The following is a 48147-nucleotide window of genomic DNA, read 5'->3' on the forward strand; positions in this document are numbered from 1 at the left end:
AAATAAATCATTTAATTTTTCTCGCATAAGCTTATTGGTTTTATATAATAATATTTTACAAAAGCTGTAGAGCCTGAATAATCGACCCCTCTATAAAGATAAGAATCAATTCTAATAAAATCGTCCGTTTTTTCATCTCGAAATATAGTTTTTTCAAACTCTGGCAAATCACCTCGATTAATAAAATAACAACAATCATTTAATAAAACCACTTCACCTGCAGGAGCACCAACCAGGTACGAATATTTATTATTTTTTATTGATAAATCAGCTTTACTTATGCCTCCCCTTTGAATTTCTTCAAAAAAACCATCAAATAAATAGTCATTAATCCTTTCTTTTGAGTTTTCAAGATAATTTATTAATTCTTTTTCTTTACTTGGTATAGATTTAAAAGCTATACACTCATCTTTACCATCGCAAAATCTTCTATCCAAAGGCCCATTAACCTTCCCTTCGTAGTATAAAAATAATCATGCAAATAATTTGATAGAATATCCTTATAAGCGTTTTCCTTGTCACCAGAAATACAAGTATCATTATACTGATCCCAGAAAACTATATCCTTCACAGGGCTACTATTGTCATTATTAACGCCTAGCAAAAATCCAAAAAAAATAAAAAACATAATAGAACATGTTAATATTATTTTAAATATTTTATTCATGCTTTACCTTTTAGAAGTTTATGCCTTAGAAAAATGACCAATTATAAAACTGTACATTAACTGAACATTCGCTAAAATCAAGTTACGCGCTTATACTAAAAATTACTTATCCTAACTATTTATAACTACAACTAAGTAGATATCGAAATATTAGTGATTAGGAAATGCTAACTTCTGTTGCGATACATATATTTTCGTTAATAGCACAAACTATTCAATAACGTTCTAGCTGCCTGGCGATTGTACACAGGCTTAATTCTTATAATAGGCCTATTCTGATCATAATTAACTTATCAATCCTAAGCTCATAGTATGGCAGTCAATATTTTAGCGAGCCGTAATTTTTTAATAAATCCTTATAAGCTTCTAGCATTAAAGTTAATTTTTCAGAAATTAATGCTCTAGTAGTTATAGATTTAATTAACTAATGGAGCACTATTTGTTCCAATGTGCATTGCAGGGCAATATGTTCGATTTTTTGTTTGGTTGTTAGCGGCAGTTGGCTGGTGCGATCAACAATATTTTCCATCTCAGATTCTGGATAAATCTCACTTAACTTTGTATAAACACAGGAACACGTCGGTTCATCATAACCATCTACTGCTAAGCAGGTTTTTAAGAAACGCTCTTTTGGGGAACTGCAAGCACTCAAAAAAAGCATTGACACTCCAAGTACTGCTGTCAACAAACGCATAGTTTGATCCTTACTGGCTAACTCTTGGCAGTATGTAAGCTTTTCCCAAGAAAAACTGTAAGCTAGTGCAAACTATACAAAATCCATCACGAAGAACAGCTCAATGGCTGTGCTTTTTCTGTATCTGGCGGCGGCATACACCACTTAAACCATTCTTCTTTTGATAAAAAAGGCGACTGACAAACAGCATGTAGCTCAGAAAATACTGTGTTATCTCCCTTTTCTGCGGCTTCAATGACCTGTTGCAGATAGTAATTTCGTAAACTATAACGCGGATTAAAGGCTTGCATAGCTAAAAGCCGTGTTGTCTCGTCTAAGTCTAGTTTGGTAACTTGCTGTGTATAGGCTGCCGCCCAACGAGAAAAAGCAGATCCATCTACAAAATCATCAGCTAAGCCTTCCAGCGCTAAAGCCAAAGGCTCCTCACTAAGCCGCCTGAATAAATTGTTATAGTCAATTTGATTTTGCTGCATTTGTTTAAGTAAATCGCTAATAATCGCAGCGGCCTGTGCGTCATTGTGCATACCTAAACGTTGGCACATTAATGATTGGTAGCTTTGCTGAAAAATATTCCAATAGCTTGCTAAGGCTGTTTTTAATTCTTCTATGGCGATTTGTTGAGTAAAGGTTTCAGCCAAAGCTGTTAGGTTCCACAAACCTATTTCTGGTTGCTGATTAAAAGCATAGCGCCCTGTTGAATCCGACTTATTGCAAATATAGTTAGCTTGATAGTCATCTAGAAAAGCAAAAGGCCCGTAATCAAAGGTAAGTCCTAAAATAGACATATTGTCAGTATTCATTACACCATGGCAAAAACCAAAAGCTTGCCAGTATGCAATAAGTATGGCCGTACGTTCTATAACTTGCTCTAAAAAAGCTAAAGCTGGCTGAGGTTTGTGCAAACATTCAGGATAATGATGCTTCAATACATATTCAGTCAGCGCTGCATGCTCATCAAATTGACGACTGTAATAAAAGTACTCAAAATGTCCAAAACGAATATGGCTTGGAGCAAGGCGCAAAAGGCTGGCTGCGGTTTCTACTTGTTCACGCCAAACCTTGGTACTTGAGCGCGCTAAGGCTAAAACCTGAGTCGTAGGCACACCTATTGCTTGCATATACTCACTGACTAAAAACTCGCGAATACTGCTGCGCAATACTGCCCGTCCATCACCCATACGCGAAAACGGCGTTAAGCCTGCACCTTTTAAATGTAGCTCGATAATCGTTTGATCCGGCGTTTGCACTTCAGCAACTAACAATCCACGCCCATCACCTAAACGTGGGCTATATCCTCCAAACTGATGCCCTGCATAAACCATAGCAAGCGGTGGATAACTCTCCCATTGCCAAGTGCCAGCACAAAGTTGGCGGAGCTGTTCTTGGCTAGCCGTGTTATTTGTAATGCCCAATAGCTGCAAGCCCGATGGGCTTAAAGCAAGTAATTCAACCTTATCTAATGCTGTAGGCTGCACCTGTGCAAAAAACGCTCCGCCTAAAGTAGCGAAGCGTGGAGTAACTAAAAGCTGATCTAATAACATAGAACTACTCAGGCCAGTTTGTTGGGAGACTCCAGCTGAACTTCCTGTCCTGCATTATTTTTAATAAATACATCTAACTGATTAAATGCCATGTCAATATTGTGTTCTCGGAATAACACTACAAGACGGTTTAGCATTTCATCTGTTGATAGATTTCGATCACCTAATTCTCGCACAAAAAAACGTACTTCATGATCAAAGGTGCTCGCAGAAATGCCTGAGAACACAATACTTGGCGCTGGATCTCGTAAAATACGTGGGTTTTCTTTTAGTGCTTGCTGAATAAGCTCGCGCGCTTTTGGCAAATCAACTTCATATGCAAAACCTATAGTTAACACAATGCGTGTTACTGAGTCGGTCAATGTCCAGTTGGTTAAGCTGCCTGTTACAAAGGTTTTGTTGGGAATAACCATTTCTTTGCGATCAAAGTCTGTAATTGTCGTAGCACGTATGCGAATACGACTTACTGTACCTGATTGCCCTGAAATAGTTATCACATCACCGATTCGAATGGGGCGCTCAAACAGGAGAATAATGCCTGATACAAAGTTGGCAAAAATCTCTTGCAAACCAAAGCCTAAACCTACCAATAAGGCAGTAACTAGCCATTGCAGCTTATCCCAAGTAACGCCAAAGCTAGCAAAAAACAATGCCGCACCTGAAGCAATAATGGCATAAGACAAGATTGTTGTTGTCGCATAAGCACCACCTTGCACTAAGTTCAGTCGCGATAGCACCAGCATTTCTAATAAACCAGGTAAGTTACGTGCTAAGGCTATAGTTACCACCGCCACAATTAATGCGCCAAATAAGCTGCGTAAGGTAATATTTTGAAGGCTAGCTGCATCGCCTGAACCCATCATTGTTTGGTAAAGCACAATATTGTCTAAATAACTCATTACACCTAGTAGATCGACCCAGATCCAATAAAGGAATACAAAAAAACCTGCCCATAGCGCCAACATAAATAGGCGTAATGATTGCTGATTAATTTGACTGATCTCTAACCTCGGCTCTTCTAGTACTATTTCATTATCGCCTTCTTTTGCTTGCTGCGCTTGGCGGTCCTGTAGCGCTCTGTGCCAAGCTAAACGACGAGCAGCAACGGCTAAACCACGTACAATTGTTGCTTCTAAAACAACCCAAACAACAACGAGTGTTAAGGTATCTATCAAGCGGCCGGTTAACTGGAGTGTGGTGTAGTAATATCCCATTACTAAGGCACCAATAAGAACCAAAGGCACGCTTGCAAGGGCAACACCAACAAGGCGTTTAAAGTGGCTTTTTTTCTCACCTTTATAGGGCAACAGTGCAATCTGTACGAGGATAATGCCCATAATAAATAGGCAAGCAACAAGCAATAAAAAACCAAGCACATCATGCTCTAGCATATTTGGATGCTGCTGAGCCAAACTAACAATGGCTACTAAAATAATTAAACTGGCTGTTAACCAATGTATTTTGCGTCGCAAATACCCAACCATATCAGCAGCCCAATGAAAATGGCGTACAGCAATACCATCTTCAGCTAAAAGCCGGCCAAAACTGTTAAAAACCAGCCAAATAAGTGCCATTTCAAAAAAAGCAGCAGCAAAGCGATTCGTGAAATCATTACCATCTAAAATTAGGCTTACCCCTGCAAGGGCAAAAAATAAGCTCAGTGGCAATGCTAAATACACGGCATATAAAATACATTTTGGCGTAAGTAGCTGCGAATCATGACGTAGATGCCCTACTTTCTTATTTAATTGCTGCAAGCGCTCGGCTAACTTTTTACGCTTAATAATTAAAAAGCTAATAACGAGAAAGAAAGGCAAGAAAATCCAAGGTTTGCTCATCCACGCTGAGGTTAATTGCGTTGAGTTTTTTTGCACAGGTAGGTCAACCCATTGCTGCACTAACTGCTGAGGAAGATTCTTTATCCATTCCCAGTTTAATGGCTTATTACTTGGAATCCAGAACATTTGCTCATCTAAGGTTTTACTTACAGCTGCAACTGATTTTTCTAACTGTTGTTGCCCCAGCTGTAGGCTAATAGCATCAGATAAGAATAGATTAAGCTCTCGGTTTAAGCGATCCAGTAATGTGCTGCGTACACTTATAAGATCTAACAACGCAGCCTGTAACTGTTGATCAGCCACCCCTCCAGACTCTAATATTTTTTGATTAACAAACTCTTCAGGTTTGCTAATCTGCTCGCGCATTTGGCGCAGAGTAAATTGGTACAAACGAACATCTGCAATATCATTAGCAATGCTTTTATCGACACTCACCTTAGGCAAAGCTAGGCGTTGCTGATAGAGAATTTTCGACAGTAATAAACTGCCTTTAAGTACATTAATCTGCTCATCCAATGCTGATTCAATTTGTTTTACGGATGCCAGTTGTTGATTCACCTTTAAACTTTGCTGAATCAAAACATTACGTTTTTCAGTAGTTTGCAACAGGTAGTCAGAAAGCTTCAGGTTAAGCTTGCTTTCCAAGACTAATAGATCATTATTGCCAGCCTCGGTTAATTGCTGAGATTGTTCACGTACAGTTTGCTCAGTCAGTGTTTGGCGGTTGCGGCTGATTAATTCTTGTAGTTGTTGGCTATACAGTTCTAAACGTGTTACTTGTTCTTGATGAAGGTCGCGCTGAGCACTACTTAGATCTTGTAGTGTGTTATTACCAGCCAATTCTTCTTGGCGCTGTAAATCACGCATTTCTAGAGCTTGACGCTCTGCTCGTAAGCTATCTAACTTTTCATCTGTTTGTACACGCGTGCCCTCTTTTGAGCTTTTAATGATTGCTGCAATTTCTTGTAAACGCAGTAAATTGCTATTTATCTCTACTTGGGCGCGTTCTGGACGTGTCTGAGCTAGCACATACATTGCGTTAGCTTGACTTAAATTATTTTGAGCTATACTTAGCTCTTGGCTATAGGCAGCTGCGGCTTGTTCTTGCTCTTCGAGCGTCTTATTAGCGTATTGCTGTACGATAAAGTCTTCAGGTCGCTTTAGCAATTCTTGTAGTTGTTTTCGCGTATTTTCTAAGGTAGTAGGAGCCTCTAGCAGCTGCTTAGCTAAAGCTTCACGCGCTTGTGCAGCTTCTTGTTCAGCTTGTAGCCACGTCAAGGCTTGTTTTAAATTTTTCTGGGCCGCAACAAAGTCGGCTTCTGGCAGATTACGTGACTCTAGTGTATCTAGTGCTTGCTGCACGGCTGCTTGATCGACAGCCCAAGCTGAGGATATAAAGCAAAAACAGGTAAGCATCCCTATAAGATAGGCCTTTAAACGTAACATAGCCTGAAAGTCCTTTGTAAACTCTATAAAAATGCAGGTTTAAACTGTTTACCCTCAGGTAAGCGCAAACCCACTTTAGTAATTTTGTCATCATCCATTTGCGCCACAGTCCATGTACAGCCTTCCCATTCAACCTGGTCGCCGACAACAGTTTCACCGCCCACTTTTTCTAGCATAAAGTTAGTCAGTGTGGTTTGAGGTTCTAAGCTACCTAATTCAAGGTTATAAATAGCGGCAACTGCACCTAACTGTGCTTCACCTTCCAAGATAAAGTCACCAAAGAAGCGCATATCTTTACCACGCTCTGGTGCTTCACTAAAGAGTTTACCCAAAGAAGGTAAATCTGCTTCATGGCCGATAACGCATAAAATATCATCTGCATCTAAACGTGTACTACCGCTAGGATGTAACAAACAGTTATTTCGGAATAATGCCGCAACACGGGTACCTTCTGGCATCTTTAATTCACGCAAAGGCGCACCAATACACCATTTTTCTTTACCCAAACGATATACAAATAACTCCCACTCACTGGTTGGGTACACTTCCAATCCTGAACGTGAGATAGGCGATGGTGCGGGAGGCACTTCAACTTTAGCTTTGCGTGCCGCAAAACCTAAGGTTGACCCCTGTAGTAAAAGTGAAACTAAAACAATAAAGAAGGCCACATTAAAGAATAGTTGCGCATTTGGCACATCATTCACTAATGGGAATACCGCCAAAACCACAGGAACCGCACCACGCAAACCTATCCATGAAATAAAAATACGTTCTTTTAAAGCAAAGTTACGAAAAGGCACAAGACTTGCAAACACAGCTATTGGGCGAGCCACCAAAATCATCCATAAAGACAGGAGTAAGCCAGGTACAATAATAGGTAATAACTGATGTGGTGTTAACAACAGACCTAAGACCAAAAACATACCGATTTGTGCTAGCCATGCTAAGCCATCAAACATATTCAAAATGCCTGAACGATGACGAATTGGACGGTTACCTAACACTAAACCACAAACATAAACCGCTAAAATACCACTACCGCCAATGTAACCCGAAAAAGCATAAATCATCACACTGCCAGCCACAGCAAGCAGTGGATACAGTCCTTCGTCAACCTTAACATGATTTATTAATTGCAACAGTAACCAACCGCCACCTAACCCAAGCGAAATACCAATACCAAATTGCTTAACCAGCTCAACAATAAAATCTAAGACTAAGGCTGACTCAAAACCAATGCCTTGCAAAATAACTTCAATTAAAGCCACAGTTAAAAACATGGCCATAGGGTCGTTACTACCTGATTCGATTTCCAAGGTAGAGCCAACCCGTTCATTTAATCCTTTTCCATTCAGCAAGTTAAATACAACTGAGGCATCCGTAGAGCCTACGATGGCGCCAATCAACAAACCTTCTAATAAAGATAAATTAAACAAGTAGGCTGCGCCAAAACCTGTAATAGCTGCAGTAATTAAAACACCGAAAGTGGCCAAAGAGAGGGCTGGGGATAAAGCCACACGGAACGTCTGGACGCGGGTGCGCATACCGCCATCAAGCAAGATCATGGCCAAGGCTAGGTTACTGACAAAATAAGCTACACGGTAATTGTCAAATACAATACCGCCAATACCATCAACCCCTGCTAGAACACCTACACCAAGAAAGGTAACCAATACAGGGACGCCAATTTTGGTCGAAATAGAGCTAATTAAAATACTAACTGCAACTAATAAGCCACCAATTAAGAAAATACTGTTAGTAATATTTACGTCCAAAACCCTTTCCCCTGTCTTGACCTGTACACACCCAAATGCCTTTGATTCTACACATTTCATCTGATGATGTGTCGGTAAAAATCCATGCATCTCAAAATGTTACGATTTAACTATAAAGTGACTCTAGATATAGCTTCCTGCTCTAAATAAATGATAGCCATTCACAGAGGTTGATATGCAAACTAACTGCGCAGTTCTTGACTCGGTTTTTAAGTCCGACATTCCCCTTACTCATGCATTAGATATACGTGTCCAACAATGGCAAAACCAACAACTGCAACTTAAAATCCCACTAGCACCTAATACTAACCATAAACAAACCATGTTTGGTGGCAGTGTTTATTGTGCTTTAACCTTAGCAGGTTGGGGTTGGCTATATCTGCGCTTAAAAGAGGCGCTCATTACTGAGGGAGAAATTGTAATTCATGGCGGCAATGTAGAATATCCTGCCCCTGTAAATTCCGATGCAATTGTGACTTGTAACCCACCAGACGAAGCACAATGGAAAAAATTTGTAACACTCTTTCAACGCCGAGGTCGAGCACGCTTAACGTTAATCAGTGAAATACACACAGCTACAGGTGAACTTGCTGCACGCTTAGAAGGGCAATATGTACTCTACAAATAAGTGCATATAGCCCTTGAAAAAATATCTGCTAAAATTACTGCTTTTGGTGATGATGTGTTAACTGCAGACGTAGTGATTATTGGTGCTGGAGCAGCAGGATTAATGTGCGCATTAACCGCTGCTCAACGAGGACGCAAAGTACTGGTTATTGATCACGCTAACAAGGCAGGCAAAAAAATTCTCATGTCAGGTGGTGGGCGCTGTAACTTTACCAATCTTGACATTCAAACCTCAAATTTCCTGTCTCAAAACCCGCATTTTTGCAAGTCTGCGCTTGCCCGTTTTACCCAGTGGGATTTTTTGGAATTAGTAAATCGCCATCACATTGAATATCACGAGAAAAAGTTAGGGCAGCTATTCTGCACTAACAAAGCCAGTGATATTTTGCAAATGCTCCTTGATGAGTGTGAACAGGCCAATGCACAGATACAACTAAAAACCAGCGTACAAAAAATCAGTCCTGAAACGAGCGGTTTTATGCTAGAGACAAGCCGTGGCGAAGTACGCTGTGTGTCACTGGTAATTGCCACAGGTGGACTTTCCATCCCTACATTAGGTGCTACAGGTTTCGGTTACCAAGTAGCCCAGCAATTTGGCCATCAGCTCATCCCCACACGTGCAGCTCTAGTTCCATTTACCATTACAGATGGAAAACTTAAAGTGCTTTGTGAAACGCTAAGTGGAACTTCTATACAAGATTGCGTTGTCAGCTGTAATCATCAAAGTTTTTGTGAAGATATTTTATTCACTCATCGTGGATTAAGCGGCCCTGCTATTTTGCAAATATCTTCTTATTGGCAAACAGGTGATACCCTCTCCATCAACCTATTACCTAAATTTGACTTACTATCTTGGCTACCTGAACAGCAGCGACTACGCCCTCTTACTGAGTTAAAAACACTGCTCAGTGAGCTATTTACAAAAAAAATGGCAACGCTGATATGTGACTTATGGTTTACAAACAAACCACTGCGCCAGCTAACCAATACAGAAATTAAACAAATCGCCAACAAACTCAATGCTTGGCAGTTAATTCCTGCTGGTACCGAGGGCTATCGAACGGCCGAGGTCACCCTAGGAGGCGTTGATACGCAAAATATTTCTTCAAAAACGATGGAATCTAAACTAGTTAAAAATCTGTATTTTATTGGTGAAGTGCTTGATGTTAGCGGCCAACTCGGTGGTTTTAACTTTCAGTGGGCATGGGCAAGCGGTCACGTTGCTGGAAATATTGTGTAAAATTTTGACCTAGCCAGTTCTCAAACCCAGATAAAAACTACTATAATTGATGAGTTTTTACCCAAACTTAGCAATATTGCTATTAATTGATATACCTAGATAAATTGCTGGCTCGAATCACTAGCAATCAAGGAAAAAAATATGAAATTTGCAATGAAGCCTATTATCGTAGCCGGCCTAAGCTCTCTATTGGTTGCTTGTGGTGGTGATACCGATGTACAAAACATGTCTGCAAAAGATCTGTACATGAAGGCGAGTGAAGTATCAGCGGCCAAAACAGCTAAATACAACTTTGCTGTAGACGCAACCATCAATACACCACAACCAGAAGTTGGCCAAATTCTTGTAAAAGCCAAAGGTGCTCTTGACCTTTCTGCGCTAAAACTAGAAGCAAACCCAGAAATCACTTTTTCAATGTTCAATGTTAAGTTACCAATGAGCATTGACTTCAACAAGCAAAGCGCTTTAGTAGACGTTACTAGCCTACTTCCTGTAGTAGCCATGATGGCACCCGAAGCAGCGGCTGGTTTAGAAACTTACCGCAACAAATTCGTACGTTTTGATGCTAAAAAACTAGGCTTACCTGAAGCTGAAGCGAGCAAAATCAAAACTGGCATTTCTGAAATCATGGATATTGCGCTTACTTCAAGTTTAGAAGCACAAGCAAGCCTAGACGAAGCGCTATTCAAAAAAGAAGCGCTAGACGAAACTGCTAAGCAATTAGGTGCAGACTCTGTAGTCACACTAACTATGGACGCAGCGCAAGCTAAAGCATTAGATGAAAAAATGAACAGCCTAATGCAAAACAAAATTGAGAAAAGCACTTCTCTACCAGCTGAGTTCAAAGAAGGTGTGTTAAACGGCCTTAAAGAAGCACAAGCAAATAAAGACACTACAAACAGCAGTAACACTAAGCTATACCTAAAAGAAGGCAAAGCACTTCGCCAAATCACTAATGCTCAAGTAACTGTTGATGGTAACAAAATGGACATCGCAGCTACTATTGACTTTAGCAACTATGGCAGCCCTAAGTTTGAAATCAATCCTGCTGAAAGCAACATTGTTGACTTCAACATGATGGACGCAATGGGCGCAGCAGCTTTAATGCAATAAGTTATATTCTAAGCTACAAAAACACCCGCTAAATGCGGGTGTTTTTATTGAGCTAGCTGTTAATTTACAACTCAATATCCATTTTCTTCATTTCAGATTCAATACGATTAATATTTTTATCTAGCTCAGGAAGCAATTCTGTTTTTGCCATAGCTACTAACTCGGTAAGCGCTTTTACACCTTGCTGGCGAGATTCTAGTGCACCTGTAGTTGCCTTGGTATGATTTAATTTAACACCTCTTACAAACTTTTCGGTACTAAACAAAATCGTAGGACTTAAAGTCAAGGCAGTAGGTGATTCAACCATGTTATTCCAAATAAACAAGCTATTCTCTAACGGAAACACTGCAAAAGTGCCTTCTGCTTTCTTAGCTTTTTCAAGAAATGCCTCAGTTGCTAGCACATTTTGTTCTACTTCGTATTTCAAAGATTTCTGTAAATAATATGCATTTTTCTGACTAACAATATTTTCAAATTGTACAGCCTGCTTAAAACCTTGGGTTGCTGCCAAATAAACACCTAATACGGTAGCTAATAAAATAAAGACTTGGCTAATCCAAAAACTTGGTTTTTTTACCTCATTAGATGCGTTTGGCGTAGATACAGCGACAGCTTCGGTTTTCACTTTTGATGTAGTGGTCATTTTTCATCCTTGATAGCTGGATTAAATATAAAGAAACAAACTTAACGCACATTGTAGCTATTAATCTAATTTTTGCTAAAAAATATGGACTGGATAACATATTTTCTTCTCTATTTTTACAACACATTTACTTATTCAAGGATAAAAACTGCTGCTGTTTCTTGGCTCAATTCCTAGTAAAATGCTCAAATATTATCCAGTTGATTAGATTTTCGTTTACAATACACCGCATTATTTTGAGAACACCTAGCTTCAGACCACTGACGCGCTAACCTTGTGCCATTCTCTTTTTAGCTTGGTACAATTCGTTTTTGCCTTACATTCCGAGTTTTAGCATGACAACCCCGTTTCGCCCTGAGCTTCTATCACCTGCTGGTACACTAAAAAGCATGCGCTATGCTTTTGCTTACGGCGCTGATGCGGTTTACGCCGGTCAGCCTCGCTATAGCCTGCGCGTGCGCAATAACGAATTCGACCATGAAAACCTTGCCTTGGGAATTAATGAAGCCCATGCTCAAGGTAAACAATTTTATGTGGTGGTCAACATCGCGCCACATAACGCCAAGCTCAAAACCTTTATTCGCGACTTACAACCTGTGATTGATATGAAGCCAGACGCGCTTATCATGTCTGATCCTGGCTTAATTATGCTAGTTCGTGAGCATTTCCCTCAGCAAAATATCCATCTTTCAGTGCAGGCTAACGCAGTGAACTGGGCGAGCGTGGATTTCTGGCATCGTCAAGGCTTAACCCGTGCCATTCTGTCACGCGAGCTATCTCTTGATGAAATAGGTGAAATTCGCCATCAAGTTCCTAATATGGAACTGGAAGTATTTGTGCATGGTGCGCTCTGTATGGCGTACTCTGGACGTTGCTTGCTGTCTGGCTACATTAATAAACGTGACCCAAACCAAGGCACCTGTACTAATGCCTGCCGTTGGGAATACAAAACACACGAAGCTAAGGAAAACGAAGTCGGCGATATCGTGCATAAGTACGAGCCTATCACTAGCCAGAAAGTTGACCCTACATTAGGTGTTGGTGCACCTACTGATGAAGTATTCTTGCTTGAAGAAAGTAATCGCCCTGGTGAATTTATGGCGGCGTTTGAAGATGAGCACGGCACTTACATCATGAACTCAAAAGATCTACGTGCAGTACAGCACGTAGAACGTTTAGTGCAAATGGGCGTGCATTCTTTAAAAATTGAAGGTCGCACTAAATCCCATTATTACGTAGCCCGCACAGCTCAGGTTTACCGGAAAGCTATCGACGATGCCGTAGCAGGTCGCCCTTTTGATATGTCGTTAATGGATACGCTAGAATCGCTTGCACACCGCGGCTACACCGAAGGTTTCTTACGTCGTCATGTGCATGATGAATACCAAAATTACGAGTACGGCTATTCTATTTCTGACAAGCAACAGTTTGTTGGTGAAATGACAGGCGAACGTCGCGGTGAATTAGCTGAAGTTAAAGTAAAAAACCGCTTTAGTTTAGGCGACCGCATTGAGCTCATGACGCCACAAGGTAATGTCAACTTTTCATTAGAGCATTTAGAAAATCGCAAAGGTGAAAAAATGGATGTCGCACCAGGTGATGGCCATATGCTCTATCTGCCTATTCCTGAAGGCGTACAACTAGAACATGCATTACTAATGCGCCATCTATCCAGTGGCGCCAATACGCGAAACGGTAATTAATCGAATAAAGGTCACCTTGGTGGCCTTTGTTTTTTTATACAATACGATTTTATTTCTGCTTTTATTCTAAAAAAAGGCTATGCACGAAGATATTTCTCACCTTATTAATGGTTTAAATGACGCTCAACGCCAAGCAGTTACGGCGCCTTTAGGCCCTATCCGCGTACTTGCAGGCGCAGGCTCTGGTAAAACGCGCGTATTGGTGCATCGTATTGCGTGGCTAATCCAAGTAGAGCAGGTTTCACCTTACAGCGTGCTCGCTGTAACCTTTACCAATAAAGCTGCTGGCGAAATGTGTGAGCGTATTAACCAGCTTCTTGAACAGCAGCCTGCAGGAATGTGGGTAGGTACTTTCCACGGTTTAGCTCACCGCCTACTACGTGCCCATTGGCAAGAGGCACAACTGACGGAAGGCTTTCAAATTCTTGATAGTGATGACCAAGCACGCTTAATTAAACGCGTTATTAATGAGCTTGCGCTTGATGATCAAAAATGGACTGTACGTGATGCCCAGTACTTTATTAACGGGCACAAAGACCAAGGGCAGCGCCCACACAATATTCAAACCACTGGCGATTATTTTGCAGCTACTTGGGTAAAGGTTTACACCGCTTATGAAGAAGCTTGCAAGGCCGCTGGGGCTATTGATTTTGCAGAGCTATTGCTACGTGCGTTGGAATTATTACGAGACAATCCAAGCCTGCTTGATCACTACCAGCGTCGCTTTCAGAATATTCTAGTGGACGAGTTTCAAGATACTAACGCAGTACAGTATGCATGGCTACGTATCTTAACTGGGCAAAACAATCAAAGTTTTATGATTGTAGGCGATGATGACCAATCTATTTATGGCTGGCGTGGCGCTCAGATTGAAAATATCCAACGTTTTACCCAAGACTATCCTAATGCTCAATCCATTCGCTTAGAGCAAAATTACCGTTCTACCTCAACGATTTTAAAAGCAGCCAATGCGGTAATTAGCAACAACCAAGAGCGTTTAGGCAAAGAGCTCTGGACAGAAGGCGAACAAGGCGAGCCTATCCTGCTATATGCGGCTTATAACGAGCAAGACGAAGCACGTTATGTTGTGGAGTGTATTGAACAAACAAAACGTAAAGGCGCTGCCTTTAATGATATGGCTATCTTATACCGCTCAAATGCTCAATCTCGAGTATTAGAAGAAGCGCTACTACGAGAAAAAATTCCCTATCGCATTTATGGTGGTCAGCGTTTCTTTGAACGTCTGGAAATTAAAAATGCACTTTGTTACTTGCGCCTTCTACGTAGCCGTGATGATGATGGTGCTGTAGAGCGTATTATCAACGTGCCTGCCCGAGGTATTGGGGAAAAAACCATAGAAGCTATTCGTGATACAGCCCGCAGCCAGAATGTATCTATGTGGCAAGCCATTCACCTATTGCTAGAACACAATGCCCTAGCCAACCGCGCAGCAAAATCTGTTAGTGTTTTTGTTGAATTGATTGATAACCTCGACGCAAAAACTAAAGGCACGCCGCTGGATTTAATGACCCAAACAGCCATTGAATACACAGGTTTACTAGAATACCACCGTGCGGAGAAAGGCGAAAAGGGCCAAGCTCGAGTAGACAACCTTGCCGAGCTGGTTAACGCCGCCCGCGCTTTCCAAGCAGACTTGCCAATTATTCCTGTAGAAATTCTAGCCCAAGGCCTAGATAACAGTGGCGACACGGAATACAGCAACATTGAGGATCTTCCACCGCTTGTTGCTTTCCTGGACCAAGCGGTATTAGAGGCAGGCGAAACTCAGGCTGAAGAATTTGAAGACAGCGTGCAGCTAATGACCTTGCACAGCGCCAAAGGCCTAGAGTTTCCTTATGTATTTTTAGTCGGCTTAGAAGAAGGGCTCTTTCCCCATCAACGCACCCTTGAGTCTGCTAGTCAATTAGAAGAGGAACGCCGTTTAGCCTATGTAGGTATCACCCGTGCCATGCAAGAGCTGGTTATTACTTACGCAGAGGTTCGTCGTCAATATGGCAAGGAAACAACAAATAAAGTCTCACGCTTTGTACGTGAAATTCCCGCAGAATTGATGCGCGAAGTACGCATGAGCAATAGTATTAGCCGTGCCTATAACAACAGCTCAACGACCAGCCAAATCTTTGCAGGGACTGCCGTAGCCGACTCTGACTTTAAATTAGGCCAACTAGTCAGCCACCCTGTTTTTGGTGAAGGCGTGATTCTCAACTTTGAAGGTTCAGGCGCACAAGCGCGTGTACAAATAAACTTCCATAATGAAGGTACAAAATGGCTAATGTTAGCTTACGCCAAACTATCTAACCTATAACTACTCAAGTACTGCCGTGGCTAAACGCTTTTCATCAATAAACGACGGCAGTATTAACAAAACCTTAATCAAAAATAACTAAAAATAACTTTAATTCCATAGAGTTACCTGTAACCTACGCAAGGTGATACAGTAATTATTACCTTAAACATAAACTCTCAGAGAAAACTTGCATGCAACGTTTTTTAAGTATAGCTCTAGCCTTATTTATAGGACTTTCTTTCAGTTTTGACGCTGACGCACGCCGCATGGGCGGTGGTAAATCATTCGGTACAGCGCCGAAACATAGCCAAGCGCAACAACAGCGCCAACAACAACACCAAGCCGCGCCTAACACACCCGCTGGTAAAAAACCTGGCATGCTCGGTGGAATGGGTGGCATGCTAGCTGGCCTTGCCATGGGTGGTTTACTGGCTTCCTTATTTATGGGTGGCGGTTTTGAAGGACTAAAACTCCTCGATATCCTTATTTTTGCAGCTATTGCGTTCTTTGCATTCCGTTTCTTCATGGCACGCAAAAAGGCACAAGCACAACCTGCTACAGGCCCTATCTCTAATACCTACGCACGCCAAGCTCAGCCACAATCTATTTTTGGCGCAAGCCAAGCAACACCTGTTGCACCTACTATTGATGCACCTTCATGGTTTAATGAAACCTCTTTCTTGGAAAACGCACGTAAACACTTTATGGCATTGCAACAACATTGGGATGCTAACGAAATGGATAAAATTGCCGATTTCGTGACACCTGAAATGCTGTCGTTCTTAAAGCGTGAACGTACGGATCTTGGCGATGGTTTTCAATCAACCTACATTGATCAACTCGAAGTCTACTTAGATGCGGTTGAAACCTTAGATGATATGACGGTAGCCTCTGTAACCTTTACTGGTATCGAAAAGACTTCTCGCTTTGATCAGGGTGAAAACTTTAATGAAAGCTGGCGTTTAGAGCGCGTACATGGTGACAACCAACCGTGGTTAATTGCTGGTATCCGTCAGAACCCATAACACTTTAGTCTAAAACCCGTTATCATAGGCGCGCCAACAACGCGCCTATCTTTTGTGAGCGTCAAACGTGGAAGAAGTTATAGATGAACTTCGTGAGCGCAACGAACCCGTGCCTGTGCCACTGGAGTTGCCCGACGAAGAAACCTTGGTAGAGATTCAAGAACAGATTCTTATACATCTGCCCTTTGCCTTGCGCGAATTTTTACTCACAGTAAGCGATGTTGTTTTTGGCCATTTAGAGCCTGTCACAGCAGCTGACCCTCACTCACACACCTACCTACCAGAAGTAGCGGCGAGTGCATGGGATATTGGCTTGCCACGTTACTTAGTTCCAGTCTGTGTTGATGGCGATATTTATTATGCTGTTGACCCAGAAGGTGAAGTTTTAGCTTGGGATGCTAGCTTACAAGACTTCACTGAGGAAAGCTGGGAAAGCGTTTGGCACTGGGCTCGTGATGTTTGGTTAAACACTTATTAGTCTAAAACAACGAGAGAATTATGGTTGAACCTGGAGCTTCATCCCTTAGCATGACCGTCTTAATGACGCCTGACAAAGCTAACTTTTCCGGTAACGTGCACGGTGGCACCTTGCTTAAATATTTGGACGAAGTCGCTTATGCCTGCGCTAGCCGTTACGCCGGAAGCTATTGTGTAACGCTTTCTGTTGACCAAGTTATGTTTCGCCAGCCTATCTATGTGGGTGAGTTAGTTACTTTCTTAGCTAATGTAAACTATACAGGTCGTTCTTCTATGGAAATTGGTATTAAAGTCATTACTGAAAATATCCAAGAAAAACATGTACGACACACCAATAGCTGCTTCTTTACCATGGTTGCCATGAAAGATGGTCGCCCTGCCGAAGTACCACCATTGAACCCTACTACTAACGAAGAAAAACGCCGTTTTATGCAAGCGCAAGAACGTCGCGCACTGCGCGCTGAGCTGGATCAGCGTTATCATGCAATAAAACTAGAAAAGAAAGATACTGAATAAGCAAAAGCCCGCATAGCAAATACTATGCGGGCTTTTTTAATTTTGGGTGTACTGCATAAATTACAGTTAAGTAGCAGTTAGCTATTTGATTCTATTTCTTGTACTTGCCCACCGCGCGCTAAAAACGCTTCCATCGCCTTAGCCAACTCATCACGCTCTTTTTGTTTTGCTTCTACTGAGGGTAGCGCTTCCTCATCAATAGTACGGCTTTTGCTACTACGACTTGAAGCACTGCTGACTACAACTTCATCGTCATCACCGTCATCTGCAGCCGCTACTTCTTCCTCCTCAGCAACACTTTCTAAAGACTCCGTCTCATCATCTTCAGTAATGTCTAAGTCATCTTGGTCTAAATCGTCATCGATCATAGATATAAAACCTCTACTGTGAATAAATCATTTTAAGCATCCACTATTCTCTATTTGTCACTTAGCAGCCTAAAGCCTGCAAGTTAAGCTGTTCTAGTCTCATAAAAGGGAATAGATCTCTGGATGGCGCGCATTCTAGTGCGAGTGCGCAAAAATAACCATGCTTAAAACACTCGATCTTTATGCGTTGAATAATGCAAGAAAGTGCAAGCGAAAAAAAGCATATATCACGAAAAAATGAGGGCGTTTTTATACAAAAAACACCCTCAAACAGTTTATTCAATAACTATAGGTTATATCCGCGTTCATTATGTTCAGCAAGATCTAAACCTTGTTCTTCAACTTCTCGTGTCACACGCAGACCTATTGTTTTATCAATGATTTTTAGCAACAAGAAGCTGATTAACCCACCATAAACTACAGTTACAGCGATACTTAAAAACTGCACCCACACTTGATGCGCAATATCTGTCACATCTCCGAAGCCACCCAAAAGCGGAGAGGCAAATACCCCAGTTAGTAAGGCGCCAACAATACCGCCTACGCCGTGTACACCAAACACATCTAACGTATCGTCATAACCTAGTCGGCGCTTCATAGCCGTCGCTGTCACAAAGCAGATCAAACCTGAAGCCACACCAATTACAATAGCGCCCATAGGTCCTGCCGTTCCTGCTGCTGGTGTGATAGCTACTAAGCCCGCAATAGCCCCAGAAGCTGCACCTAATGCACTTGGCTTACCATGCACCCACCATTCAACAAAGATCCAAGCTAACACCGCGCTAGCGGTTGCAATTTGTGTTACTAGCATAGCCATACCTGCAGCGCCATCGGCAGCTGCGGCTGAGCCGGCATTAAAGCCAAACCAGCCAATCCATAGCATTGCAGCTCCCACCAAGGTATACCCCAAATTATGTGGTGCCATGCGAGCTACCGGATAACCCAGGCGCTTACCTACCACTAGGCAAGCCACTAAGCCTGCAATACCAGCATTAATATGTACTACTGTACCACCTGCAAAATCTATCACTCCCCATGCATCCATTAATGCGCCATCGCCACCCCACACCATATGAGCAATAGGCAAATACACTAAGGTAAACCAAAAGCCCATAAACAGCAGCATAGCTGAGAACTTCATGCGCTCTGCAAAGGCTCCAACAATTAATGCTGGGGTTAAAATCGCAAAGGTCATTTGAAACACAATAAACACTGACTCAGGAAAAGTACCCGTCAAGCTATCTAAGGTTAATTGCTTTAAAAACACATTTTCAAAAGAGCCAATAAAGCTATGCAGATTGACTACACCTTCCTGCATACCTGTTGTATCAAAGGCTAGGCTATAACCATAAATAATCCAGAGCAGACTGATTACAGCAGTAATACAAAAACACTGCATCATCACAGAAAGCACATTTTTAGCGCGCACCATTCCTGAATAAAACAATGCTAAGCCTGGAATAGTCATAAAAAGAACTAAGGCGGTTGCAGTTAACATCCATGCAGTATCACCGCTATTTAACTCGGTTTGCGCAAATGCAAAAGAAGGAAACATAGACAATAGGGCAGCAGGCCCTGCTAATTTTAGCAAAGTCATAAAAGTTACTCCTGGGGCGAGTAAAAAATTCGGGTTTTCTAATGCGCAGTAAGGCGGTATGCCTTAGCTGTTATTAAATGGCATCGGTGCCGGTTTCACCTGTGCGGATACGAATTGCCTGTTCAAGGCTAACCACAAAGATTTTGCCGTCACCGATTTTTCCGGTATTAGCCGCTTTGCTAATAGCCTCAATCACGTGATCTAATTGCGAAGCTGCAATAGCAACTTCAATTTTGACTTTTGGTAGGAAATCAACAACATATTCGGCACCACGATATAATTCAGTGTGCCCTTTTTGACGACCAAAGCCTTTTACTTCAGTAACGGTGATACCTTGCACGCCAATTTCTGATAGCGCTTCACGTACATCGTCTAATTTAAAAGGTTTAATAATGGCTGTTACTAGCTTCATGAAACATCTCCCGTTTACGGTGGCCTCGCCCCAGGATTGCGAACCCGAGGCTAAGTCTAAGGGTAGCGCTAAGATTTGTAACGCCTCTTATGCAAATTTCGTTGATTAATACGACGAAAAACAAACATAACAAGCTAATTAAGATAAAGCACAAAGCTTGCCAACTTTTAAAAATCATTAATTTTCAATAAGTTACATATTTTAAAAACTGCTATTAAAAAGAACTACAAAAGATTACTTGCACTAAATACGTGCAATGCACCATTTTGACCCTATCACTTTATGCTAAACTGCAAGCTGCATTTTTAACTGATGTACCTATAGGTACTCCTGCTATGTATTCTCTGTGGATTGCAAACAAAAACTATTCCTCATGGTCATTACGCCCATGGCTACTACTAAAAGCACTAGATGTTCCCTTTAAGGAAAATCAAGCTTTTTTCAATGATGGCGCTACTAGTTATAGCCAGTTTCGCCAATTCTCTCCCACCGGCTTAGTGCCTTGCTTAATTGACCACAGCACTGTTATTTGGGATTCATTAGCTATCTGTGAATATATTGCTGAGGACTTTCCTAATGCTTGGCCAGCAGATCGAGTAGCGCGTGCTTGGGCCCGTAGTGCCTGTGCAGAAATGCATTCAAGTTTTCTCGCACTACGCGCTCAGTGCCCAATGAATTGCAACCTGCGCACTCAAGCAGACTTAACCAATAGCAGTTTGCAGCAAGACTTGCAGCGGTTAGAGGAGTTATGGTCTGAAGGCTTAGAGCGTTTTGGCGGCCCATGGCTGGCGGGAAAGTCTTTTAGCATTGTCGATGCTTTTTTTGCCCCTGTTGCCTTGCGCATTCAGAGTTATAATCTGCCTTTGTCAGAAAACTGTTATGCTTGGTATGAGCGCATACTGCATCGCCCTGCCACCCAAGCATGGCTTACTGCGGCTGCACATGAGCCTCAAATTAACCATTAAAAAGGATTGACTATGCTGCAACCTAAAGCCATTTTTGACGCTATTGGCACACAAGCGGTCCGCTTATTGAGCAACTCAGCATTACCAAAGGCAGAGTTAGAAGCTCAAATGAAAAGCCTACTGCAAGGTGCATTCAATAAGCTAGACTTGGTTAGCCGTGAAGAGTTTGATGCTCAAGTGGCTGTATTAGCACGCACACGTTCGCGTTTAGAAGCACTAGAAGCTAAAGTGCTCGAGTTAGAGCAGCAGCTACAAAGTACTAAATAACACAGCACTATATCTATCCACTCACACCCCTGAGTGGATAGTGCATCTCTTTCGCAGCTGGCCCCTTATGGCTCAATCGCCAGTAGCTGTACTTCAAAAACTAAAGTGCTGTTTGGGCCAATCCACTTATTAATAGCTTCAGCTCCATAGGCATATTCTGCAGGTGTCACTAACTTAATTTTGCTACCAACTTGCACTAAAGGTAGCACTTGTTGATAAGCTTGAATAAGTTTATTTAGGCGAAAAACGGCGGGCTCTCCACGCGTAATTGAGCTATCAAAAATATCACCAGTTATAGTGCTGCCTTGATAATGACAACGAATACTATCAGTTACTTTAGGATAGTCTCCATTACCTTGCACTAGCACTTGATAGGCTACACCAGTTTCTAGCACCACCACATTGGTTTGCTGCTTAAATTGCGCTAAAAACTCAGCACCTTGCTGTGCATTGAGTCTTGCTTGTGCTTCACGCTTTTTCTTGAGCAGCTCTGCAACGCTCATAAGTACTCCTGTAAAAATCAGCGCACTTTATGCAGCAAAGCCTAATAAAGCAACTAATCTTTAACTAACTATTGTTTGTATAAGGAGTGTTGCTATGTCGCTTGCTTGCGTATTTAGCCGTGCTCAAATTGGCGTAGAAGCCCCATTAGTTAATGTTGAAGTCCATCTGAGCAACGGCCTTCCCTCGTTTACTTTAGTCGGTTTACCTGAAACAGCAGTCCGTGAAAGCAAAGATCGGGTACGCAGCGCTTTAATGACCTGCGGTTTAGAGTTTCCTAGACAACGCATTACACTAAACTTAGCCCCTGCCGATCTCCCTAAAGAAGGGGGTCGCTTTGATTTAGCTATTGCACTAGGCTTGCTAGCCGCCAGTGGGCAAGTGGCTACACAATTGTTAGATAACCTTGAATGTTTAGGTGAGCTCAGTTTATCTGGAGAAATTCGCCCAGTAAAAGGAGTGCTGCCAGCTGCGCTAGCGGCTAGAGATGCCCAACGTGCACTTATTGTTCCCACTGCTAACGCTGAAGAAGCTAGCCTAGCCTCTGGTTTGACTGTGTATGCAATAGGCCATCTGCAGGAGCTTATTGCTCACTTTAGTGGGCAAAATACTTTACAAGTTTATCAAGCCACAGGTTTGTTTAATCAAAAAATTAATTATCCTGATTTATCTGAAGTCCAAGGGCAGCAGGCAGCTAAACGCGCCTTAATTGTTGCCGCTGCTGGGCGCCATAATCTTCTTATGTGCGGCCCTCCAGGAACTGGCAAAACCTTATTGGCAAGCCGCCTTCCAGGGTTACTCCCAGAACTAAATGAAAAGCATGCATTAGAAGTCGCTGCTATTCACTCTGTTGTCAGCTTACAGCCTTTAGATCACTGGCCACAACGACCTTTCCGACAGCCTCACCATAGTGCCTCAGCGCCAGCTTTAGTAGGTGGTGGTAGTCGTCCACAACCAGGTGAAATTACCCTTGCTCATCAAGGTGTCTTATTTTTGGATGAGTTGCCTGAATTTGATCGTAAAGTCTTAGAAGTTTTACGTGAGCCTTTAGAGTCCGGTGAAATTATTATTGCGCGCGCCAACGAGCGGGTGCGTTTTCCAGCTCGCTTTCAGCTGGTTGCAGCGATGAACCCATGTCCTTGTGGCTACTTAGGCGATCCTTCTGGACGTTGCCGTTGTTCTCCTGAAATGATTAGCCGCTACCGCAATAAATTGTCAGGCCCTTTATTAGACCGCATTGATATTCATGTGCAGGTTAATCGAGAAGCTTTATCTTTAAATACTCCCCCTACGCCTGGTCTATCAAGCAAAGAAGCCGCTCAGCAAGTGCAAAATGCACAGCAAATTCAGCAAGAACGTCAACAATGCAGTAACACAGAGTTAACCTTGCCTTTACTTAAAAAGTTTTGTGCATTACAAGCTGATGATCAAAAATGGCTAGAAATGGCCGCTGAACGCTTAAATCTTTCGTTACGCTCCACCCATAGAGTATTAAAAGTAGCGCGAACTTTGGCAGATTTAGCACAAAGTAACGAAATACAGCGCCCACATTTAGCTGAGGCGCTGCAATATCGTGCCAGTAGCTAGGCTGCCTTCTTTTCAGTTGGTTTTTTCTTACGTGGCATCACGTACTTCATTAACCCTTGAAACCACATTACCAATGCGGTATTCCCTGAAATTTTAATATCCTTATTTTGTATGCCTTGCATAAAAGCAAGCTGTTTATTTTTTGCAGTTAAGGTTAAAAAACCAAAGGTTGCGTCTTTAAAAGCAATGCTAAATGCAGGATCCTTTGCCACACCTGATTTACTAACAATACGCTGATCGCGCACGATAAAAGTGCGTGCAATCTTGTTATCAAAGGTATGCAGCATAAACACAAGATCTTTGCCTTCTAATTGCTCTTGTAGCTTAGGATTATTCTTACTAGATTTTGCCAATAAGCGTCCCATAGCCCATAACAGAAAGCGAAATTTCATAGTATTCCCCAATTAAAGACGTTAAAAAGCCGACAAATGCTTATAAAAGCTGCCTTTATACAGCTTTATTAACTATTTGTCATAACTTTACTAGGTCGGTTATGAGTTAAGCAATTCTCTAAATTGCTTTCCTGGTTTAAAGGCAACCGTATTGCTAGCACGAATTTTTACCGGTTTTTTTGTCTGTGGGTTTTGCCCTACTCGTGCACCACGATGGCGTTGTTCAAATGTACCAAAACCAACCAGAGTTACTGTTTCTTTAGCGGCAAGGGCTTTAGTCATTTCTTCAAGCAATACATTGAGTACCTTTGCAGCTTGATCTTTTGGTAATTTAGTTTTAGCTGCAATAGCAGCCACCATTTCTGGTTTACGCATGATGTACCTCTAGCATTGTTGTTTTTTTCTAAGGTTTCTACAGCTAACCGCCATGCTTGATAGGTTAGCGGTTTAATCAAGATGCCATTAGCAACGATTGTATAACATCATCATTTAGTCGTTATCCAAATAAAGGTGGTAAGGCTCTATTTAGCTTCATGCGATCACGCATGCTGTCACCTAGTAGTACATAACCTAATAACTGTTCTGCATCCCACTGAGTTAATTTTAGATGCTCACCTTCACCTTCAAGTGTCCAATCGCCTTCAACACTATTATGCGCTAACACTACTGGGCAGGCTGGTGTTTTTAGTGTAATGGGCATAGGCCCGTATTTAACAGCGGTCAAGTTGCCTGTTAAGCTTTGTGCTAACGCTCTAACACCTGCCATGAGTGGCATTATGTATTGCAAGTTATAGCCTTCCACTTCAGCACAGTCACCCAAGGCATACACATGCTCTGCAGATGTTTTTAAGAAGCGATCAGTACTAATCCCAACATTACATGTGATACCAGCCTCTTTAGCTAAGGCTGTACGTGGTTTTAAACCAACAGCGCAGAGTAACAAATCAAAGTCTATTGTCTGACCATTGGTTAAAAAGGCACGCCAACCTGAATCAGGTAATGCTGCTACTTCTTGTACTAGAGTCGCAAAATGAAAACGCGCACCTAACCCTTGCAACGCCTCTTGTAGCTTTTCAGCAGCAGCTTGCGGCAGCAGGTTTGGCATCGGATAAGTGCAAGGTGCTACTAGGTCAACCTCTAAACCACTCAGTATTAAGTCATTGGCAAACTCGCAGCCAATCAACCCAGCGCCCATCACTAGCACGCGCTTTTTACCTTACAATTGTTGGCGAAACTGCGCATAGGTTGCCAAGTCATTAACAGTGTAGATAGGTATAAGTTCTTTACCCACAAAAGGAGGCACAATAGGCTCAGCACCTTGTGCGATCACTAAATCTTGATAAAAAACAGGCTCATTACCTAGATAAACACAGCGCGTTTGAGTATCAATTTTAGTGATTGTTGTATGTGTATAAATGGTTGCATTCAGTTCTTGCGCCATCTCCCCCGCAGTAGCCGTCACCAGTTGCTGTGCGCCAAGTTGCTTAGCTAATGCATTAGATAACATAGGTTTAGAATAAAAACTGCCATCATCTGTAGTAATGAGTAATAAGTTTTTTTCTGAATCAAACTTGCGTATTTCTCGCGCCAAGTTATATCCCGCTAATCCTGTACCGATAATGACAAGTGGCTGTTGTAGCTTGGTATTCATTTCTTATTATCCTTATGGTTACGGATATTTAGTCACCGAACTTAGATGATTCTCTCAGCAAAATCTAGGAATCACTGCGATACATGGTAAGATTTTACTTTCATTCATTATGTATTGTTTAGCCATGTCCTCTTTCGAGCAATGGGGCTCTGAGCCTACCAAACATCCTATATATGATGCTTGGTTGTTTAATCAAGCGCTTCTAACCCAGCAACTACGTGATTTAAGCCAGCAATGCTTCAGTGTTCAGCCGATTGTGGAAGAATGGCAGATCTTGCGCGATGACGAGTGCCAAGCTCTGAATTTACCCTTAGGCTCTAGAGGTTGGGTGCGCGAAGTTTATCTACAAGGGCGACAACAAAACTGGGTCTATGCTCGAAGTGTAGCGGCTCTGAGCCAATTGCAAGCGTTGAACTTCGATTTAGCCAGCTTGGGCACTCAATCTTTAGGCGAATTACTCTTTCAGCAGCATGCTTTTGTACGAGGACCACTACAAGCCAAGCACTACCCAACCCACTTACTACCTCAAGCGATACACTCAGAACAACCCAGCAACACTTATTGGGCACGCCGTTCATGCTTTTCACATGCAGCTTTAACCATTTTGGTAATGGAAGTATTCTTACCTCAGCTTTGGCAGGCCGTTACAGACAACACCTCAATGTAGGTGGAGATAGCATAAACATGTACATTAAATTTCTTAAATCACTGAATAAATTGCATCCTAGAGCTTGGGATTTTATTCAGTTAATGCGCTTTGACCGCCCTATTGGTATTTATCTTTTATTGTGGCCAACATTATGGGCGCTCTGGATTGCGAGCAAGGGCAGTCCTAGCCTTATAAATGTAATTATTTTTTGTTTAGGTGTAGCCCTTACTCGCGCCGCTGGCTGCTGCATTAACGATTATGCTGACCGTGATTTTGATGGTCATGTTGAACGTACAAAAGAACGCCCACTAGCAACAGGTAAACTTAAGCCTAAAGAAGCTTTAATGACAGGCGCCCTATTACTCATTTTGTGCTTTTTATTGGTTTTATTCACTAATATAACGACCATACTTTGGTCATTCGGCGCTGTTGCTTTAGCGGCACTCTACCCCTTTACCAAACGCTATACATTTTACCCCCAAGTGGTATTGGGCGCGGCTTATTCATGGGGCATTATTTTAGCCTTTACGGCTGAAACTGAAAGCGTGCCTGCCTATGCTTGGTTGTTGTATATCGCCAATCTGCTATGGACAGTTGCATATGACACTTACTACGCCATGGCTGATCGTGAGCACGATTTAAAAATTGGTGTAAAATCAACCGCTATTGTTTTTGGCGATGCTGATCGCATTATTATCTTTAGCTTGCAATGGCTTATGCTTGGCTGCTTAGTATTGGCTGGTTCACGCTTTGAATTAGGTGTTTATTTCTACACAGGACTTTTAGTCGCAGCTGTGCTTTTTTGCTATGAGTTTTATCGCACCCGTAATAAAGAGCCACTAGTGTGCTTTCATATGTTTTTGCATAACCACTGGGCTGGCTTAGCTATCTTTGTTGGATTGGTAGCTCACTATGGCTTAGCGAATTAAATACACAGCAGTAGCTTTTGTGATGCATTGTCATATAACTGCAATAATTTCGTTATCTAATGTAAACATAACTAATGCAATTATTGAGAACAGGACATGACTGGCAAGCGTATACTTATTGTTGATGATGAAGCGCCTATTCGAGAAATGATTATGGTGGCTTTAGAGATGGCAGGTTACGAATGCCTCGAAGCAGAAAATACACAGCAGGCGCACAGCATTATTGTTGACCAAAAACCTGATTTATTACTGCTGGACTGGATGCTACCAGGAACCTCTGGCATTGAATTTGCCCGCCGCCTTAAGCGTGATGACCTGACAAATGAATTACCTATTATAATGCTCACGGCAAAAGGTGAAGAAGATAATAAAATCCTCGGACTAGAAGTAGGTGCTGATGATTATATTACTAAGCCTTTTTCACCACGAGAATTAGTTGCTCGATTAAAAGCTGTTCTGCGCCGTTCAGGCATTGTAGATAACGACGACCCTATTGAAATTGGCGAGCTCATTCTTGATCCAGTTAGTCAGCGTGTTACAAGTAGCGGTAACCCTATTAACTTAGGCCCTACTGAATATCGTCTTTTACTATTCTTTATGACTCACCAAGAACGTGCCTACACACGAGGTCAACTACTTGATCAGGTGTGGGGAGGAAATGTGTATGTTGAAGAAAGAACTGTTGATGTACATATCCGGCGGTTGCGTAAAGCACTTGGTGAAAAACATGAAAACTTAGTGCAAACCGTACGTGGTACAGGGTATCGTTTCTCTACCAAGATCTAGCAAGGCACTATTATTGTGAAAGCAAATTGGTCGCAACGATTATTCGCTAAACTATCGTTGATTTTTATTGCTTGTTTATTGCTTGGGGCAATCACAGGCTTTTATGCATGGTCATTCGTTATTGGTTTAACCTTAATTGTTGCTTGGCAATTTAGGCAATTATTGCGCCTACTTAGTTGGCTTGCACAGGAGCAACATAGCGAGCCTCCGAATAGCTATGGTCTATGGGGTGCTGCCTTTGACAGCATTTATCACCTGCAACAAAAAAATCAACAAACACAAGCAGAGCTAAAAAGCATCATCACACGTGTGCAAAGCTCAACATCAGCACTCAAAGATGGGGTTATTACTTTGGAGGCCAATGGCACTCTTAACTGGTGGAACCCCGCAGCCACCCGAATGTTGCGCCTTAAGCATCCACAAGACAGCCAGCAAGCTATTTATAATCTTATTCGGCATCCTCATTTTAAAGAGTTCTACTTAGGTAATACTGAGGATGAATTTATTCTTGAATCACCTTATAACGATCAATTAATACTACAGTTTCATCGCACTCGCTTTGGTGCTGGCGAGCAAATGCTGCTAGTGCGTGACGTATCCCGTGTGCATCATCTTGAGCAAATGCGTAAAGACTTCGTTGCCAATGTTTCTCATGAATTGCGCACGCCACTTACTGTTATTCGTGGCTACTTAGAAACCTTGCTTGATAATGCTGGCGAGCGATTAAACCCACGCTGGTCACGCGCGCTACAACAAATGCAGCAGCAAAGCGAGCGTATGCAGCTTCTCGTCAACGACCTGCTATTGCTGGCTCGCTTAGAAACAACAGAGCATGCCACCCATTACATGGAAGTAGACTTAACCTCCCTCTTACAAAATATTGTGAATGATGCACAAAGTTTATCTGCCGAAAAGCATTCCATCTCTTTAGAGGTTCAAAGTGCTGCACATATTTTCGCAAGCGCCAGTGAGCTGCATAGCGCCTTTGCCAATATCATTTTTAATGCAGTAAAGTACTCCCCTGACGGTGGTGATATCAAGGTCAGGCTATGGGAGGACGATGACAGTATACATGTCTCTGTGCAAGACCATGGCTTAGGTATTGAAAGCAAGCACTTACCCCGCTTAACTGAGCGTTTTTATCGCGTTGATTCTAGTCGTAATAGCCAAAGTGGAGGTACAGGCTTAGGTTTGGCTATTGTTAAACATGTGCTATTACGTCACCAAGGCAGCTTAGAAATTAATAGTGTTTTAGGCCAAGGCAGTTTATTTATTTGTCACTTTACAAAAAATAATTATGAACAAATTACTTGAACTTAAGGCTTGATTTTCTATCTAGCGAGCCTCATTCTTTGCATTCCTTAATAACTGAGAGACCCAAATGGATCCTGACCCCGGAGCTGCTTCTAGCTTTATTGCTGATTTTGGCTTATTAGTCGCTGCTATTGCTTTAATTCTATTAAATGGATTTTTTGTTGCTGCAGAATTCTCCCTCGTAAAACTCCGTGCTACTCACGTTAAAAGCTTAACTGAACACAGCAATTGGCAAAAACGTATCCTACAAAAAGTACACGCCCAGTTAGATGCTTATTTGTCTGCCTGTCAATTAGGTATTACCTTAGCTTCCCTAGGTTTAGGCTGGGTAAGCGAACCTGCATTTACCTTCTTTATAGCCCCTGTTTTAGAAACTATGGGTATTACTTCGCCTCTCATAGTCCAAACAACCAGCATTATTTTGGCCTTCTTGTTAGTTTCCTACTTGCATATTGTTGTAGGTGAACTAGCACCTAAATCTTGGGCAATCCGCAGCTCTTACGCTGTAGCTCTATGGACTGCACCGCCTTTATTTGTTTTTTACTGGCTAATGTACCCTGCTATTTTTTTGCTCAACAGCAGCGCTAACACCATTTTGCATTTTATGGGGCAAGGCAAAGTTAATGAGGCTGACTCCAGTTATAGCAAAGAAGAACTTAAACTTATTCTAAATGCACGTCACCATCATGACCCTACAGATGAGAGTATGCGGGTTATGGCATCTGTTGCAGAGTTTAATGAACTAGAAGCCATTGACTGGGCAAACTCACGGGAAGATTTAATTTTCTTAGAGCGCGATACCAGTCTTATCCAAGCACTGGACATCATTCGTTTGCATAAGTACAGCCGATACCCTATTTTTGAGCGAGAAACCGAGCGTTTTATTGGCCTTTTGCATATTAAAGATCTATTACTTGCGATGGCGGAATTAAAACCTAATCAAAGCGGGCAGGATCTTACACTGGAAGATATTATGCGCCCAATTGATCGCGTAACACCTAATACACCACTTCCTGAAGTACTCCAAAGTTTCCGCAGTGGTGGCGCTCATTTTGCATTAGTGGAGGAAGCCGATGGCAAAGCTATTGGCTATCTCACTATGGAGGATGTGCTAGAGATCTTTGTAGGTGATATTCAAGATGAATATCGCAAAGCGAATCGTGCCTTAGTCACCTATAAACCCGGCAAGCTACTTGTACGTGGGGATACGCCGTTGTTTAAGATTGAACGTGAACTACATATCAACCTTGATCACGTAGAGGCCGAAACCTTAGCAGGCTTAGTCTATGACACTCTAGGCGGTGTACCAGAAGAAGAACAATCCATTGAAACTAGCGGTCTACATATCAGTATTAAAAAGATGAAAGGCCCACGCATTTTAATGGCAAAGGTTGTGTTAGCTGAAACAGTTGAGAAGGATTAATCAATCCCCACCAACAGCAAAGTTTGGCAGGCTATCAATTGGCTGGTTGAAGTCAAAAGGAATGGACTCAACCGCCAAGCCAATATTGCGTTGCACCACAAAATGCAGGTGCGGCCCAGTACTGTTACCTGTATTGCCTGATTTAGCAATATAGCTGCCGCGCTCAACGTACTGCCCTTCGGACACGCTCACACTGCCTTTTTGTAAGTGCAAGTAAACACCCATAGTACCATCGTCATGCAACACTCGAATAAAGTTACCTGATGGGTTGGTACCACGGCCTGTCTGATTATTTTCCGTTTTAACTACTACGCCAGAGCGGGCTGCCACAATAGGTGTACCTACTGGCATGGCGATATCTAATGCATAACGCCCTTTAGGCGTAAAGTGACTATAACGGCCGTTTGCACCTTGCGTTAAACGAAATGGGCCGCCTTTCCAAGCTAGATCATACAGGCTAGTCGTAGGTTTCATACGAGGATCACCCAAAGCATAACGCAGCTTAGGTTTATAGGTCATTTTTTGAGCTGGGTCTGTAGGCGCTAAGGTCACTAAGCGAATAGCAGTACGTGGCTGTAACACCCAACTAATTGGCTTATCAGGTGCACCTGATACATTGACTAGGTCATTAAGGCTTAATTGGATTTCAACGGGGGCAAATAGGTCATTGCGCACAATTAAGGTTTCACCGGCTTTATGTCGCTTAGTTTCAAGGCGCACGTCTTTGTCTAAGCGTTCAACCATCCTGTCGTTGAACACAAAGATCTGCGCACCTTTAGTAACCTTATCTGTGTAAGTAACTACACCATTTTCGTCCGTGTACTTATAAATGGTGACTGCTAATGCAGGTGTACTCAACACGAATGCTAAGAATGTCAATAAACCTAAACGATACATAAGCAATGCATTGTGCTAAAGAAAGGAGCTAAGCATAGCTGAATTACGCAGAATAGCCTTTGCGCAATGTCATAAAAATAAAACTAAAAAGCCAGCAATATGCTGGCTTTACTAACTAGCTCACACCTAGTGCTGAGCGGCTTGCTCTGCTTCTTCCATGCGTTGTAACTCTTGTGCGTATAACGCATCAAAGTTAACAGGTGATAGCATCAGTGCTGGAAATGAGCCACGAACCACCATGTTATCTAATGCTTCACGTGCATACGGGAACAGGATAGATGGGCAAAATGAACCTAAGGTATGGCTCAACTGTGCTGGCTCAAAACCTGATACTAAGAAAATTCCAGCCTGTTGTACTTCAGCAATGAAGGCCACTTCCTCAGTTTCACCATTTTTCACAGTAGCTGTTAACGATAATATGACTTCATAAAACTCAGAGTCATCTAAACGTATTTGCTGCGTATTGAGCTCCAAACCAACAGAAGGCGCCCACTCGCTGCGAAAAATTTCAGGACTTTTTGGCGCTTCAAATGATAAGTCTTTGACATAAACACGCTGCAGTGAAAACTGTGGTGTTTGTGCTTCTTCTGTACCTATATTTTGTTCAGACATTACATCTTCCTTTAATAGAAAAATTAACCTTGCAGCAGTGTGTCTAACTTGCCTGCATGCTCTAGTGCGTACAGATCATCACAACCACCAACATGTAACTCATTAATCCAAATTTGCGGAACGCTGGTACGATTCGCCTTAGCGATCATTTCTTGGCGCGCACTAGGGTTTCCATCCACCTTAATTTCAGTGTATAGGATGCCCTTTTGGCTGAGCAACTGCTTTGCTCTATGACAGAATGGACAGTAATCACTAGAATAAATTGTTACTTGGGCCATTATTTCACCAATGGTAAGTTGTCTTGTTTCCAGTTTGTAATACCGCCTGATAAACGTGCCACGGTAAAGCCTGCTTTTTTCAGATCGGTACAAATAGGACCTGAATGCACGCCATTAGCGCAGATAATTATAATGGTCTTAGCTTTGTGTTTTTCAAGCTCACCCATACGACTTTTTAGTTTATCTGCTGGGATATTTAATGAGCCTGTGATGTGCCCTTGGCTAAAATCTTTAGCAGGGCGAATATCAACAACAATACCCTCATCCTTATTGACCAGCCCCGTTAACTCGCGGCTAGTAATATTACGTCCGCTACGACTTGAGCTTTGCAAAATAAATAACACCAATAGTACGACAAAGATACCCGTTAAAATGTAATGGTTTGCTAAAAACTCTATTAATTGCGCAATGAAAGTCATTTTTCAGATCCAAAGAAAAAATAATCGGCTGAGTATACACAGAGCATGCCCCACCATGCATCCTTTAAACATGACTATAGGTGCAGATATCGGTAAACTGAGTACTTATTTCTGTTTTGCCCTGCGAGAATCCCTATGTCTTTTGCACCTAAACCACTGGTCTTAATCATTTTAGATGGCTTTGGTCATAGCACCACGCCTGAACACAATGCTATTTATAGTGCCAACACACCTGTCTATGATCATTTATTAGCCAATTATCCACATGACTTAGTATCAGGTAGCGGCTTAGATGTAGGCTTACCAGATGGACAAATGGGCAACTCTGAAGTTGGACATATGAACCTAGGCGCTGGGCGTGTTGTATATCAAGACTTTACACGCATTACCAAAGCCATCAACGAGGGTGATTTTTTCACTAACCCTGCATTAACTTCAGCTGTAGATAAGGCAGTAAGCGCTGGCAAAGCAGTACATGTTATGGGGTTATTGTCTGATGGTGGAGTGCATAGCCATCAAGATCATATCTTTGCCATGTTAGAACTGGCAGCCCAACGTGGCGCAGAGAAAATTTATCTCCATGCTTTCTTAGATGGTCGTGATACGCCACCGCGCAGCGCACAAGCAAGCTTAGAAGCAGCCGATGCTGTGTTTGCCAAATTAGGTAAAGGCAAAACGGCCAGTTTAATTGGTCGTTATTTTGCTATGGATCGTGATAACCGTTGGGATCGTGTTCAACAAGCCTACGACCTAATAGTAGAGAGCAAAGCACAGTTTACAGCTAACAGTGCTGTTGAGGGCTTAAATGCGGCCTATGCGCGCGATGAAAATGATGAGTTTGTTAAAGCTACGCGCATTGGCGAAGCCGTAACCATGGAAGATGGCGATGCACTGATCTTCATGAACTTTCGTGCGGACCGCGCGCGCGAAATCACCCGCGCCTTTGTTGATGCTGAGTTTAACGGCTTTGAGCGCAATCGCAGACCAGCACTGAGCAACTATATTATGCTCACCCAGTACGCGGCTAACATCAAAGCGCCTTGTGCTTTTGCTCCATTTGAATTAAATAACGTTTTAGGCGAGTACCTCGCTAACAATGGAAAAACTCAGCTACGTATTGCCGAAACAGAAAAATATGCGCACGTTACCTTTTTCTTCTCAGGTGGACGTGAAGAGCCCTTTGAGGGAGAGGAGCGTATTTTGATTCCATCGCCACAGGTAGCCACCTATGATCTCAAACCAGAAATGAGTGCTCCTGAGGTGACAGATAAAATTGTTGAAGCTATTGAACAGCAACGCTACGACGTTATTATTGTGAACTATGCTAATGGCGATATGGTTGGCCACACTGGCGTGTTCAGCGCTGCGGTAAAAGCGGTAGAGTGCTTAGATGCTTGCTTAGGTCGTATCACCCAAGCTTTAGATAAAGTAGGTGGCGAAGCATTAATTACTGCTGATCATGGCAATGTTGAAAAAATGGAAGATGAATGCACAGGACAAGCCCATACTGCGCATACCTGTGAGCCAGTACCCTTTATTTATATCGGAAAACGCCAAGTCAACATGCGCTCAAACGGTGTATTAGCTGATGTTGCGCCTACCATGCTGACCTTAATGGGTATGCCAATTCCTCAAGAAATGACAGGGACTAGCATTATTACCTTAAAATAGAACTAGGTCGCAGCGGTGGCTTCCACCTGTCACTGCTGCTCCTTTACAATGACGCATCGATGACTTCTTAGGCGGTTTATGAAACACAACCTACTAGCGTATTTGTTAGCCAGCAGCCTTTTTTTGCCTTTGCTTTCTCATGCTGATGAGCGGGCGCAAGCACGCGCACAGATTGAGCAAGCGCAAAAAGACATCGATGAACTAAAACGTACAATTAAACAAATTCAAGATCAAAAGTCAGCCGCAGAGCAAAATCTAAAACGTACAGAAAGCGAATTAGGCAACTTAGAAAAATCCATAGAATCGCTAGAAGGCGAGCAAAAAAAAAATCTTCAGCAACTAAATAGCTTTCAGGAACAGAAAAAAAAACTGGAACAAGCCCGTTCTGAGCAAGAGAAACTCGTCGCTATTCAAGCTAGGGCTGCCTTTCAATCAGGCACTCAAGAACCTTTACGCCTGTTATTCAACCAACAGCGCCCAGAACAACTTTCACGTAACCTAACCTATTACCAATATATTGGTCAGGCACGCGTTGAACAAATACAAAGCTTTAAGCAAACCCTCGCTAAAATTGCAGAAATTGAGCAGCAAATTAATAACAAGCAAAAACAACTAGCACAGCAAAAACAACAATTAAGCGAAAAGCAAAAAGAAATTGCCAACCTACGTCAAGAGCGTCAACGGCAGATCGCCCAGCTCAACCGCCAACAGCAGCAGCGTAGTAATAAGTTAAGTGTGCGCGAGAAAGATCAAAAAGAACTGAATCGCGTCTTACAAAATATCGAACAAACCTTGGCGCGCCAAGAGCAAGAGCGCCGCCAACGTCTTGCTGAACAACAACGTTTAGCACAGCAACAACAAACAATACCATCATCTCCAAAACCTTCAGAGCCTAGTGGACCTAGCACCTCTACGCACAGTAATAGCGCATTATCAGGCTTACGTTTTGCCCAAGCCAAGGGCAAGCTGCCTTGGCCCGTCAATGGTAAAATAGCAGCACGTTTTGGTAGTGCTCGTGGTGATGAACGTAGTAAATGGGATGGTGTCCTAATTGCAGCGCCTAATGGCACACAAGTACAAGCTATCCATTCAGGCAAAGTGGTTTTTGCAGACTGGTTGCGCGGTGCTGGTTTGTTAGTCATTATTGATCATGGCAATGGTTATTTGAGCTTATATGGCTACAACCAAACACTACTGAGTAATGTAGGCGACACGGTCAAGGCAGGGCAAACCATTGCCACTGTTGGTAATAGTGGCGGACAAAATCAATCCGCTCTATATTTTGCGATACGCCAGCAGGGGCGCCCTAGCGATCCTGCACAATGGTGCCGCTCTCAAGGCTAACTTTATTTGTTCTACAGGAAACTTACATGCAGCCTATTTCTCGTTTATCTGTTCTTGCTTTAAGTGCTGCCCTTGCACTAAGTGCGTCTCATCTGGCACTTGCAGCGCCCAAAGCTGAAGCCACCTCTCAGGCAGAAAAACTTGAGCAAGGCACAGTTCCTCTAGATGAGCTACGTACATTTGCCGAAGTTTTTGAGCGTATCAAAAACTCTTATGTTGAACCTATTGACGACAAAACCCTACTAGATAACGCCATTAAAGGCATGCTGGACAATCTTGACCCCCATTCTGCTTATCTAGATAAAAATGAAACACGCGATTTGAACGAGCATACACAAGGCGAGTTCGGTGGTTTAGGGATTGAAGTAGGCACCGAAGATGGTTTTATCAAGGTTGTTAGCCCTGTTGATGACTCCCCGGCCGATAAAGCAGGCATTAAAGCAGGCGATTTTATCGTTAAGATTGATGGCAAACCCAGTAAAAGCATGAATTTAATGGATGCTGTTAATAGCATGCGCGGCAAACCGGGCACGAGCATTAAGCTGACCATAGTACGTGATGGTGGTGTGCCTTTTGATGTAGAAGTGAAACGCGCTGCCATCAAAACACAGAGTGTAAAAAGCTCTTTGTTAGAGTCAGGCTATGGCTTAATTCGTATCAGCCAATTTCAAATCAATACAGGTAATGAAGTGGCTAAAGCCATTACCAAACTCCGTAAAGAAAACAAAAACCAAGAACTTAAAGGTATTGTGCTAGATTTACGTAACAATCCAGGCGGCGTACTACAAGCCGCCGTTGAAGTAGTGGATCAATTTATTGACCAAGGCTTAATTGTCTATACCAAAGGACGCATGCCACGTTCAGAATTACGCTTTAATGCCAGCGGCCGTAATGCCAATAATAAAATGCCTCTGGTTGTGTTGATTAATGGTGGCAGCGCCTCTGCTTCAGAAATTGTTGCAGGTGCCTTGCAAGATCATAAACGCGCAGTATTAATGGGAACGGATAGTTTTGGGAAAGGCTCAGTACAAACTGTACTACCACTCAATGGCGAGCGTGCATTAAAAATTACCACTGCGCTTTATTACACGCCTAAAGGCCGCTCTATCCAAGCACAAGGTATTATTCCCGATATTATTGTAGAGCGCGCGCAAATTACCAACGCTGAGACTAATCCCTTTGCAATACGTGAAGCGGACCTTGCTGGGCATTTAGGCAATGGCAATGGAGGCGAAGAACGCCCATCATCAGGTAAAGCTAAAGCTAAGCAATCTTTACAAGAACAGGATTACCAATTGGCACAAGCATTGAACCTATTAAAAGGGCTTAATGTTTTAAAATAGCTATAAGCAAAATGACTGATGCAAGCAATACGATATATTAGCTAAATTTCGTATTGCTTTACCCACATGGACGAATACAGGAAAACAGTAAGTGGAACAAGCTTCACAGCATGATAGCTATAACAAAGTCTATAGAAAATCATGGACAGCTTATGTTAGCTATCTATCCTGCTAGGTGGCACTTGGCTACTTCATCGCTTCATTGAAAATACTGGCTCGCAAATACTTTATACCTTGCTCTTGATGCTAGTAATTATTGACTTACTTTACGTTTTAAGTTTTCTTAGCCTGTGCAGTGTCGCTCTTTACACTAATCAAGATGGCTTCTTAAGTATGTCGTGGTATTTTGCCTTAGAAAAAAGGTGTTATTGGTGTGAAATGGAGAGATTTAAAGGATGCAAGCTATACTCCATACCGAAAAGCTGACTGTTTAAATCTTACTTAATCCACATTGGCCATCGATTCACAAAATCGAGCGAGATTATCTTAACTCGCATGCTTCATGGCGACCAAGCTGTTATAGCTATCAATGAGCAACATGCTGAGCACATTCAAAAAGGCATCCAATAATCCAAACTAACATTGGCGACTATTACATCAACCGCCAATTAGCTTTCTGGAACTGGTGGATAAAGCTTAAAGGTACGCTCTCAAGGCTAAGCTGATCTTGCTCTTTAGTTAAGATCAGCATACAGCCTTCTTCTAAAATACCTGAATGATTAAATTCTAATTCACGCACTTTAACTATTCGCGTTATATCATTTTTATCCAGCCGCTGATGATAAGGCTCACCGGTGTGACCATGAAACATATAGCTAAAAGGTATTTCGTCTAACACTGTGCGTAATTCTTGCATGCCATAGCCGCGGAGGCTGTCAATATCTTTATCATGGCTAATGAGTACATCCAGCAAAGGTGCTTTTTTTAGCAGCTTTTTAAGTTGTTGTTGCTCATATGGCTGAATAAAGCGCGGCTCAGATCTGCCTTTATGATCACCAATACGTCCAATACCCAGCACGGTTAACGACTCACCAGCCAACTGTAGATGTTGTACAACACCTGATTTACAGATAAACACCCGCTGATAACAGTCAATCGCAAAGGCTGTTTCTGCTGTTTGCTGTTCTAACTCATCTAAGAAAGCATGGTCTTCATGATTGCCGCGCACGCACAGCATGTTGATATCTAACTTGTGCAAAAACTGCTCAATCTGGGCGTTAGGTTTAACAAAATGCTCAATAAAACCTAGCTCATCGCGATCATTCTTAGCGTGTTTCAACGTTGCTTTATCCATTGTTTTTATATCAGGATAGGCACCTAAATCTCCGCATTGCAGAATCAAATCGATCTTTTCGCCCGTTTGCTGCTGATACCAGTCCACCATTTTAAAGGGCAACAACAACTTGCCATGCACATCAGCAAAAATGGCAATTTTCATCATAATTCCTAATTAAAGTTGTTCTTTGCTAATAGCCTGCGTTTTGTAATTATTGGGGTTTTCGCTAGCGCCTAAGGCTACTATTCGATAATCGCCCAATGTGGTTGCACACTCATCCAAAGGCTCAAAGTGAAGAACAACCTGTTGTTGCGCTAAGCGAATCTGCACATTATCAGCGGCTTGTTGATCATCAAAATACCTAGCGAATAATTGATAGTCCAGACCTAAACGCTCTAGCTCAGCACAGCATTTTTTGACCGACAACCTTTTATAGTTCCGCAACAAACCCTTATTCAGTGAGAACTTACGCTTATTGGGGCGCGTCAGCCAAGGTAAACCATCACACCAGAATAAAAAGAGTTTGCCTTCGCAAAAATGCAACTCGAAAGTGCTATAACGCCATATTTCCATAGCATGGTGCATGGTGCTTTTGTCATCTGGAGCAAAAAAATACTGTTCGACTTGCTCTGTTGTCCAGCCTAAGGCTACCGCTCCAAACTTACCTGTGCGGATAAACTCCCAAATAGAAATAACAGGTTTACGATAGCTCATGGTTTTATCCATAAAAAAGCCTGCTATTACTTAGCAGGCTGATAGGCAGCTTAATTTAACGCACAGTAATACCACGGCTAGCTAAATAGGCCTTAGCTTCTGGAATGCTGTATTCACCAAAATGAAAAATACTGGCCGCCAATACGGCATCGGCTTTACCTTCTAAAATACCTTGCGCCAAATGCTCAAGGTTGCCTACGCCGCCTGAAGCTATCACTGGAATATTCACTGCTTCGCTAATAGCGCGGGTAACACCAAGATCAAAACCATTTTTCATGCCATCTTGATCCATGCTGGTTAGCAGAATCTCCCCTGCTCCCAAGGCTTGCATTTTCTTTGCCCAGTCAATAGCGTCTAAACCTGTAGGTTTACGGCCACCGTGGGTAAAGATTTCCCAACGTGGCACTTCGCCTTGTGCGGTTACTTTTTTCGCATCCAATGCAACAACTATGCATTGCGAGCCAAAACGACTAGCAGCTTCTGCGACAAATTCTGGGTTAAACACCGCAGCGGTATTAATAGAAACCTTATCAGCACCCGCGTTTAGCAGATTGCGAATATCCTCTACGCTGCGCACACCACCGCCGACTGTTAATGGAATAAACACCTGGCTCGCCATGCGCTCTACAGTATGCAAGGTCGTATCACGCCCTTCAACGCTGGCTGTAATGTCTAAAAAAGTGATTTCATCAGCGCCCTGCTCGTTATAGCGTCGCGCAATTTCAACGGGGTCACCTGCATCACGGATATTCTCAAACTTAACACCTTTAACAACACGTCCATTATCAACATCTAAGCAAGGAATAATGCGTTTTGCTAATGCCATAACAGCCTCCTCAGGTAATTCACAAAACAAAGCCCACATCAAAGTGGGCTTAGCCTTTAATTAGTTAGCATCACAAAGCTGTTGCGCTTGAGCAACATCAAGCGTGCCTTCATAAATAGCACGTCCTGTAATAGCCCCCATAATTCCTGGCTCTTTTGCATCGAGTAATTTTTGAATATCACCCAGATTGTGAATACCACCTGATGCAATCACTGGGATACGTGTTGCACGCGCCAACGCTGCGGTTGCTTCTAGGTTACAGCCTTGCATCATGCCATCTTTAGCAATATCTGTGTATACAATGGCGCTAACACCGTCATTTTCAAAGCGTTTAGCTAGATCAACAACCTGCATATCGCTGACTTGCGCCCAGCCATCTGTTGCGACAAAGCCGTCTTTAGCATCTAAGCCTACAATGATTTTGCCCGCAAAAGCTTTACAAGCTTGAGTCACAAACTCTGGCTCTTTCACTGCTTTTGTACCAATGATCACGTAACTTACGCCAGCGCGTATATAGTGCTCAATAGTTTCTAATGAACGAATGCCACCACCAATTTGAATAGGTAAGTTGGGATAGCGTTTAGCAATGGCAGTGACTACTTCGCCATTAACTGGCTCGCCTTCAAAAGCACCATTAAGATCTACTAAGTGTAAGCGGCGGCATCCTGCTTCTACCCATTTTTCCGCCATACTTACAGGGTCTTGCGAGAATACGGTTGAGTCTTCCATACGCCCTTGGCGTAAGCGCACACAAGCGCCATCTTTTAAATCAATCGCAGGGATAATAAGCATGTATTTGCCTTTAAAATTCGCTAAAATTTACCAACGTCCGTCCCAGTGCACAAAGTTCTGCAATAACTGCAAACCATGTGTATGACTTTTCTCAGGATGAAACTGCACAGCTAACTTACTACCTTGTGCCAGTACCGCAGCAAAATCCACACCATAGTGGCCTTTGCCTACTACCTGTTGCTTGTGCTCTGCTTGCACATAGTAGCTGTGTACAAAATAAAAACGCGCTAAATCAGGAATGCTGTGCCATAACGGATGAACAATACTTTGCTGAACTTCGCTCCAGCCCATATGCGGCACTTTTAGGCGCTCGCCATTTTCATGCACATTGTCTTGAAAACGCTTAACTTGCCCTTTAAAAAGCTCAATACCTGACACACCACCACTTTCTTCGCTATGGCTAAGTAAAGCTTGCATGCCAACGCAAATACCTAAAAATGGGCGATCTTGACTAACTTCCTGAACTAGCTGATCAAAACCTAGGCGTTTGATTTCCGCCATGCAGTCGCCAATTGCTCCAACACCAGGGAATACAATACGATCCGCTTCACGAATAACCTGTGCATCATTAGTCACCAGCACACGTTTTGCACCAACATGCTCTAACGCTTTTGCCACTGAATGTAGGTTACCCATGCCGTAGTCAATAACGGCAACAGTTTGCATCATAGGCTTCCTTTTGTTGAAGGCATGCGACCTTCCATACGTGGATCTAAAGTCAACGCCATACGCAAAGCACGACCAAAAGCTTTAAACACAGTTTCAATTTGGTGGTGTGTATTGCTGCCACGTAGATTATCAATATGCAGCGTTACTTGTGCATGGTTGACAAAGCCTTGGAAGAACTCTTGGAATAAATCCACATCAAAACCACCAACTAAGGCGCGCGTATAGGGCACATTCATGACTAAACCTGGGCGACCTGAAAAGTCTAATGCCACGCGTGATAATGCTTCATCCATAGGCACGTAAGAATGGCCATAACGGCAAATGCCTTTTTTATCGCCAACAGCTTTAGCAAAAGCCTGCCCTAGGGTGATGCCAACATCTTCTACCGTATGATGATCGTCAATATGCAAGTCGCCTTTGCAATGAATATCTAGATCAATCAATCCATGACGGGCAATTTGATCTAGCATATGCTCTAGAAAAGGAACGCCAATATCGAAACGGCCCTCGCCTGTTCCATCTAAGTTAATACTTACTTTAATTTGCGTTTCTAACGTATTGCGCTCAACAGACACCTTGCGTTCGGTCATCACCAGCTCCACAGCGTATGGCTAAGTTCATAGCATTATTTTTTTACAAACACCGCATTATAGGCAGCAAACGAACTAACTGCTACCGATACCATACTATGAGGTTTACACTATAGAAAATCTTTAAGGAGTAACCATGCCCGTTTACGTTGAAACAGCCACAGCCCCTAGTACACAAGATGCGGCTGATTTAGTAAAAATTTATGCTGATGCACCTGAATGGCTCTTTGCTCCTTATGTGGATGCAGCTGACTTACTTACTCAGGCACAACGTCAGAAAACCTTAGTTGTAGGTCGATTTAATAGCCGTTTACTAGGTGCTGGAATACTATCTAAAACAGATGATGCTTGGTACTTATCCCATCTTTGTGTACGTGAACTAACTCGCAAACGTGGCGTAGCACGTCGAATCTTAGAGGAAGCGCAACGTTTGGCTAACGAAAATCAGGTCAAATTAATCTTAGTTATACCAAATCATCACAAAGAATTATTACACTGGGCACAAGCTAAAAGTTTTGCAGTACAGCTGACGGATTAATCTGTGTTTAATGCATCAGTTGTAACACTTCGTCGTATTGCCTGCTAAACTTCCACTATACTTGACGTCAAATAAGGATTGCTCCCATGAAATCAGTCCGCAAAATTCTCGGTCTGCTGCTTCTGGGACTGCTACTACTGATTGTAGCGGTCGGGTTTTTTATCACTCAATATTTTGATCCCAACGATTACAAAGAAGATATCCAAAAACTAGCCTTGGAAAAAGCCAATATTAAACTTGAGCTTAAAGGCGATATCGGTTGGAGCCTCTTTCCTTGGCTAGGTTTAGAACTGACTGACGCCAAAATTTCTAGTGCTGATACCCCAGATGACAACCTTGCTAATGTTCGTTTAGTAGGCGTTTCTGTTCGTGTAATGCCATTGCTGCGTAAAGAAATCCAAATGGATGATATTCGCATTGAAGGGCTAACGCTCAATCTTCATCGGGATGCTAAAGGCAAGGCTAACTGGGAAGGTATTGGTGCTAAAACAACAGCCTCAACGGATCAACCGCAAACGCCTACGATGGACAACTCTGAGACTGAAGAAAAAAAATCCGCTTTAAAACTGGATATTGACAGCCTGATTGTAAATGGTGCCAGCGTTACTTATAAAGATGATGCTACAGGCGAGCAATTTAGTTTAGAAAGCGTGCAATTAACCACTGATTCTATTCGCGAAGATAAAACTATTGCATTAAAACTGTCAGGCTACTTTGGCAGCACTAAGCCACTAGTGCGTGCTAACTTTGAACTCACAGGTGGTGCGCTGTTTAATTTAGAAAAACAGTTGTATGAATTCAGCGACCTAAAACTCAGCAGTGAAGTTTCTGGTGAGCCCTTTAATAACAAAACAGCTGCTATTACTGCACGTGGCACTTTGCAAGCTGACTTAGAGAAACAAATAGCCAGTTGGAAAGGTATTCAACTGACAGTAAACCAAATGAAATTAATGGGCGATTTAGAGCTTGCTCAACTTGATAAAACGCCACAAATCAATGGCGCCATATCTATTGCGGCTTTTAACTTAGGCCAATTTTTAACTGGGCTTGGCCAAGAGTTACCAAGCATGTCTGATAAAAACAGCCTAAGCAGCTTGAGTTTACAAGCGCAACTAAAAGGCACAACAGAAAACATGGCTATCAAAGGCTTACAAATTAAGCTAGATAAAACTCAGCTTAATGGTGATCTTGCAGCTAACAACCTGAGTAAAAACCTACTACTTGTTGTGAACTTAAAAGGTGATAGCATCAATATCGATAGCTATCTACCTCCAACCAGCACAACAGATAAAAACGCTGCTCGTAAAGCTGAAATTGAAAAACAAAGCCAGCAAATGGGCACTAGCGGCACAACATCTTTACCCAACCAAGCAACTGCTTACCAATGGGACAATACAGCTGTATTACCACTTGCCAGCTTGCGCGGCTTAAACATTGATGCCAATGTGCAACTAGATAGCATGACAATTAGCAGCCTTCCTCTTACTGCTGTACAGCTAAAAGTCAAAGCAAACAATGGCTTAATCAACCTTAACCAATTACAAGCTGGCCTGTTTAATGGCAACATTTCCACTACAGCCACTATTGATGCCCGCACTAATACACCCACACTGAAAATTAAACCTTCAGTGAAAAACCTACCAATAGAACGCTTACTGAAAGCTATGGACCAACCTGAGCTGATTAAAGGTCAATTTAACTTTAATGCTGATCTTTCCATGGTAGGTAATAGCCAACAAGCTTGGGTAAAAAGCCTGTCAGGTAGCAGTAGCTTCAACGTAGCCAATGGCGTATTAGCAGATGCCAATATTGATCAGCAACTTTGTACAGGTATCGCGCTGATTAACGGCAAAAAAATGTCCAGTAAATTTGAAAACAAAAGCACGCCATTTACCCACTTAGGTGGCAATATCCGTTTCAATAAGGGCATTGCAAGCAATCCTGACTTACGTATTAGCACCCCTGGTTTAACCGTCAAAGGCAACGGCTCAGTTGATCTAGCCAACCTTGGCATTGACTATAGAGCCAGCCTTATTATTGAAGGCGACCAGCGTGCCATGCCTGATCCGGCCTGCCAAGTTAACAAAAACTTTGTTGGCTTAGAGTGGCCTGTGCGTTGCCGTGGACCTCTTGAATTAGGCGCCAAAGCCTGTCGTATTGACCAAGATAAGCTGGGCAACATAGCTAAACAAATGGCCGGCAAAAAATTTGAAGAAAAACTTGATGAAAAGCTCAAAGGGAAAGTAGCTCCAGAATTGCAGGATGCCCTGAAAGGCCTATTTCGATAAATGACTGATAGTACATTTAGTACGGCCGTGCTTAAGTGGTTTGAACAGCACGGCCGCAAAGATTTACCTTGGCAACAAAAGATAAATCCGTATCGGGTTTGGGTTTCCGAAATTATGCTTCAACAAACCCAAGTCAGTACCGTTATGGATTACTTTAAGCGTTTTATGCAAGCTTTTCCTAGCGTGCAAGACCTCGCCCAAGCTAGTGAGGATGAAGTCTTACATTTATGGACAGGTTTAGGCTATTACACCCGCGCACGTAATCTACACAAAGCCAGCAAGATCATAGTCGAAAACTACGCTGGTGAATTTCCACGCTCAGTAGAAGAACTCAGTGCTCTGCCTGGAATTGGCCGCTCAACTGCTGGAGCTATTGCTAGCATCAGCATGGGCATTCGTGCTCCTATTCTTGATGGTAATGTTAAACGTGTATTAACACGCTATAAAGCCATAAAAGGTTATCCTGGAACAACTCAAAATACACAAAAACTATGGTTACTTGCTGAGCAACTCACACCCAATCAGCAAGTAAATCATTACACACAAGCTATGATGGATTTAGGTGCAACACTTTGCACCCGTAGTAAACCTAGTTGTTTGCTTTGTCCTATACAACAAGGCTGCCAAGCGCACTTATTAGGTACCCCCACAGCCTTTCCCGAACCCAAACCTCGTAAAGCACTGCCACAACGTGAACGCCTAATGCTGCTGGTAGCAGATCAAGCTAACCAACTTTTATTATATAAACGCCCCTCAACAGGCCTATGGGGTGGTTTATGGAGCTTTCCAGAGTTTGAGGACAGACCACAACTCGATAGTTTTTTGCAACAGCATAAACTAACCATCAAAAATCAAACCCAACTAAGCCCTATCAGCCATACATTTAGCCATTTTCAATTACATCTTGAGCCTTGGCTGTTTCGTACCAGTCAGCAACAACACGGCATAGCCGAAGGCGACTGGGTCTGGTATAACCTTGCAGATGCACCTAAGCTTGGACTAGCAGCCCCTGTAAAGAAGCTACTTAAAACGGCCACTCAACGCCTGAATCTAGGAGATATTTAAATGACCCGCATGATCATGTGCCGCAAATACCATAAAGAATTACCTGCATTAGCACGCCCTCCTTTTCCTGGCGCTAAAGGCGAAGAACTCTATCAACAAATCTCCCAGCAAGCGTGGGATGATTGGCAAAAACACCAAACCATGATCATCAATGAACGCCAGCTAAACATGATGAATGCCGATGATCGTAAATTTCTAATGCAGGAAATGGATAAGTTTTTCGCCGGTGAAGACTTTGCCAAAGCCGAAGGTTACACCCCAGAAGAAAAATAATTAGTTATTTTTTAATAACTTGCTTGACAGAATTCTGAAAAAGCTGTTTAATGCGCCCCGTTGCCCGGATAGCTCAGTCGGTAGAGCAGGGGATTGAAAATCCCCGTGTCGGCGGTTCGATTCCGTCTCCGGGCACCATTATTCATAGAAAGCCCCAGCACTAGCTGGGGCTTTTTTATTTCTGGCGTAAAACTAAACTTTAAAATAGCCTATTCATCAGCGTTCACACCGTTCTGCATGATCAGCAGCCCATAGCTACTATGTTGCCCCATGTGTTAATACCCGCCACTGACGGTGCTTTATCTTTCTGTATTTAATTTGTCTTGTTGTATCCCCTGTTGTATCCTGCCGAAACAATCGAATTATTAGGATACATAGAGGCGCCTTGAAACACTTAACTCGATAGGCCAGTGGCGCATTGTCTAAGAATCGCCATATACTTAAAGGCTCACTCTGTATTACACAAGTCAGACCTATACAATCCATCTCGCTGCAACCTAAAATAACTACCCTACCTTTTCTTACTCGGTTGTGATTGCTGCGCTGTTTTTCCAAGCAAACTCAACATATCAAAGCTAGTTACCTATATCTTCGTCAATGCGACAATCTGCTGCTAAGCTAATATATGTGCAAACCAGATAAAAATGAGCTGATATGAAGCGCTTAATCACACTAATGATGGCTTGTTATATAACATTTATAAGTTCAGCTATTGCTGGAGAAGCCGCCATACAAATACAGCCTGAAACGCCAAATATACTGCCTAGCGTGCAGCAAGCGGCAAAGCAAGGTGATGCAAAAGCACAAATAATTTTAGCCGATATGTATTATCAAGGTTCAGGAGTGGCACGTAGTTATGTTAAGGCACAAAAATGGTACGAACTTGCCGCTGCTCAAGGCGAAGCAGCCGCTGAGTTTGGCTTAGGTAGACTACTTTATACGGGTAAAGGTAGTAGACAAGATTTTTCTCAAGCACAGCACTGGCTAAATAAAGCGGCTAAACAAGGGCATGCAGAAGCGCAATCTTTGCTAGGCATAATGCACTATTATGGGCATACAGGCGCTTATGATTATACAAGCGCGCGTCACTGGTTCGAGTTAGCGGCTGCACAAGACAACACAACAGCGCAAGCTATGCTCGGCACCCTTTATTTGCAAGGCGAAGGTGTTAAGCAAGATGTGGTTCTAGCCGCCTCTTGGCTAGAAAAAGCAGCGCAAAAAGGAGCAGTCAACGCACAGGCGCAGTTGGGTAATCTGTATTTTCAGGGACAAGGTGTTACACAAGATTATAAGCAGGCGTATCAGTGGTTTGAATCAGCAGCCAAGCAAGGTAGCTCAGCAGCACAAGCAAAATTAGGAGCAATGTACTACCAAGGCATTTATGTCAAACAAGATTATACACAGGCCCTGATGTGGCTAGAAAAAGCCGCTAACTATGGTGATACTCAGGCTCAATCAATACTTGGTTTTATGTATTATCAAGGCCAAGGTATTGCACAAAACTATCAAAAAGCGCACCACTGGTTCATACTCGCCTCTTTAAAAGAGCAACCAGATGCATTACTTTATCTTGGCATTATGTATCTGACAGGGCAAAGCGGGATAACAAACGCAATTCTGGCAGAGTCTTATCTTGAGCGTTCGGCTAATCAGGGTAATGACAAAGCACAAGCTTTATTGGGAGTACTGTACTACCTAGGCCAACATAATATTAAGCAAGATTATAAACAGGCCCGCTACTGGTTAGAAAAATCAGCCGCTCAGGACAACAGCCTAGCCCATGCAACATTAGGAAAAATACATGCTAATGGCCAAGGTGTGGTACAAGATTTAGCGGCTGCTAACCAGTGGTTTGCCAGCGCTTGTAAGCTAGGCCACAGTCCCAGCTGCGAAGAAATATCTACACAGAAAAAATAACAACTACTTCATTTACAGTTTAGATTTAACATAAAACAAGGATAGCTGAAATGAATCTGAAAGCTTTACTAACAAGAGCAATAATCATAGTCAGTATCGGTCTTATACTGTATTACTTATAATTGTATTCATATTCTTTAGCCTTTCCAAGGCTGAAAAGTATACATCAATAGTAGATATA

At 42.5% G+C, this 48147-nt stretch carries 46 protein-coding genes, 1 tRNA gene and 1 pseudogene; 25 read left to right on the forward strand and 23 right to left on the reverse strand.

Translation table 11 applies throughout. The annotated features are described in order from the left end of the window. Positions 1-11 precede the first annotated feature (11 nt). The 5 genes from VQ643_RS12175 to VQ643_RS12195 all read right to left on the reverse strand — a co-directional run bounded on the left by VQ643_RS12175 (position 12) and on the right by VQ643_RS12195 (position 7961). Positions 12-437, reverse strand: coding sequence for a hypothetical protein (locus VQ643_RS12175; protein ID WP_414200066.1), 426 nt, complete (start codon positions 435-437; stop codon positions 12-14). 654 nt (positions 438-1091) lie between these two features. Beyond that, on the reverse strand, positions 1092-1361 hold the full coding sequence (locus VQ643_RS12180; RefSeq protein WP_414200067.1) for a hypothetical protein: 270 nt from the start codon (positions 1359-1361) through the stop codon (positions 1092-1094). Positions 1362-1447: 86 nt separating this feature from the next. Continuing rightward, positions 1448-2902, reverse strand: coding sequence for a protein adenylyltransferase SelO (locus VQ643_RS12185; protein WP_414200068.1), 1455 nt, complete (start codon positions 2900-2902; stop codon positions 1448-1450). Between the two features lie 8 nt (positions 2903-2910). Beyond that, the gene (mscK, locus tag VQ643_RS12190; protein ID WP_414200069.1) at positions 2911-6186 is read right to left on the reverse strand and encodes a mechanosensitive channel MscK; all 3276 of its coding nucleotides are present in this window, start codon (positions 6184-6186) and stop codon (positions 2911-2913) included. A 23-nt stretch (positions 6187-6209) separates the two neighbouring features. Then, on the reverse strand, positions 6210-7961 hold the full coding sequence (locus tag VQ643_RS12195; RefSeq protein ID WP_414200070.1) for a potassium/proton antiporter: 1752 nt from the start codon (positions 7959-7961) through the stop codon (positions 6210-6212). Between the two features lie 175 nt (positions 7962-8136). On the opposite strand from VQ643_RS12195, the gene VQ643_RS12200 reads away from it, so the two are divergent. The 3 genes from VQ643_RS12200 (at position 8137) to VQ643_RS12210 (ending at position 10941) form a co-directional block, all read left to right on the forward strand. Continuing rightward, complete coding sequence (locus VQ643_RS12200) at positions 8137-8589, forward strand: YiiD C-terminal domain-containing protein (protein ID WP_414200071.1); 453 nt, start codon at positions 8137-8139, stop codon at positions 8587-8589. Positions 8590-8643: 54 nt separating this feature from the next. Then, entirely contained in the window at positions 8644-9828 is a 1185-nt protein-coding gene (locus VQ643_RS12205; protein WP_414200072.1) for an NAD(P)/FAD-dependent oxidoreductase, read from the forward strand. Positions 9829-9969: 141 nt separating this feature from the next. Next, the gene (locus VQ643_RS12210; RefSeq protein WP_414200074.1) at positions 9970-10941 is read left to right on the forward strand and encodes a hypothetical protein; all 972 of its coding nucleotides are present in this window, start codon (positions 9970-9972) and stop codon (positions 10939-10941) included. A 64-nt stretch (positions 10942-11005) separates the two neighbouring features. Here the strand turns inward: VQ643_RS12210 and VQ643_RS12215 are convergent, their stop codons facing one another. Next, complete coding sequence (locus VQ643_RS12215) at positions 11006-11584, reverse strand: hypothetical protein (RefSeq protein WP_414200075.1); 579 nt, start codon at positions 11582-11584, stop codon at positions 11006-11008. A gap of 335 nt (positions 11585-11919) precedes the next feature. On the opposite strand from VQ643_RS12215, the gene yegQ reads away from it, so the two are divergent. From yegQ to VQ643_RS12240, 5 genes are all read left to right on the forward strand, one after another. Next, positions 11920-13287 carry a tRNA 5-hydroxyuridine modification protein YegQ gene (gene yegQ / locus VQ643_RS12220; RefSeq protein ID WP_414200076.1) on the forward strand — a complete coding sequence of 456 codons (1368 nt, stop codon included), beginning with the start codon at positions 11920-11922 and terminating at the stop codon, positions 13285-13287. Between the two features lie 79 nt (positions 13288-13366). Then, positions 13367-15613 (forward strand): DNA helicase II, encoded by a 2247-nt coding sequence (gene uvrD / locus VQ643_RS12225; protein ID WP_414200077.1) that lies wholly within the window; start codon positions 13367-13369, stop codon positions 15611-15613. A gap of 173 nt (positions 15614-15786) precedes the next feature. Next, entirely contained in the window at positions 15787-16620 is an 834-nt protein-coding gene (locus tag VQ643_RS12230) for a Tim44 domain-containing protein (RefSeq protein ID WP_414200079.1), read from the forward strand. 67 nt (positions 16621-16687) lie between these two features. Then, on the forward strand, positions 16688-17098 hold the full coding sequence (locus tag VQ643_RS12235) for an SMI1/KNR4 family protein (RefSeq protein ID WP_414200080.1): 411 nt from the start codon (positions 16688-16690) through the stop codon (positions 17096-17098). Positions 17099-17118: 20 nt separating this feature from the next. Continuing rightward, positions 17119-17613 carry an acyl-CoA thioesterase gene (locus VQ643_RS12240; RefSeq protein WP_414200081.1) on the forward strand — a complete coding sequence of 165 codons (495 nt, stop codon included), beginning with the start codon at positions 17119-17121 and terminating at the stop codon, positions 17611-17613. Positions 17614-17690: 77 nt separating this feature from the next. On the opposite strand, the gene VQ643_RS12245 is transcribed toward VQ643_RS12240, so the two are convergent. The 3 genes from VQ643_RS12245 to glnK form a co-directional block, all read right to left on the reverse strand. Continuing rightward, a complete protein-coding gene (locus tag VQ643_RS12245; RefSeq protein WP_414200082.1) occupies positions 17691-17981 on the reverse strand; it encodes a hypothetical protein in 291 nt (96 codons plus the stop codon). Positions 17982-18267: 286 nt separating this feature from the next. Next, a complete protein-coding gene (locus VQ643_RS12250) occupies positions 18268-19578 on the reverse strand; it encodes an ammonium transporter (protein WP_414200083.1) in 1311 nt (436 codons plus the stop codon). A 73-nt stretch (positions 19579-19651) separates the two neighbouring features. Further along, the gene (glnK, locus tag VQ643_RS12255; protein ID WP_414200084.1) at positions 19652-19990 is read right to left on the reverse strand and encodes a P-II family nitrogen regulator; all 339 of its coding nucleotides are present in this window, start codon (positions 19988-19990) and stop codon (positions 19652-19654) included. Positions 19991-20325: 335 nt separating this feature from the next. Here glnK and VQ643_RS12260 point away from each other — a divergent pair, with 335 nt between their 5' ends. Continuing rightward, on the forward strand, positions 20326-20955 hold the full coding sequence (locus tag VQ643_RS12260) for a glutathione S-transferase family protein (protein WP_414200085.1): 630 nt from the start codon (positions 20326-20328) through the stop codon (positions 20953-20955). 12 nt (positions 20956-20967) lie between these two features. Next, complete coding sequence (locus tag VQ643_RS12265; protein ID WP_414200086.1) at positions 20968-21222, forward strand: accessory factor UbiK family protein; 255 nt, start codon at positions 20968-20970, stop codon at positions 21220-21222. Between the two features lie 65 nt (positions 21223-21287). Here VQ643_RS12265 and VQ643_RS12270 read toward each other — a convergent pair whose 3' ends face one another. Next, on the reverse strand, positions 21288-21725 hold the full coding sequence (locus VQ643_RS12270; protein ID WP_414200087.1) for an FKBP-type peptidyl-prolyl cis-trans isomerase: 438 nt from the start codon (positions 21723-21725) through the stop codon (positions 21288-21290). A 94-nt stretch (positions 21726-21819) separates the two neighbouring features. Here VQ643_RS12270 and VQ643_RS12275 point away from each other — a divergent pair, with 94 nt between their 5' ends. Further along, on the forward strand, positions 21820-23310 hold the full coding sequence (locus tag VQ643_RS12275; protein WP_414200088.1) for a YifB family Mg chelatase-like AAA ATPase: 1491 nt from the start codon (positions 21820-21822) through the stop codon (positions 23308-23310). Here the strand turns inward: VQ643_RS12275 and VQ643_RS12280 are convergent. From VQ643_RS12280 to VQ643_RS12290, 3 genes and pseudogenes are all read right to left on the reverse strand, one after another. Beyond that, positions 23307-23702 carry an SCP2 sterol-binding domain-containing protein gene (locus tag VQ643_RS12280; protein WP_414200089.1) on the reverse strand — a complete coding sequence of 132 codons (396 nt, stop codon included), beginning with the start codon at positions 23700-23702 and terminating at the stop codon, positions 23307-23309. The genes VQ643_RS12275 and VQ643_RS12280 overlap by 4 nt on opposite strands. A 99-nt stretch (positions 23703-23801) precedes the next feature. Further along, positions 23802-24077 (reverse strand): HU family DNA-binding protein, encoded by a 276-nt coding sequence (locus VQ643_RS12285; RefSeq protein ID WP_414200091.1) that lies wholly within the window; start codon positions 24075-24077, stop codon positions 23802-23804. A gap of 121 nt (positions 24078-24198) precedes the next feature. After that, positions 24199-25353: pseudogene (locus VQ643_RS12290) on the reverse strand (FAD-dependent oxidoreductase). A 124-nt stretch (positions 25354-25477) separates the two neighbouring features. Here VQ643_RS12290 and VQ643_RS12295 point away from each other — a divergent pair. The 5 genes from VQ643_RS12295 to VQ643_RS12315 all read left to right on the forward strand — a co-directional run bounded on the left by VQ643_RS12295 (position 25478) and on the right by VQ643_RS12315 (position 30454). Next, positions 25478-26020 (forward strand): chorismate--pyruvate lyase family protein, encoded by a 543-nt coding sequence (locus VQ643_RS12295; protein WP_414200092.1) that lies wholly within the window; start codon positions 25478-25480, stop codon positions 26018-26020. A gap of 17 nt (positions 26021-26037) precedes the next feature. Beyond that, on the forward strand, positions 26038-26931 hold the full coding sequence (gene ubiA / locus VQ643_RS12300) for a 4-hydroxybenzoate octaprenyltransferase (RefSeq protein WP_414200093.1): 894 nt from the start codon (positions 26038-26040) through the stop codon (positions 26929-26931). A gap of 96 nt (positions 26932-27027) precedes the next feature. After that, the gene (gene phoB / locus VQ643_RS12305; protein WP_414200094.1) at positions 27028-27717 is read left to right on the forward strand and encodes a phosphate regulon transcriptional regulator PhoB; all 690 of its coding nucleotides are present in this window, start codon (positions 27028-27030) and stop codon (positions 27715-27717) included. Positions 27718-27732: 15 nt separating this feature from the next. Beyond that, positions 27733-29031 (forward strand): phosphate regulon sensor histidine kinase PhoR, encoded by a 1299-nt coding sequence (gene phoR, locus VQ643_RS12310; RefSeq protein WP_414200095.1) that lies wholly within the window; start codon positions 27733-27735, stop codon positions 29029-29031. Between the two features lie 67 nt (positions 29032-29098). Then, the gene (locus VQ643_RS12315) at positions 29099-30454 is read left to right on the forward strand and encodes a hemolysin family protein (protein ID WP_414200096.1); all 1356 of its coding nucleotides are present in this window, start codon (positions 29099-29101) and stop codon (positions 30452-30454) included. Here the strand turns inward: VQ643_RS12315 and VQ643_RS12320 are convergent, their stop codons facing one another. The 4 genes from VQ643_RS12320 to VQ643_RS12335 all read right to left on the reverse strand — a co-directional run bounded on the left by VQ643_RS12320 (position 30455) and on the right by VQ643_RS12335 (position 32660). After that, positions 30455-31351 (reverse strand): peptidoglycan DD-metalloendopeptidase family protein, encoded by an 897-nt coding sequence (locus VQ643_RS12320; protein WP_414200097.1) that lies wholly within the window; start codon positions 31349-31351, stop codon positions 30455-30457. 126 nt (positions 31352-31477) lie between these two features. Next, positions 31478-31963, reverse strand: a complete 486-nt coding sequence (gene secB / locus VQ643_RS12325) for a protein-export chaperone SecB (RefSeq protein WP_414200098.1) — start codon at positions 31961-31963, stop codon at positions 31478-31480. Between the two features lie 23 nt (positions 31964-31986). Further along, a complete protein-coding gene (gene grxC, locus VQ643_RS12330; RefSeq protein ID WP_414200099.1) occupies positions 31987-32241 on the reverse strand; it encodes a glutaredoxin 3 in 255 nt (84 codons plus the stop codon). Next, positions 32241-32660 carry a rhodanese-like domain-containing protein gene (locus tag VQ643_RS12335; protein WP_414200100.1) on the reverse strand — a complete coding sequence of 140 codons (420 nt, stop codon included), beginning with the start codon at positions 32658-32660 and terminating at the stop codon, positions 32241-32243. Before VQ643_RS12335 ends, grxC begins: the two co-directional genes overlap by 1 nt. Positions 32661-32795: 135 nt before the next feature. On the opposite strand from VQ643_RS12335, the gene gpmM reads away from it, so the two are divergent. The 3 genes from gpmM (at position 32796) to VQ643_RS12350 (ending at position 37018) form a co-directional block, all read left to right on the forward strand. Then, positions 32796-34331, forward strand: coding sequence for a 2,3-bisphosphoglycerate-independent phosphoglycerate mutase (gene gpmM / locus VQ643_RS12340; protein WP_414200102.1), 1536 nt, complete (start codon positions 32796-32798; stop codon positions 34329-34331). A gap of 78 nt (positions 34332-34409) precedes the next feature. Further along, entirely contained in the window at positions 34410-35675 is a 1266-nt protein-coding gene (locus VQ643_RS12345) for a murein hydrolase activator EnvC family protein (protein ID WP_414200103.1), read from the forward strand. Between the two features lie 26 nt (positions 35676-35701). Further along, a complete protein-coding gene (locus tag VQ643_RS12350; RefSeq protein WP_414200104.1) occupies positions 35702-37018 on the forward strand; it encodes a S41 family peptidase in 1317 nt (438 codons plus the stop codon). Between the two features lie 592 nt (positions 37019-37610). Here the strand turns inward: VQ643_RS12350 and VQ643_RS12355 are convergent. The 6 genes from VQ643_RS12355 to hisB are packed head-to-tail and all read right to left on the reverse strand — an operon-like array spanning position 37611 to position 41885. Beyond that, on the reverse strand, positions 37611-38456 hold the full coding sequence (locus tag VQ643_RS12355; RefSeq protein ID WP_414200105.1) for a metallophosphoesterase family protein: 846 nt from the start codon (positions 38454-38456) through the stop codon (positions 37611-37613). Between the two features lie 12 nt (positions 38457-38468). Next, complete coding sequence (locus tag VQ643_RS12360) at positions 38469-39008, reverse strand: hypothetical protein (protein WP_414200106.1); 540 nt, start codon at positions 39006-39008, stop codon at positions 38469-38471. Between the two features lie 55 nt (positions 39009-39063). Further along, a complete protein-coding gene (gene hisF / locus VQ643_RS12365) occupies positions 39064-39834 on the reverse strand; it encodes an imidazole glycerol phosphate synthase subunit HisF (RefSeq protein ID WP_414200107.1) in 771 nt (256 codons plus the stop codon). Positions 39835-39894: 60 nt separating this feature from the next. Then, complete coding sequence (gene hisA / locus VQ643_RS12370) at positions 39895-40626, reverse strand: 1-(5-phosphoribosyl)-5-[(5-phosphoribosylamino)methylideneamino]imidazole-4-carboxamide isomerase (protein WP_414200108.1); 732 nt, start codon at positions 40624-40626, stop codon at positions 39895-39897. Positions 40627-40653: 27 nt separating this feature from the next. Continuing rightward, positions 40654-41295: an imidazole glycerol phosphate synthase subunit HisH gene (gene hisH, locus VQ643_RS12375; protein WP_414200109.1), complete on the reverse strand. Its 642-nt coding sequence runs from the start codon at positions 41293-41295 to the stop codon at positions 40654-40656. Beyond that, on the reverse strand, positions 41292-41885 hold the full coding sequence (hisB, locus tag VQ643_RS12380) for an imidazoleglycerol-phosphate dehydratase HisB (protein ID WP_414200110.1): 594 nt from the start codon (positions 41883-41885) through the stop codon (positions 41292-41294). Before hisB ends, hisH begins: the two co-directional genes overlap by 4 nt. 136 nt (positions 41886-42021) lie before the next feature. Here hisB and VQ643_RS12385 point away from each other — a divergent pair, with 136 nt between their 5' ends. The 6 genes from VQ643_RS12385 (at position 42022) to VQ643_RS12410 (ending at position 47966) form a co-directional block, all read left to right on the forward strand. Next, positions 42022-42423: an acetyl-CoA sensor PanZ family protein gene (locus tag VQ643_RS12385; RefSeq protein WP_414200111.1), complete on the forward strand. Its 402-nt coding sequence runs from the start codon at positions 42022-42024 to the stop codon at positions 42421-42423. Positions 42424-42509: 86 nt separating this feature from the next. Further along, a complete protein-coding gene (locus VQ643_RS12390) occupies positions 42510-44711 on the forward strand; it encodes an AsmA family protein (protein WP_414200112.1) in 2202 nt (733 codons plus the stop codon). Beyond that, positions 44712-45776: an A/G-specific adenine glycosylase gene (gene mutY / locus VQ643_RS12395; protein WP_414200113.1), complete on the forward strand. Its 1065-nt coding sequence runs from the start codon at positions 44712-44714 to the stop codon at positions 45774-45776. Then, positions 45777-46049: an oxidative damage protection protein gene (locus VQ643_RS12400; protein WP_414200114.1), complete on the forward strand. Its 273-nt coding sequence runs from the start codon at positions 45777-45779 to the stop codon at positions 46047-46049. A 62-nt stretch (positions 46050-46111) separates the two neighbouring features. After that, positions 46112-46187: transfer RNA gene (locus tag VQ643_RS12405), tRNA-Phe, on the forward strand. A 516-nt stretch (positions 46188-46703) separates the two neighbouring features. Continuing rightward, positions 46704-47966, forward strand: coding sequence for an SEL1-like repeat protein (locus tag VQ643_RS12410; RefSeq protein ID WP_414200115.1), 1263 nt, complete (start codon positions 46704-46706; stop codon positions 47964-47966). The last annotated feature ends 181 nt before the right edge of the window (positions 47967-48147 follow it).

Source organism: Pseudomonas sp. F1_0610, assembly GCF_047470865.1.
In the GTDB taxonomy this organism is placed as follows: domain Bacteria; phylum Pseudomonadota; class Gammaproteobacteria; order Pseudomonadales; family Pseudomonadaceae; genus JAZDRH01.

Bases quoted from the DNA above. Each gene is read 5' to 3' on its own strand.
- VQ643_RS12230 (WP_414200079.1), top strand. From the start codon at position 15,787: ATGCAACGTTTTTTAAGTATAGCTCTAGCCTTATTTATAGGACTTTCT.
- VQ643_RS12215 (WP_414200075.1), bottom strand. From the start codon at position 11,584: ATGACCACTACATCAAAAGTGAAAACCGAAGCTGTCGCTGTATCTACG.
- VQ643_RS12350 (WP_414200104.1), top strand. From the start codon at position 35,702: ATGCAGCCTATTTCTCGTTTATCTGTTCTTGCTTTAAGTGCTGCCCTT.
- VQ643_RS12185 (WP_414200068.1), bottom strand. From the start codon at position 2,902: ATGTTATTAGATCAGCTTTTAGTTACTCCACGCTTCGCTACTTTAGGC.
- VQ643_RS12280 (WP_414200089.1), bottom strand. From the start codon at position 23,702: ATGAAATTTCGCTTTCTGTTATGGGCTATGGGACGCTTATTGGCAAAA.
- mscK (WP_414200069.1), bottom strand. From the start codon at position 6,186: ATGTTACGTTTAAAGGCCTATCTTATAGGGATGCTTACCTGTTTTTGC.
- secB (WP_414200098.1), bottom strand. From the start codon at position 31,963: ATGTCTGAACAAAATATAGGTACAGAAGAAGCACAAACACCACAGTTT.
- VQ643_RS12200 (WP_414200071.1), top strand. From the start codon at position 8,137: ATGCAAACTAACTGCGCAGTTCTTGACTCGGTTTTTAAGTCCGACATT.
- hisB (WP_414200110.1), bottom strand. From the start codon at position 41,885: ATGACCGAACGCAAGGTGTCTGTTGAGCGCAATACGTTAGAAACGCAA.
- hisH (WP_414200109.1), bottom strand. From the start codon at position 41,295: ATGATGCAAACTGTTGCCGTTATTGACTACGGCATGGGTAACCTACAT.
- VQ643_RS12210 (WP_414200074.1), top strand. From the start codon at position 9,970: ATGAAATTTGCAATGAAGCCTATTATCGTAGCCGGCCTAAGCTCTCTA.
- VQ643_RS12275 (WP_414200088.1), top strand. From the start codon at position 21,820: ATGTCGCTTGCTTGCGTATTTAGCCGTGCTCAAATTGGCGTAGAAGCC.
- VQ643_RS12265 (WP_414200086.1), top strand. From the start codon at position 20,968: ATGCTGCAACCTAAAGCCATTTTTGACGCTATTGGCACACAAGCGGTC.
- VQ643_RS12400 (WP_414200114.1), top strand. From the start codon at position 45,777: ATGACCCGCATGATCATGTGCCGCAAATACCATAAAGAATTACCTGCA.
- VQ643_RS12250 (WP_414200083.1), bottom strand. From the start codon at position 19,578: ATGACTTTGCTAAAATTAGCAGGGCCTGCTGCCCTATTGTCTATGTTT.
- yegQ (WP_414200076.1), top strand. From the start codon at position 11,920: ATGACAACCCCGTTTCGCCCTGAGCTTCTATCACCTGCTGGTACACTA.
- VQ643_RS12285 (WP_414200091.1), bottom strand. From the start codon at position 24,077: ATGCGTAAACCAGAAATGGTGGCTGCTATTGCAGCTAAAACTAAATTA.
- VQ643_RS12270 (WP_414200087.1), bottom strand. From the start codon at position 21,725: ATGAGCGTTGCAGAGCTGCTCAAGAAAAAGCGTGAAGCACAAGCAAGA.
- VQ643_RS12260 (WP_414200085.1), top strand. From the start codon at position 20,326: ATGTATTCTCTGTGGATTGCAAACAAAAACTATTCCTCATGGTCATTA.
- VQ643_RS12385 (WP_414200111.1), top strand. From the start codon at position 42,022: ATGCCCGTTTACGTTGAAACAGCCACAGCCCCTAGTACACAAGATGCG.
- grxC (WP_414200099.1), bottom strand. From the start codon at position 32,241: ATGGCCCAAGTAACAATTTATTCTAGTGATTACTGTCCATTCTGTCAT.
- VQ643_RS12335 (WP_414200100.1), bottom strand. From the start codon at position 32,660: ATGACTTTCATTGCGCAATTAATAGAGTTTTTAGCAAACCATTACATT.
- mutY (WP_414200113.1), top strand. From the start codon at position 44,712: ATGACTGATAGTACATTTAGTACGGCCGTGCTTAAGTGGTTTGAACAG.
- VQ643_RS12240 (WP_414200081.1), top strand. From the start codon at position 17,119: ATGGTTGAACCTGGAGCTTCATCCCTTAGCATGACCGTCTTAATGACG.
- uvrD (WP_414200077.1), top strand. From the start codon at position 13,367: ATGCACGAAGATATTTCTCACCTTATTAATGGTTTAAATGACGCTCAA.
- VQ643_RS12315 (WP_414200096.1), top strand. From the start codon at position 29,099: ATGGATCCTGACCCCGGAGCTGCTTCTAGCTTTATTGCTGATTTTGGC.
- VQ643_RS12345 (WP_414200103.1), top strand. From the start codon at position 34,410: ATGAAACACAACCTACTAGCGTATTTGTTAGCCAGCAGCCTTTTTTTG.
- VQ643_RS12245 (WP_414200082.1), bottom strand. From the start codon at position 17,981: ATGATCGATGACGATTTAGACCAAGATGACTTAGACATTACTGAAGAT.
- VQ643_RS12360 (WP_414200106.1), bottom strand. From the start codon at position 39,008: ATGAGCTATCGTAAACCTGTTATTTCTATTTGGGAGTTTATCCGCACA.
- ubiA (WP_414200093.1), top strand. From the start codon at position 26,038: ATGTACATTAAATTTCTTAAATCACTGAATAAATTGCATCCTAGAGCT.
- VQ643_RS12320 (WP_414200097.1), bottom strand. From the start codon at position 31,351: ATGTATCGTTTAGGTTTATTGACATTCTTAGCATTCGTGTTGAGTACA.
- VQ643_RS12295 (WP_414200092.1), top strand. From the start codon at position 25,478: ATGTCCTCTTTCGAGCAATGGGGCTCTGAGCCTACCAAACATCCTATA.
- VQ643_RS12410 (WP_414200115.1), top strand. From the start codon at position 46,704: ATGAAGCGCTTAATCACACTAATGATGGCTTGTTATATAACATTTATA.
- VQ643_RS12355 (WP_414200105.1), bottom strand. From the start codon at position 38,456: ATGAAAATTGCCATTTTTGCTGATGTGCATGGCAAGTTGTTGTTGCCC.
- VQ643_RS12180 (WP_414200067.1), bottom strand. From the start codon at position 1,361: ATGCGTTTGTTGACAGCAGTACTTGGAGTGTCAATGCTTTTTTTGAGT.
- hisF (WP_414200107.1), bottom strand. From the start codon at position 39,834: ATGGCATTAGCAAAACGCATTATTCCTTGCTTAGATGTTGATAATGGA.
- gpmM (WP_414200102.1), top strand. From the start codon at position 32,796: ATGTCTTTTGCACCTAAACCACTGGTCTTAATCATTTTAGATGGCTTT.
- phoB (WP_414200094.1), top strand. From the start codon at position 27,028: ATGACTGGCAAGCGTATACTTATTGTTGATGATGAAGCGCCTATTCGA.
- VQ643_RS12390 (WP_414200112.1), top strand. From the start codon at position 42,510: ATGAAATCAGTCCGCAAAATTCTCGGTCTGCTGCTTCTGGGACTGCTA.
- glnK (WP_414200084.1), bottom strand. From the start codon at position 19,990: ATGAAGCTAGTAACAGCCATTATTAAACCTTTTAAATTAGACGATGTA.
- hisA (WP_414200108.1), bottom strand. From the start codon at position 40,626: ATGCTTATTATCCCTGCGATTGATTTAAAAGATGGCGCTTGTGTGCGC.